Annotated in this window: 46 protein-coding genes and 6 tRNA genes (2 of these 52 only partly in view); 27 read left to right on the top strand and 25 right to left on the bottom strand. The window is 63.9% G+C overall.

Annotation, left to right across the window (positions count from 1 at the left end; genetic code table 11):
* Window positions 1-86, bottom strand: the 5' end (the start) of a protein-coding gene (locus BLT98_RS18450) for a winged helix-turn-helix transcriptional regulator (protein WP_034778174.1). It extends 343 nt beyond the left edge of the window; the window shows 86 of its 429 coding nt (coding positions 1-86); the start codon lies at window positions 84-86; the stop codon falls past the left edge of the window.
* Window positions 87-202: 116 nt separating this feature from the next.
* Between BLT98_RS18450 and BLT98_RS18455 the strand changes: the two genes are divergently transcribed.
* Window positions 203-1054 (top strand): SDR family oxidoreductase, encoded by an 852-nt coding sequence (locus tag BLT98_RS18455; protein WP_092610255.1) that lies wholly within the window; start codon window positions 203-205, stop codon window positions 1052-1054.
* 88 nt (window positions 1055-1142) lie between these two features.
* Here BLT98_RS18455 and BLT98_RS18460 read toward each other — a convergent pair.
* The 6 genes from BLT98_RS18460 to BLT98_RS18485 all read right to left on the bottom strand — a co-directional run bounded on the left by BLT98_RS18460 (window position 1143) and on the right by BLT98_RS18485 (window position 4380).
* Window positions 1143-1227: transfer RNA gene (locus BLT98_RS18460), tRNA-Leu, on the bottom strand.
* A 68-nt stretch (window positions 1228-1295) separates the two neighbouring features.
* Window positions 1296-1380: transfer RNA gene (locus tag BLT98_RS18465), tRNA-Leu, on the bottom strand.
* Between the two features lie 68 nt (window positions 1381-1448).
* Window positions 1449-1533: transfer RNA gene (locus tag BLT98_RS18470), tRNA-Leu, on the bottom strand.
* Window positions 1534-1601: 68 nt separating this feature from the next.
* Window positions 1602-1686, bottom strand: a tRNA-Leu gene (locus BLT98_RS18475).
* Window positions 1687-1878: 192 nt separating this feature from the next.
* Window positions 1879-4062, bottom strand: a complete 2184-nt coding sequence (locus tag BLT98_RS18480) for a heparinase II/III domain-containing protein (RefSeq protein WP_092610258.1) — start codon at window positions 4060-4062, stop codon at window positions 1879-1881.
* Window positions 4063-4295: 233 nt separating this feature from the next.
* Window positions 4296-4380, bottom strand: a tRNA-Leu gene (locus tag BLT98_RS18485).
* Between the two features lie 387 nt (window positions 4381-4767).
* Between BLT98_RS18485 and rnr the strand changes: the two genes are divergently transcribed.
* The 4 genes from rnr to BLT98_RS18505 all read left to right on the top strand — a co-directional run bounded on the left by rnr (window position 4768) and on the right by BLT98_RS18505 (window position 9727).
* Complete coding sequence (rnr, locus tag BLT98_RS18490) at window positions 4768-7317, top strand: ribonuclease R (RefSeq protein WP_034784001.1); 2550 nt, start codon at window positions 4768-4770, stop codon at window positions 7315-7317.
* 15 nt (window positions 7318-7332) lie between these two features.
* Window positions 7333-8076, top strand: a complete 744-nt coding sequence (rlmB, locus tag BLT98_RS18495; protein ID WP_034784003.1) for a 23S rRNA (guanosine(2251)-2'-O)-methyltransferase RlmB — start codon at window positions 7333-7335, stop codon at window positions 8074-8076.
* Window positions 8077-8268: 192 nt separating this feature from the next.
* Window positions 8269-9018 (top strand): serine O-acetyltransferase, encoded by a 750-nt coding sequence (cysE, locus tag BLT98_RS18500; RefSeq protein WP_070280435.1) that lies wholly within the window; start codon window positions 8269-8271, stop codon window positions 9016-9018.
* 10 nt (window positions 9019-9028) lie between these two features.
* Entirely contained in the window at window positions 9029-9727 is a 699-nt protein-coding gene (locus tag BLT98_RS18505; RefSeq protein WP_070260269.1) for a YceH family protein, read from the top strand.
* Between the two features lie 15 nt (window positions 9728-9742).
* Here the strand turns inward: BLT98_RS18505 and BLT98_RS18510 are convergent, their stop codons facing one another.
* Window positions 9743-10111 carry a tetratricopeptide repeat protein gene (locus BLT98_RS18510; RefSeq protein WP_092610261.1) on the bottom strand — a complete coding sequence of 123 codons (369 nt, stop codon included), beginning with the start codon at window positions 10109-10111 and terminating at the stop codon, window positions 9743-9745.
* A 7-nt stretch (window positions 10112-10118) separates the two neighbouring features.
* On the bottom strand, window positions 10119-10568 hold the full coding sequence (locus BLT98_RS18515; RefSeq protein ID WP_092610264.1) for a DUF4240 domain-containing protein: 450 nt from the start codon (window positions 10566-10568) through the stop codon (window positions 10119-10121).
* Window positions 10569-10760: 192 nt separating this feature from the next.
* Here BLT98_RS18515 and BLT98_RS18520 point away from each other — a divergent pair, with 192 nt between their 5' ends.
* Together BLT98_RS18520 and udk are read left to right on the top strand one after the other, a co-directional pair.
* On the top strand, window positions 10761-11264 hold the full coding sequence (locus tag BLT98_RS18520) for a DUF2199 domain-containing protein (RefSeq protein ID WP_092610266.1): 504 nt from the start codon (window positions 10761-10763) through the stop codon (window positions 11262-11264).
* Window positions 11265-11323: 59 nt separating this feature from the next.
* Window positions 11324-11968 (top strand): uridine kinase, encoded by a 645-nt coding sequence (gene udk / locus BLT98_RS18525; protein ID WP_092610270.1) that lies wholly within the window; start codon window positions 11324-11326, stop codon window positions 11966-11968.
* A 38-nt stretch (window positions 11969-12006) separates the two neighbouring features.
* Here the strand turns inward: udk and BLT98_RS18530 are convergent, their stop codons facing one another.
* From BLT98_RS18530 to BLT98_RS18560, 7 genes are all read right to left on the bottom strand, one after another.
* A complete protein-coding gene (locus BLT98_RS18530; protein ID WP_070260260.1) occupies window positions 12007-13176 on the bottom strand; it encodes an HlyD family type I secretion periplasmic adaptor subunit in 1170 nt (389 codons plus the stop codon).
* Complete coding sequence (locus tag BLT98_RS18535; RefSeq protein ID WP_211615009.1) at window positions 13173-15317, bottom strand: ATP-binding cassette domain-containing protein; 2145 nt, start codon at window positions 15315-15317, stop codon at window positions 13173-13175. The genes BLT98_RS18530 and BLT98_RS18535 overlap by 4 nt, the downstream gene beginning before the upstream one ends.
* A 28-nt stretch (window positions 15318-15345) precedes the next feature.
* Complete coding sequence (locus tag BLT98_RS18540) at window positions 15346-16641, bottom strand: TolC family protein (RefSeq protein ID WP_092610273.1); 1296 nt, start codon at window positions 16639-16641, stop codon at window positions 15346-15348.
* A gap of 110 nt (window positions 16642-16751) precedes the next feature.
* Complete coding sequence (locus tag BLT98_RS29240; RefSeq protein WP_092610276.1) at window positions 16752-23831, bottom strand: hypothetical protein; 7080 nt, start codon at window positions 23829-23831, stop codon at window positions 16752-16754.
* Between the two features lie 759 nt (window positions 23832-24590).
* The gene (locus BLT98_RS18550; protein WP_092610279.1) at window positions 24591-25592 is read right to left on the bottom strand and encodes a hypothetical protein; all 1002 of its coding nucleotides are present in this window, start codon (window positions 25590-25592) and stop codon (window positions 24591-24593) included.
* On the bottom strand, window positions 25589-26461 hold the full coding sequence (locus tag BLT98_RS18555) for an ABC transporter ATP-binding protein (protein WP_092610282.1): 873 nt from the start codon (window positions 26459-26461) through the stop codon (window positions 25589-25591). Before BLT98_RS18555 ends, BLT98_RS18550 begins: the two co-directional genes overlap by 4 nt.
* Window positions 26458-26838, bottom strand: a complete 381-nt coding sequence (locus BLT98_RS18560) for a GntR family transcriptional regulator (protein ID WP_034784016.1) — start codon at window positions 26836-26838, stop codon at window positions 26458-26460. The genes BLT98_RS18555 and BLT98_RS18560 overlap by 4 nt, the downstream gene beginning before the upstream one ends.
* A gap of 213 nt (window positions 26839-27051) precedes the next feature.
* On the opposite strand from BLT98_RS18560, the gene BLT98_RS18565 reads away from it, so the two are divergent.
* Window positions 27052-29313 (top strand): NHL repeat-containing protein, encoded by a 2262-nt coding sequence (locus BLT98_RS18565; RefSeq protein WP_139179320.1) that lies wholly within the window; start codon window positions 27052-27054, stop codon window positions 29311-29313.
* On the opposite strand, the gene BLT98_RS18570 is transcribed toward BLT98_RS18565, so the two are convergent.
* The 4 genes from BLT98_RS18570 to BLT98_RS18585 all read right to left on the bottom strand — a co-directional run bounded on the left by BLT98_RS18570 (window position 29310) and on the right by BLT98_RS18585 (window position 32165).
* Window positions 29310-30059 (bottom strand): DUF72 domain-containing protein, encoded by a 750-nt coding sequence (locus BLT98_RS18570; protein WP_092610288.1) that lies wholly within the window; start codon window positions 30057-30059, stop codon window positions 29310-29312. The genes BLT98_RS18565 and BLT98_RS18570 overlap by 4 nt on opposite strands.
* Before the next feature lie 69 nt (window positions 30060-30128).
* Entirely contained in the window at window positions 30129-30884 is a 756-nt protein-coding gene (locus BLT98_RS18575; RefSeq protein ID WP_092610291.1) for a UDP-2,3-diacylglucosamine diphosphatase, read from the bottom strand.
* Between the two features lie 86 nt (window positions 30885-30970).
* Complete coding sequence (locus BLT98_RS18580; protein ID WP_092610294.1) at window positions 30971-31462, bottom strand: peptidylprolyl isomerase; 492 nt, start codon at window positions 31460-31462, stop codon at window positions 30971-30973.
* 73 nt (window positions 31463-31535) lie between these two features.
* The gene (locus tag BLT98_RS18585; protein ID WP_170846423.1) at window positions 31536-32165 is read right to left on the bottom strand and encodes a peptidylprolyl isomerase; all 630 of its coding nucleotides are present in this window, start codon (window positions 32163-32165) and stop codon (window positions 31536-31538) included.
* Window positions 32166-32443: 278 nt separating this feature from the next.
* On the opposite strand from BLT98_RS18585, the gene cysS reads away from it, so the two are divergent.
* The 11 genes from cysS (at window position 32444) to BLT98_RS18640 (ending at window position 46699) form a co-directional block, all read left to right on the top strand.
* Complete coding sequence (cysS, locus tag BLT98_RS18590) at window positions 32444-33841, top strand: cysteine--tRNA ligase (RefSeq protein WP_092610298.1); 1398 nt, start codon at window positions 32444-32446, stop codon at window positions 33839-33841.
* The gene (locus BLT98_RS18595; RefSeq protein ID WP_225317449.1) at window positions 33841-34560 is read left to right on the top strand and encodes a DNA-3-methyladenine glycosylase family protein; all 720 of its coding nucleotides are present in this window, start codon (window positions 33841-33843) and stop codon (window positions 34558-34560) included. Before cysS ends, BLT98_RS18595 begins: the two co-directional genes overlap by 1 nt.
* 54 nt (window positions 34561-34614) lie before the next feature.
* Window positions 34615-35589: an acetyl-CoA carboxylase carboxyltransferase subunit alpha gene (locus BLT98_RS18600; RefSeq protein ID WP_034784047.1), complete on the top strand. Its 975-nt coding sequence runs from the start codon at window positions 34615-34617 to the stop codon at window positions 35587-35589.
* A gap of 145 nt (window positions 35590-35734) precedes the next feature.
* Window positions 35735-37153: a tRNA lysidine(34) synthetase TilS gene (gene tilS, locus BLT98_RS18605; protein WP_092610301.1), complete on the top strand. Its 1419-nt coding sequence runs from the start codon at window positions 35735-35737 to the stop codon at window positions 37151-37153.
* A 196-nt stretch (window positions 37154-37349) separates the two neighbouring features.
* Complete coding sequence (locus tag BLT98_RS18610; protein ID WP_034784049.1) at window positions 37350-38597, top strand: aspartate kinase; 1248 nt, start codon at window positions 37350-37352, stop codon at window positions 38595-38597.
* A 110-nt stretch (window positions 38598-38707) separates the two neighbouring features.
* Window positions 38708-38800: transfer RNA gene (locus BLT98_RS18615), tRNA-Ser, on the top strand.
* 338 nt (window positions 38801-39138) lie between these two features.
* A complete protein-coding gene (locus tag BLT98_RS18620; RefSeq protein WP_170846424.1) occupies window positions 39139-41190 on the top strand; it encodes a multicopper oxidase family protein in 2052 nt (683 codons plus the stop codon).
* A gap of 76 nt (window positions 41191-41266) precedes the next feature.
* The gene (locus BLT98_RS18625) at window positions 41267-42961 is read left to right on the top strand and encodes a tyrosinase family protein (protein WP_170846425.1); all 1695 of its coding nucleotides are present in this window, start codon (window positions 41267-41269) and stop codon (window positions 42959-42961) included.
* Entirely contained in the window at window positions 42958-43317 is a 360-nt protein-coding gene (locus BLT98_RS18630) for a hypothetical protein (protein ID WP_034784052.1), read from the top strand. The genes BLT98_RS18625 and BLT98_RS18630 overlap by 4 nt, the downstream gene beginning before the upstream one ends.
* Before the next feature lie 47 nt (window positions 43318-43364).
* Complete coding sequence (locus BLT98_RS18635) at window positions 43365-45551, top strand: LodA/GoxA family CTQ-dependent oxidase (RefSeq protein WP_092610309.1); 2187 nt, start codon at window positions 43365-43367, stop codon at window positions 45549-45551.
* Window positions 45551-46699, top strand: a complete 1149-nt coding sequence (locus BLT98_RS18640; protein WP_139179322.1) for an FAD-dependent oxidoreductase — start codon at window positions 45551-45553, stop codon at window positions 46697-46699. Before BLT98_RS18635 ends, BLT98_RS18640 begins: the two co-directional genes overlap by 1 nt.
* Before the next feature lie 120 nt (window positions 46700-46819).
* Here BLT98_RS18640 and BLT98_RS18645 read toward each other — a convergent pair whose 3' ends face one another.
* Complete coding sequence (locus BLT98_RS18645) at window positions 46820-47650, bottom strand: PoNe immunity protein domain-containing protein (protein WP_170846426.1); 831 nt, start codon at window positions 47648-47650, stop codon at window positions 46820-46822.
* Window positions 47651-47897: 247 nt separating this feature from the next.
* Between BLT98_RS18645 and BLT98_RS18650 the strand changes: the two genes are divergently transcribed.
* From BLT98_RS18650 to BLT98_RS18680, 7 genes are all read left to right on the top strand, one after another.
* Window positions 47898-48515 (top strand): hypothetical protein, encoded by a 618-nt coding sequence (locus BLT98_RS18650; RefSeq protein WP_139179326.1) that lies wholly within the window; start codon window positions 47898-47900, stop codon window positions 48513-48515.
* A 274-nt stretch (window positions 48516-48789) separates the two neighbouring features.
* The gene (locus BLT98_RS18655; protein ID WP_170846451.1) at window positions 48790-49329 is read left to right on the top strand and encodes a DUF2325 domain-containing protein; all 540 of its coding nucleotides are present in this window, start codon (window positions 48790-48792) and stop codon (window positions 49327-49329) included.
* A 58-nt stretch (window positions 49330-49387) separates the two neighbouring features.
* Complete coding sequence (locus BLT98_RS18660) at window positions 49388-50224, top strand: TlpA disulfide reductase family protein (protein ID WP_092611085.1); 837 nt, start codon at window positions 49388-49390, stop codon at window positions 50222-50224.
* A 124-nt stretch (window positions 50225-50348) separates the two neighbouring features.
* Window positions 50349-50624: a metal/formaldehyde-sensitive transcriptional repressor gene (locus BLT98_RS18665; protein ID WP_092610321.1), complete on the top strand. Its 276-nt coding sequence runs from the start codon at window positions 50349-50351 to the stop codon at window positions 50622-50624.
* A 10-nt stretch (window positions 50625-50634) separates the two neighbouring features.
* Window positions 50635-51594 carry a CDF family Co(II)/Ni(II) efflux transporter DmeF gene (gene dmeF, locus BLT98_RS18670; protein ID WP_092610324.1) on the top strand — a complete coding sequence of 320 codons (960 nt, stop codon included), beginning with the start codon at window positions 50635-50637 and terminating at the stop codon, window positions 51592-51594.
* 91 nt (window positions 51595-51685) lie between these two features.
* Window positions 51686-52027 carry a zinc ribbon domain-containing protein YjdM gene (locus BLT98_RS18675; protein WP_034784061.1) on the top strand — a complete coding sequence of 114 codons (342 nt, stop codon included), beginning with the start codon at window positions 51686-51688 and terminating at the stop codon, window positions 52025-52027.
* A gap of 67 nt (window positions 52028-52094) precedes the next feature.
* The gene (locus tag BLT98_RS18680; RefSeq protein WP_092610327.1) at window positions 52095-53129 is read left to right on the top strand and encodes an RNA methyltransferase; all 1035 of its coding nucleotides are present in this window, start codon (window positions 52095-52097) and stop codon (window positions 53127-53129) included.
* A gap of 39 nt (window positions 53130-53168) precedes the next feature.
* On the opposite strand, the gene BLT98_RS18685 is transcribed toward BLT98_RS18680, so the two are convergent.
* On the bottom strand, window positions 53169-53573 hold the full coding sequence (locus BLT98_RS18685) for a hypothetical protein (protein ID WP_092610330.1): 405 nt from the start codon (window positions 53571-53573) through the stop codon (window positions 53169-53171).
* A gap of 283 nt (window positions 53574-53856) precedes the next feature.
* Between BLT98_RS18685 and BLT98_RS18690 the strand changes: the two genes are divergently transcribed.
* Window positions 53857-54534 (top strand): phosphoribosylanthranilate isomerase, encoded by a 678-nt coding sequence (locus tag BLT98_RS18690; protein WP_092610333.1) that lies wholly within the window; start codon window positions 53857-53859, stop codon window positions 54532-54534.
* Here BLT98_RS18690 and BLT98_RS18695 read toward each other — a convergent pair.
* From BLT98_RS18695 to BLT98_RS18705, 3 genes are all read right to left on the bottom strand, one after another.
* Complete coding sequence (locus BLT98_RS18695) at window positions 54531-55439, bottom strand: LysR family transcriptional regulator (RefSeq protein WP_034784063.1); 909 nt, start codon at window positions 55437-55439, stop codon at window positions 54531-54533. The genes BLT98_RS18690 and BLT98_RS18695 overlap by 4 nt on opposite strands.
* Window positions 55440-55637: 198 nt before the next feature.
* Window positions 55638-56153 carry a 4'-phosphopantetheinyl transferase family protein gene (locus BLT98_RS18700; protein WP_170846427.1) on the bottom strand — a complete coding sequence of 172 codons (516 nt, stop codon included), beginning with the start codon at window positions 56151-56153 and terminating at the stop codon, window positions 55638-55640.
* Window positions 56154-56164: 11 nt separating this feature from the next.
* On the bottom strand, window positions 56165-57671 hold the end of the coding sequence (locus tag BLT98_RS18705; protein WP_092610339.1) for a Pls/PosA family non-ribosomal peptide synthetase. Its footprint extends 2549 nt past the window's final position; the window shows 1507 of its 4056 coding nt (coding positions 2550-4056); its start codon lies off the right edge, out of view; its stop codon occupies window positions 56165-56167.

Here is a 57671-nt window from a genome sequence, read left to right on the forward strand (position 1 = left end):
GGGCAGGCGGCCGCCAGCAGGTGCGCCCCCTGGTTTTGGCGGGCGAGGGCGGTGCGCAGGCTGGCGCCGGGAGTGTCTGTGGACATGATAGTTGGACCTGTAAATGTAGATTTCATTCATACTTACCAAAAGGTACGTACTTACAATAAGTAAGCAATAGTCCTATTATAGGGTTTTACCACCCACGTACCAAGGAGAAATCATGATCGTCATCACCGGCGCCACAGGCAATCTGGGACAGCTCGTCATCGCCAGCCTGCTCACATCCATCCCCGCAGCCAATATCATCGCCGCCGTGCGCAACCCGGCCAAGGCCGCCGGCCTGGCCGCCCAGGGCGTGCAAGTGCGCCAGGCCGATTACAACGATGGCGCCAGCCTCGATGCGGCATTCAAGGGCGCAACGAAGATCCTGCTGATTTCGTCGAGCGAAGTGGGCCAGCGCGCGCAGCAGCACCAGAACGTCATCGATGCGGCCAAGCGGGCCGGCGTGGCCTTGCTGGCCTACACCAGCGTCTTGCGCGCCGACACGTCGCCGCTGGGCCTGGCCGCCGAGCACGTCATTACGGAAGCGGCCATCCGCGCGTCCGGCCTGCCGTACACTTTCCTGCGCAACGGCTGGTACCTGGAAAACCATACGGAGCACCTGGCGCCCGTGCTCGAGCATGGCGTCGTGCTCGGTGCGGCGCAAAACGGCCGCTTCTCGTCCGCCGCGCGCCTTGACTACGCGGCGGCGGCCGCCGCCGTGCTGACGGCGCCCCAGCCGCAAGCCATCTATGAACTGGCTGGCGACGACGGCTTTACCCTGGCCGAGTACGCGGCCGAAGTGGCGCGCCAGTCGGGCAAGGCGATTGCGTACAAGGATATGCCGCAAGCGGACTTCAAGGCGGCGCTGGTGAGCGTGGGTGTACCGGAAGGTTTTGCCGACCTGCTGGCCGACTCCGATGCGGGCGCGGCCAAGGGCGGCCTGGAAGACAATGGCAAGCAATTGAGCGCGCTGATTGGCCGTCCGACGACGAGCCTGTTTGACGCCGTGAAGGCGGCACTGGCCAAATAAGGGAAAGGGCCGCGCGGCAGCGCGGCATCTTGAAATGAAAAAAGCCGCAAACTCGTGAAAGTTTGCGGCTTTTTTGCGAATTAGGTAATGGTGCCCACGAAGGGACTCGAACCCCTACACCCGAAGGCACATGGACCTGAACCATGCGCGTCTACCAATTCCGCCACGTGGGCACTGATGCTGCTTGTTGCTATATCTTACTACTGTACTGCGGACTACAACGACAACAACTCGTTGCTGGTGGTGCCCACGAAGGGACTCGAACCCCTACACCCGAAGGCACATGGACCTGAACCATGCGCGTCTACCAATTCCGCCACGTGGGCATTGTGCTGCTTGTTACTACTATCTGCTACTTTACTGCGGATCACAACAATCGACAACTTGTTGCTGGTGGTGCCCACGAAGGGACTCGAACCCCTACACCCGAAGGCACATGGACCTGAACCATGCGCGTCTACCAATTCCGCCACGTGGGCATTGTGCTGCTTGTTACTACTATCTGCTACTTTACTGCGGATCACAACAATCGACAACTTGTTGCTGGTGGTGCCCACGAAGGGACTCGAACCCCTACACCCGAAGGCACATGGACCTGAACCATGCGCGTCTACCAATTCCGCCACGTGGGCATTGTTACTGCTTGCTGCTTGTCGCTGCATGTTCTGCAGCGAGGACAAAATCATAAGGGCTGGCGTGCATTCGGTCAATCAACATTTTGCACTTTTCTTCAAGAAACACCCTTTTCACCTGAAAAAAGCCATTTCCCTATGAAAGGCAAGATGAATCTGCCTGTTTTTTTAGCAAAAACAGGCATTTGGCGCTTATTGCGGCAGGGTGATGGTTTGCGTGCCGATCTGCAGCAAGCGTCCGCCAGGCACTGTCTGCAGGGAGGTTGGCACCGATTTGCAGCCGATGTCGAGCACGATCAGGAACTCCGCCGCCATGGCCGGGGTGGTCTTGACGTAGGCGGCGTGCTGCTGGCTTGCCTCCTTGGGCGGATTGGGGGCGCTAAAGCTGGACAATTGTTCCTCGTCTGGCCGTAATGATTGCAGGCAAAGCGAAGCCGTGCCATTTTCTATGCTGGCCCGGCCATTCGGATACAGGTATAGAGTGTTGAGCGCATGCATGTTCCATTCGAAAGTGCGGGGCGTTGCGGAGTTCAGCTTGTCGAGCACCACCACCACGTCGTTCGAGCGCGAATACCATATTTGGCGCTTGGCCAGGCTCAAGTCGTTGCTGTAGGCGGCACTGGCATCGCCTTCCACGTAGTCGAGGTCCGTGTCGTGCATGAATGCCGTGATCTTGCCGTTTTTGTAGCGCATCTCGTAGTGGCCGGCGATGAATTGGCCTTTCCCTCCATCAAAGGTGATGGCGTTGTGGGCGCGCGACTGGCGGTACCAGCTTTGCGACAGCGGCGATGCGTAGTAGTCCTGGTAGCCGGCTTCGATCAGCAGTGGCTTGCCGCCGCTGTTGATGACCAGGCTGTTTTGATCCCCGTGGCTGTGGTTGAAGGCGCCGAACGGACTCGATTTGAAGTAGACGGAAGTGCGGGCGGCGTTGCTCATGTCGCTGTGCATGGCTGCCCAGCCAATGCTGGGAAAGAGCATGGCGTTGGGCGGTGCTTCGGGCGCGACCGTGTCGGCAGGCAGTGGGTAGGGCGCCTGCAGCAGGGTGATGGGATTTTCCTGCGCGCCCGGCTGGCTGCTGTACCAGGCGGCCGCTGGCGTGGCTTGCCGTGCCACATACGCCTTCAGGGGTGCCGGGTCCGGCTTGCTTTCGTGGACATCGCCGAAGACGTGGCGTGGGGCGTTCGGTGGGATGAACTGCATGAAATAGCTGGAAAATCCCGCTGCCCACGGTTTGTTGAACAGGTTGACGCCGGTGGCTTCGGCCAGCGGCTGCCATAGTTGCAACTGTATATCGGTGGTGTACTGGCCATACGCCGAGCCGTTGGCAAAGCCGCCTTCCGGGCCGCTCCAGACGTGGACGATATGCATATACGAGCGTACGGCAAAGTCGAACCAGGCTTGCGCTTCCGGCCTGGCGTCGAGCAGCAGGGTCGAGGCGGCGGCAAGATAGCCCAGTGCCTCGACGCCGTGCGAGTCCATGGGGGACTGGTCCAGGCGTCCGCCGGCGATGGACAGGTCCGCGTAAATGGGCGTCAGCCGCTGCGCGGCGACCGACAGCCAGTGCGCGCGGCGGGGCGCATCCAGATCCAGCCACAGGAAGTCGGCACCCTTGGCAAGTACCAGGGCAATCATGCGCGCCACCTGGTCCTGCGCTTTATAACTGGTGGGGCCATCCGGGCTCAGGGCGGCCAGCTGGTCGCCGCGCAGTATGGCTTCATCCAGATACCTGCGTTCCTGTGTCAGGCGAAATAGCAAGGCGGCCGCTTCCATTTGCCGGATCACGGCGCCGGCGGCATTGGCGATGCGGTTGTACTGGCCGCCATCGTTGGGCGTGGTCCACATGCCATCGTTGACGCTGGCCACGGCCGTGGTATTCAGATTGACTTCGCTGACGAGGCGGTTCAGGAAGGGGCGCCGCTTGCTCTCCATGGCGGCATCCCAGGCGCTCGCTTGCGCGAAGGAGGCTGGCAACTGGCGCGGGCGCGGGTGGGCCCGCACGGTCGCCGCCATATCGGACGATTCGGGAACGACAAAATTGCGTGAATTGCTGTCGATGGTAAACGGACGCTTGTCGGACCAGTCGCGGGACGTGGAAAGCGGGCTGACGCGCCATTCATACTCGCCGGGCGGCAGTGCGCTCGATGGCAGCAGGAAATTGCGCGAGACGGTGTGGCTGCTCGCGGTGCCGCCAACCGGCAAAATCTCCACGACATATTGCGCCGGATAGCTGGCATGGCGCGGCCAGGCAAAGGAAGGCGGATTTTGCACCTGCAATTTCACTTGTTCCGGTGCCGGTTTGACGATTTCAGGGCTGCTGGAGCGGGTGCTTACCCAGTCCGCCGCCTGGCTGGCGCCAGCGCCGAGGCTTAATGCCATGAAGCTGTTGAAAAGAATCCGTTGGTGTTTGCCTGGCCTGCATGTCATGACTTCTCTCCGTAATGCTGTTGCCAGTCACGCGCGATGCGTGACATGGGGAGATGTCAATATACTATTGAATGGAGTAAAAATGTTCTTTTTTGACAATTGCCCGGGCGGGTTGGTGCCGTGCTGCGGAAATGAAAAAAGCCGCAAACTCGTGAAAGTTTGCGGCTTTTTTGCGAATTAGGTAATGGTGCCCACGAAGGGACTCGAACCCCTACACCCGAAGGCACATGGACCTGAACCATGCGCGTCTACCAATTCCGCCACGTGGGCACTGATGCTGCTCTATTACTTGTCGCAAAATAACTTCGCAACAATTCTGCTATTATAACGGCTTGAAGAGTTTTGCGCCAGATGAGCTTTCGCTCCATACTGCACATCAACCCTGTACCGCTTTCCTGCAACTGCATTCCCGTGAAGGTTTGTCGCTGCAAGAGACCGAGATTATAGAGCAATATTTGCCGAAGTCAAATGCATTGCGCAGCTTTTCTCCTTTTTTTCATCGGCGGGGCACTTGTTCGGTTTCCGCTACGCTGTCCGTTAGGCAAACCAAGGCGTCCTCCGGTACACTACCGGACATCACCGTGTCAATATTGACGGTGATGTCATCGGTCTTTGTCTTCCGTTTGATCACTGTCAATAACAACTATAGAAATACTTTTGAGCCAAAATACCCACACCATCCCCAGCCGGGAGGACATTCTCGGCATATTCCGCAGCGTCAACGCGCCTCTCGACCCGCAGTCTCTCGGGAAAACGCTGCAAGTGCATGCCGATTCCATGGATGTCCTGGTCCGTCGCCTGAAGGCGATGGAGCGCGACGGCCAGCTCAAGTCTGACGCCAGCGGTGTTTTCAGCCTGGCCGACCAGAGCGCGCTTGTCGCCGGTCGCGTTACCAGCCACCGCGATGGCTTCGGCTTTGTCATTCCCGACGACGCCAGCGCCGACCTGTTCCTGCCTGAGAAAGAAATGCAGAAAGTACTGCATGGCGACAAGGTCATGGCCCGCATCGTCGGCACGGACCGCCGCGGCCGCCCGGAAGGCACGATCGTGGAAGTCACCTACCGTGCCAATACCCACGTCATCGGCCGCCTGATCCAGGAAAACGGTACCTGGGTCGTGGCGCCGGAAGACCAGCGCATCGGCCAGGACATCCTGGTGACCGGTTCGGTGGGCAAGGCGAAGGCCGGCCAGATCGTCAGCGTCGAGCTGACCGAGCAACCGATGCGCTTCAAGCAGCCGGTCGGCAAGATCGTCGAAGTGCTCGGTGCCCTCGATGATCCCGGCATGGAAATCGAGATTGCCGTGCGTAAATTCAACGTGCCGCACGTCTTTTCCGCCGCCGCCCTCAAGCAGGCTGAAAAACTGCCCTTCGAAGTGCGCGCCGCCGACCTGAAAGACCGTGTCGACCTGCGCGACGTGCCTTTGGTCACCATCGATGGCGAGGACGCACGCGATTTCGACGATGCCGTGTATTGCGAACCCGTCAAGATTGGCCGCGCCAACTGCTTCCGCCTGATCGTGGCGATTGCCGACGTCAGCCATTACGTGAAGCCGAACGACGCGCTCGATGCCGATGCGCTCGAACGCAGCACGTCCGTCTACTTCCCGCGCCGCGTGATCCCGATGCTGCCGGAAAAACTGTCGAATGGCCTTTGTTCGCTGAACCCGGCCGTCGACCGTTTGACCCTCGTCTGCGACGCCGTCGTCAGCGACAAGGGCGAGCTGAAGGCTTACCAGTTCTACCCGGCCGTCATCCATTCGGCCGCGCGCCTCACGTATGACGAAGTCGCCGCCGTGCTGGGCAACACCAAGGGACCCGAAGCGGCACGCCGCGCGGACATCCTGCCGCACCTGCAAAACCTGGAAGCCGTCTACCGCGCCTTGCTGAAGGCACGCACGGAGCGGGGCGCCATCGACTTCGAGACGACGGAAACGTATATCGTCTGCAATAGCGCCGGCAAGATCGAAAAGATCATCCCGCGCACGCGCAACGAAGCGCACAAGATCATCGAAGAGTGCATGCTGGCGGCCAACGTCTGCGCGGCGGATCTGTTGCTGCGCAACAAGCATCCCGGCACCTACCGCATCCACGCCAGCCCGACCAAGGAAAAGCTCACGCAAGTGCGCACCTTCCTCAAGCAGGTGGGCCTGAACCTGACGGGCGGCGACACGCCATCGGCATCCGATTACCAGACCCTGATGCAGCAGATCAAGGCGCGTCCCGACGCGGCCCTGCTGCAAACGATGCTGCTGCGCTCGATGCAGCAAGCCGTCTACAGCCCGGACAATATCGGCCACTTCGGCCTGGCGTACGAGGCATATGCCCACTTCACCAGCCCGATCCGCCGCTATCCCGACCTGCTGACGCACCGCGCCATCAAGGCCATTTTGCAAGGCAAGAAATACGAGCCGAAGCTGTCCGAGAAGACCGTGCTGAACACGAACGTGTCGAACGCCACGCGCAAGCAGCAAGCGAAGGACAAGGCCGATGGCAAGCCGAAGAAGACGGACCTGACGATCTGGGACGCGCTGGGCGTGCATTGCTCGGCCAACGAGCGCCGCGCCGACGAAGCGTCGCGCGACGTGGAAGCCTGGCTGAAGTGCTACTTCATGCAAGACAAATTGGGTGAAGAGTTCACCGGCACCATCACCGGCGTGACCACCTTCGGCGTCTTCGTACAATTGGACACCCTGTTTGTCGAAGGCCTGGTGCACGTCACCGAGCTGGGCACCGACTACTTCCAGTACGACGATGCGCGCCATGAATTGCGCGGCGAACGCACGGGCAAGCGCTACCAGCTGACCGACCGTCTGACGGTGCAAGTGGCGCGTGTCGACCTGGAAACGCGCAAGATCGACCTGCGTTTGGTTACCGATGCGGAACTGGCGGGCGAAGATGCGCCAGCCAAGCCGAACGGCGCCGGCAAGCGCAAGGGCGAAAAGAAATCCATGGTCAAGCCCGGTCCTGCGACCGAGCAGCGCCATGAGATCAAGGCCAGCGTCAACAACGGCGGCAAGGCCGGCAAGGGTTCCGGCGGCCGTTCCAATGGCGCCAAGGCGCAAGCCAAGCCTGCAGCCAAGGCAGCGCTGAAGGAAGCCCCCAAGGCCGCCGAACCTAAGCGCAGCAAGAAACCAGCCGCGGCACCCGCTGCGGCGGCACCACGTGCAGCAAAAACTGTATCAAAATCAAGCAAGAACAAGCGATAAAAGAAACGATAACAAATGAAGAATAAAATGATTTTCGGCTTCCACGCCGTCACCTCGCGTCTGCGTCATGAAGCGTCGTCCGTGGAAGAAATTTTCGTCGATGCCAGCCGCGTCGACGGCCGCATGAAGGACATGATCGCCGCCGCCAAGGCTGCCAACGTGCGCGTCATGCCTGTCGACTCTTCGCGTCTGGACAAGATCGTCGGCACGCGCCGCCACCAGGGCGTGATCGCGTTTGCCTCGCAGCTGTCGCTGGCGCGCAATCTCGATGAGCTGCTGGACGCCATCGACGGCCCGCCGCTGCTGTTGATTCTCGACGGCATCACCGACCCACACAACCTGGGCGCCTGCCTGCGCGTGGCCGACGGCGTCGGCGCGCATGCCGTGATCGTGCCGAAGGACCGCGCCGTGGGCCTCAACGCCACGGCCGCCAAGGTCGCCAGTGGCGCCGCCGAAACCGTCCCGTACATCACCGTGACGAACCTGGCGCGCACCATGCGCGAACTGAAAGAGCGCGGCATCTGGCTGATCGGCACGTCCGACGACGGCGAAAAAGGCTTGTACGAAGCCGATTTCACGGGCCCGACGGCCCTCGTCATGGGGTCCGAAGGCGAAGGCATGCGCCGTTTGACGCGCGACACCTGCGATATCCTCGTCAGCATTCCGATGTTCGGCTCCGTCGAGAGCCTGAACGTGTCGGTCGCTTCCGGCGTCTGTCTCTACGAAGCCCGCCGCCAGCGCATCGCGAAAGAAGGCTAAAAAACGTCCAGGGCGGCGTTGCATTGCCTCGCCGTCCTTTTGTACTGTCTCCGGCAATGCGCCTTGCCCTGAACGTTTTGTAGCGCTTCTTTGATATGCCGCCGCCCTTGAGGCGGCGGTTGTTTATCTGCCTCCCCGGCAGCACGCCGCCGAATACGCTACCATTTGCGTTCCACCTTATTCATTTTCATTATGTTCCACCACCTGCGCGAAGATATCAACAGCATCATTGAACGTGACCCTGCCGCCCGCAATGGCTGGGAGGTGCTGACCTGTTATCCTGGCCTGCACGCCATCGTCATGCATGGCTGGGCGCACTGGTGCTGGACGCGGCACCTGAAGTGGGTAGGGCGCTTCATTTCATATATCGCCCGCATCATCACGGGCATCGAGATACACCCGGGCGCCGTCATCGGCCGGCGCGTCTTCATCGACCATGGCTTCGGCGTGGTGATCGGCGAGACGGCCGTCGTCGGCGACGACTGCACCATCTACCAGGGCGTGACCTTGGGCGGCACCTCGCTGCACAGTGGCGCCAAGCGCCATCCGACGCTGGAGCGGGGCGTCATCGTCGGCGCAGGCGCGCAGGTGCTGGGCAGTTTCACGGTGGGCGAGTACGCCAAGGTGGGTTCGAACGCCGTGCTGCTGAAACCCGTGCCGTCCGGCGCCACGGCTGTCGGCAACCCCGCGCACATCGTGCAAAAGGATGTCAGCGCCCTGCGCGAGGGCAGCACGGCCCATTTGTTCGCCGCATATGGCGTCACGCCCAACGGCGACGATCCGCTGTCGAAAGCCCTGCAAGGCTTGATCACGCATGCCGTGGCACAGGAACAGCGCATCGAAACCATCCTCGCCACCCTGAAGGCGGCGGGCATCTGCTGCCAGGGCGTGCCCGAGTGTGATAAATTCGATTCCGAGCAAATGAACAAGCTGGTTGATTAAGGATACAGGCATGACTACAGACGCAAACGCAGCAGAAAAAAGCAGCGACAATCCCAATCTGCTCGACCCCTTCGAGATCCGCGTGCTGGCCGTGCTGGCCGAAAAGGAAGCGCTGACGCCGGACAGCTATCCGCTGTCGCTGAATGCCTTGACGAACGGCTGCAACCAGCTGTCCAGCCGCGACCCCGTCATGGCCCTGTCCGAAGAAACCGTCTATGACGTGCTGCAGCGTTTGATGCAGCGCAAGTTCGTCAACGGCATCACACAGGCGGGCGCGCGGGTCGCGAAGTACGAACACCGCATGCGCATCAAGTGGTCGCTGGAACAGGACAAGCTGGCCATCCTGACGATATTGATGTTGCGCGGCTTGCAGACGGCGGGCGAGATCCGCAGCCGCAGCGGCCGCGTGCATGAATTCAAGTCCGTGGCGGAAGTGGAAGCCGGCCTGCAATTCTTGATCGACAAATACCCGCCGCTGGTGGCCAAGCTGGCCGTCGCGCCCGGCGCCAAGGAACCGCGCTACGGCCATCTGCTGGGCGGCGAAGAGGCGCTGGCGCAGATCGAGACGGCGGCAGGTTTTGCGGGCGCCGTCAGCGCGCCGCAGCAGGGCAGCAGGGTGGCCCAGCTGGAACAGGAAGTGCTGCAATTGCGCAGCGACTTCGATGGCCTGGCGGCGCAGTTCGAGGCGTTCCGCAAGCAGTTCGAATAATTTCCAGGCACGCGCCTATTGGGCTTGCGGGTCGAAATAGGCGGTCCAGGTCAGGCTGGAAGCGGCAAGGCCCTGCGCCTTGCCAAATTGCGCCATGGCCTTGCGCGGTTTTGCCAGTCCCGCCAGAGCCACCCCCAGGTTGTAATGGGTATGGCTGTCCGTCGAACCGAGCTTGAGCGCCGTTTCCAGTACGTTGACGGCGTCCCTGTACTTGCCCTGGTCGCACAGCACGGCGCCCAGGCAGGTGATCAGGGCCGTGTCTTGCCGGGCCGCTTGCAAGGCGCTGCGCAACACGGCTTCAGCTGCCGCCATGTGCGCCTCCCATTGCCCGGCATCGCCTTCGGCCAGCTGGATATGCGCCCTGCTTGCGGCGATGGCGTCCATTGCCGCCTTAGCCAGGCCAGGCGGCGGAATTGCTTCCGGTTTCATAGTCGACGCTGGCGGTAAAATCCCAGTCATCGGTATCACGCCCTGTCTTCCCGGACCAGGCCTCGGGAGCGACGCTCAACAGTTCCTCCAGCCACGCGTCCGTTTGATCGGGCATCAGCGTGGGGTCGGCCAGCACGCTGTCATACGTGGCCTTGCCCGAGCCGACGACGAAACAGCGCGCATACAGGAAACCGTCATCCGACTTTCCTGAGTTACCGGCATGGTCCGCAAACACCTTGCCATCGAGCTGGTACAGTGCCTGAGCCAGGCACTCTTCGAAGCCCTTGATGTCCTTGACCGGCAACTCGGCGAGCGCTTCGGTCAATGGTTCCACCGCGGCATCGGCGTCGCCGTCTTCCAGGGCTTCACGGTCGATTTGCTCTATCAGCTGCCAAAATTTTTCTTCGTTCATTGTTTATTCCAGGTAAATCATCTATCGATACTGAAAGAGATCAGGCATGCAATGCCGGTGGCGCGATGCGTCCCGTCTGTACATCGTGGGATTGTTTAGAATATCATCTTGCCCGAATGCCAAGCGCACGGTTTCCCCAAGTAACTCTTTGTAATCAACACCGCAAATAATTCGACCAAGCGTCCTTCCCACATGACTTTTTCCTTCCTGTGCCGCTCCTGCGGCGAGACCCACACGGGCATGCCCAGCTTCGGCGCCGATGCGCCGTGGCTGTACCAGCAGATGGCGCCTGCCGAACGCGAAGCACGCTGCCAGCTCGACAGCGACGCTTGCATCGTTGACGAAGCGCACTGTTTCGTGCGCGCCACCCTCGACATCCCCGTGCACGGCGCGGATGAGCCATTCAGCTGGGGCGTGTGGGTATCGCTGAGCGGCGACAGCTTCGACGCATGGGACGCCTGCTTCAACGATGCCAAACGGGCGCACATCGGCCCCTTCTTCGGCTGGCTCAGCACGCAACTGCCCGTGTATCCCGCTACCCTGAACCTGAAGACCCGCGTGCACCTGCGCGACGACGGCATGCGTCCGGCCATCGAGCTGGAACCGACCGATCACCCGCTGGCGGTGGCACAGCGCGACGGCATCACGGCAGAGCGGGTGGCCGAGCTGTATGCACGACTGATGCATGGCGATTGACAGGCCCGGCTTTTCAGCCGCTCCCTGTCGGTCCGCGCACGTTTCCGGTATCATTCGGCATGAATACTATTTCCTTCCAACCGTTTGTTATTGGTGTCGCTGGCGGAAGCGGCAGTGGCAAGTCCACCGTATCCCAACAAGTGCTGGCGTCCTTTGGCGCCGACATGGTCTCGGTCGTGATGCAGGACGACTACTACTGCGACCAAACCCATCTCTCCCCTGAAGTGCGCAGGCAGCAGAATTACGACCATCCGCAGGCGTTCGAGTGGCCATTGCTGGTGCAGCACATCCAGGCCTTGCGTAATGGCGAGGCGATCGAGATGCCCGAGTACGACTTCACGCTGCACAACCGCTCCGACAGGACCATCTTGGTCAAGCCGGCGCCGGTGATCGTGATCGAAGGCTTGTTTGCCCTGTATGACGAAGACTTGCGCAACATGATGTCGCTGAAGATCTTTGTCGACACGGCCTCCGACGTGCGCTTCATCCGCCGCATGCAACGCGATATCACGGAACGCGGCCGCTCGGTGGAAAGCGTCATCGAGCAGTACCTGGAAACCGTGCGCCCGATGCACAAGCAATTCATCGAACCGACCAAGCGCAATGCCGACGTCATTTTGCCGCACGGCGCCAACGGCCCCGCGGTCGACATGATCACGGCCAAGGTGGCCAGCGTCATTGGCCGATTGAAACCGGCCGTTTGAAGCCTGCCGGCTGAAGCAGGCTGACGCAGCCCGCTGCGTCAGCGCTCCCCCATCGACTCCGAGAATGTCTTGGTGATCGGTTTCGTCAGGTAGCGCAAGACCGTCTTGCGGCCCGTGTTGATTTCCACGGTGGCCGTCATGCCGGGCTGGATCAGGATCGGCTCGCCATTCTTGCCCATCAGGTTGCGCCCGCTGGTCTTGATCTGCACGCGGTAGTACGGCTGTTCGTTGCCCTTGTTGTCTTCACTTAAGGTGTCCGCGCTGATGTAGCTGACGGTGCCGCGCAGGCGGCCGTAGATGCCGTAGTCGTAGGCGTCCAGTTTCACGGCCGTGGGCAGGCCGGGCTTGATGAAGGCGATGTCGGCCGGCTTGACTTTCGCCTCGATGATCAGGTCATCGTCCGTGGGCACGATCTGCAGGATTTCCTCGCCCGGCTTGGCCACGCCGCCCAGGGTAGTGAGGCGCACGTTGCGCACGATGCCGTCGGTGGGCGCGTAGATATCCGTCGAGCCCAGCTGCTCCTTGCGCTGCGTCACCGTCTGCAGCACGCCGGCCAGGTCTTCCTGGGCTTTCACCAGGTCCGTCTGGCTGTCCTGCAGGTATTTGTTGCGCCGGTTGGTGATCTGCGCCTGGATATCGACCACCTGCCGCCGCAGTTTCAGCACTTCGGCGCGGCTGACATCGCCCGTTTCCAGCAGCGGCAGATTCATTTCCAGCTCTTCCTTGATCAGCTTCATGGCGCTTTCCAGTGAGCTCACTTCCGCTTGCACGGCACCCTGGCGCTTGCTGAACAGGGCCAGCTGGTTGGCGCGAAATTCCGGGAACGCCTGCAGTTCGGGCGGGAACTTCGGCGCACCGCCAAACACTTCCGCCTGCAGGCGCGCCACGGCCGCCTTCAGTCCGGCCGCCTTGGCCGTGCTTTCCAGGTAGCTCGTCTCGGCCCGCGTGCGGTCGAAGCGGGCCAGCAATTCGCCCTTTTTCACGATGCTGCCTTCATGCACGCGCAGTTCGGCCAGCACGCCGCCATCGGCCACCTGGATGATCTGGTTGCGCGAACTGGCGATCACCTGGCCGTTGGCGCGCGTGACCTGGTCCAGCTCCGCCCACGAAGCCCAGGCGATGACGCCGGCCAGCGCCGCCGTGCAGCTCCAGATCAGCACCCGGCCCCGTTTCGCTTCTTCCCGCGCTTCGACCTTGGCCAGTTTCATGCCACCGCTCCTTGCGCCACCGGCGCTGCTTGCGGTGCCGGGGCAGGGGCGGGTACGGCTTGCGGCTTGCCCGACAGCTTGGCCAGCACGGTGTCGCGCGGGCCGTCGAGCAGCACCCGTCCCGCCTGCAGCACCACCAGGCGGTCGAGCAGGGGCAGGAGGGCGTTCTTGTGCGTGGTGGCGACCATGGTCACGCCTTCGGCCGCCAGTTCGCCCAACAGCCCCACGATGCGCGCTTCCGTCTTCGCATCCATGGCCCCAGTCGGTTCATCGAGCAGCCAGATGCGCGGCTTGGCCAGCAGCAAACGCGTGACGGCGATCAACTGGCGCTGGCCGCCCGACACGCCGCGCCCGCCTTCGGTGATGCCCAGCGCCAGTCCCCGTGGCTGGCCCAGTATCAGTTCGATCAGGCCCGTGCGTTTGGCGGCCGCCAGGATCGCTTCCTCGCCCGGGTCGGCCAGCCCCAGTAGCAGGTTGTCGCGCAGGGTGCCGCTGAACAGCCGCGTTTCCTGCGGCAGGTAGCCGACCATTTCGCGCACCACGGCCGGCGCCAGCAGGGCCATGTCGACGTCGCCCAGGTACACCTTGCCTTCGGCCGGCTGGTACAGGCCCGAGGCCAGTTTCAGCAGGGTGCTCTTGCCCGAACCGATGGCGCCCACCAGGCCGACGCGCTCGCCGGGGCGGATGGCCAGGTTTTCCACTTCCAGCGCCACCTTTTGCGCGCCGCCATACGTAAAGCGGATGCGTTCGAAGCGCAAGCCCGTATCGAGGCTGCGCGGCGTCAGCGCGAACTGCGCATTGTCCGCTTCGTTGGGCAGGCTGATGACTTGCTCCAGGCCGTCGATCGAGGCGCGCGCATGCGCCCACTGCACCATCACGGCGGGCAGCTGCACGATGGGCATCAGGGCGCGGTTGCTGATGATGGTGCACGCCATCAGGGCGCCCATGGTCATCTGGTTTTCCGCCACGAACCACGCGCCCATGGAGATCAGCGCCACGTTGGTCAGCTGCTGGAAGGCGGCCGTGATGTTTTGCGACAGGGCCGCATAGTCGCGGATATTCTGCTCCGCGTGGCTGCTCTCGGCCACCAGTTCGGCCCAGCGCGCCTGCATCATCCATTCGGCGCTGCTGCCCTTGAGCGTTTCGACGCCATCGACGGCTTCCACCAGCAAGCCCGCCTTGCGGTTGCTGGCGTTGAGGTTCTTGCGCGTATGGCTTTCGATGGCGCGCTGGAACATCAAACCGCACACGAGGGCCAGCGGCAGGGCCACCAGCGGCACCACCACCAGCCAGCCGCCGATGATGGTGATCATGGCGAGAAAAATCACGGCGAAGGGCACGTCCGTCAGCACGAACAGCGATGTCGACGTCAGCACGCCGCGCACCATTTCAAAGCCTTTTACCTGCGCCGCCAGGGTGCCGACGGAAGCGGGGCGCGCCTCCATGCGGATGCCCAGCATGCGCTGGAAAAACCACTCGGACAATTCATGGTCGACGTCATTGCACGAGTGGTCGACGATGCGGCTGCGCACCTGCTTGAGGATGAATTCCAGGCCGATCGACAGGGCCACGCCCACCACCAGCACCCACAGGGTGCTGAAGCTCTGGTTCGGGATCACGCGGTCGTACACCTGCATGGAAAACAGCGAAGTGGCCATGGTCAGCAGGGTCACCAGCGCGGTGGCCAGCACGGCGTCGACAAACACGCTTTTCTTCAGCCACAGGGCGTTGCGCACGAGGCCCAGGGCGCCGGGGCGGGCGCCGCTTTTTTCGCTGCGGCGCGGCAGGCCCACGCAAGCCAGGCCGGCCAGTGTCGCCAGCTGCAAGGCGCGCCCATCGATGCCTTCGCCGCGCCAGGCGCCGTCGGCGCCGCGCGACTGCAGCAAGCCCCAGCCCGTGCTGGCGCTGTAGACGGCGAATGGCAGCTCGCCCGGCGTCGGCTCGTGCAGCGGACGCGCCGCGCCTTCCAGCCCGGCCGCCTGCCAGAGGGTGGTCAGCACCATGGCGGGCGGGCCGCTGTCGTCGGCGTCATCGAGCTGGCGCTGCAGGTCGGCCAGGCGCGCGGCGGGCACGTGCTGGCCCGTCAGGCGGGCGGCGCGCTCGATGAGTGTCAGCAAGCCATGTTTGATGGAGGTATCCACGCTGTCTCCTGTGTGCATCATGTCGGTGTCAATTCGCGCGCGCCATGCCTGCCGGCGCCGTGCGCCCGGCCAGGGTGCCTGTTTGCGCGGCCAGGCGCAGGCTGGCGGCGATGGCTTGGGCGCGTGTGTCTTCCAGTGAAAACTGCGCCTGGGTCGCTTCGCGCACGGCGTTGAGCACGTCGTTCCAGCTCTTGCGGCCGATCACGTACTGGCGCGCATACGATTCGAATACCTGCGTCGAGGTGGTGCTGGCCTCGCCCGCGTTGCCCAGGCGCTGGCGGCTCGCTTCGGCCTCGTTCCAGTCCAGGATGAAACGCTCGCGCACCTCGCGTTCTGCCACGTCGTGCGCGGCGCGCGCGCCTTCGCGCCGGGCCACGGCGGCATCCACGCCAGCCTTGGCCGACAGGCCGGCGCCCGGCTGCGCCTGCAGCACCAGCATGGCGCGCGTGCGGTTGTCGGCATTGATGCCGCCGCCCGTCGGCTTTTCCATGCGCAGCACGACTTTCGGCATGTAGGCCGAGCGCTGCATGGTGATCTCGGAATCGGCTGCCTGCGCCTCGAAATCGAGGCGGTGCAGGGTGGGGGAATAGTCGATGGCCTGGCGCATGACCCGCTCCAGGCTGGCGTCCGGCAGCGGTTCTCCCACGCCGATGCCCGTGCCGCTGACGAGGCGCACGGGCTTGCCGGCCAGTTGCGACAGCTGCGCCAGCGCGTTTTCCAGCGCCTGGCGCGCATTCGATACGTCGTTGGCCGCCTGGTAGGCGCGCGATTCGGCCAGACGCTGGTCCGTCTGCGAGCTGACCGACTGCACCACGCGGCGCTTGATCATGTCCAGCAGGCGCTGGTGCTCGGCCAGGCCCGCCTCCGCCGAGCGCACGCGCGCCGTCTGGCGCAGCGCTTCCGTGTAGGCGGCGATCACGCGCAAAGAGAGGGTCAGGCGTTCTTCCTCGATGGCGGCGGCGGCCGCATCGACCCGGCTGCCGGCGGCATCGATGCCGGCGTCGATGCGTCCGCCGCTCCACAGCGGCTGCTCGATGCGCACCACGCCGCCCGTTTCCTGCGAACCGGTGGGCACTTCTGCCGACAGGCTGGGAAAGCGCTGCCACTGCGCGCCATCGAGTTCGGCGCGCGCGGCCGCCTGCGCCGAACGCTTGCCCTGCACGGCGGGATGGCTTTGCAGCGCCTGCTGCAAGACCTGGTCGAAGCTCCAGGCGGTGGCGCCCTGGGCGCCGGCAAAGGACGATACCGATGCCATGGCCACGGCCGCCAGCAAGGCCGCGATGCGTGGCAGTGAGGATAGTGCTGGGAAACCGCGTAATCTCATCCCGTATTTTTCCGGCCCGAGGCCTGACGCATTTCAAGGTGTGGCGGGAGCGCGCTGTCTTGCGCTCCCGCCGCCGTGCCAGGCGCGGCGCCTGGCGTGGGGGCCCTGCTTCAGACGACGAAGTTGGCCGCCGTCAGTTGCGTGATGTTCACCCCGCTCAGCAGCACCAGCGCCGTGTCGATGGCGTTGGCGTTGCTCAGATCACTCGAGTGATACACCGTCACGGCGCCGCTGTTTTGCGCATCGGCGATGACGATGTAGCCCTGGCCCGACAAGACGCTGTCGTCGGCTGCGATGGCGCTGGCCGCCGCGCCGATCGACACGGACGTGCCGTCGAAGATGAACAGGTTATTGTTGCTGAAGTCCGTGCCCACGTTGACGCCCACGGCCACCGACGCCGTCAGGTCGGCGATGGCCGACATGTCGATCACGTCGCCGCCGGCAGCCGGCAGGCCGGTGCTGAAGTCGGCCACCGTCAGCGGGTTGTGCAGGGCATTCTGGCTCAGCACGAACAGCTGGCTCGCGTCCGTCAGGTCGGCCTGGGCCTGGGCTGCCGCCGCTGCGGCGGCATCGGCATTCGCCGCCACCGTCAGCGAGCTGGCGTCCGTCAGGTCCGCCTGCGCCTGCGCCTGCAGGGCGGCGGCGGCTGCCGCATCGGCTGCCAGGTGCAGGGCATTGGCGTCCGTCAGGGCGGCTGTCTGCGCCGCTGCCAGCGCCGCTGCCGCTGCCGCATCGGCAGCCTGGGTGAGGGCCACGGCATCGGTCTGGTCGGCCAGCGCTTGTGCGGCGGCGGCGTTGGCGGCGTCCGCATTCGCCACGATGGCCAGGGCACTGGCGTCGGTCTGCGCGGCGATGGCGTTCGCCTGTGCCAGGGCCACGTCGGCAGCCTGCGCGTCGGCATTGGCCTGGGCCGCTGCCGCATCGTCCGCATACGCGGCACTCGCATTGGCGTGCGCTTGCGCCGCTGCTGCTGCCGCGCTGGCGGCGGCCGCATCGTCGGCTTGCGCCGCTTGCAGGGCAAGCAGGGAAGCGGTGGCCTGCGCCTGCGCCAGCGGCGCTGCCGCATCGGCCGCATGGGCGGCAAGTGCCGCTGCCGCCGCGTTGTTGGCGTTGACCGTGGCCGCTGCTGCCGCCGCATCGTCGGCCTGTGCCGCCTGGGTGAGCGCCAGCGAGATGGCGGCTTGGGCGGCGGCTGCGGCGGCCGCGTCGTCGGCGTTCTGCGCCGCCGTAGCTGCAGCCAGTGCGCTGGCCGCCGTTGCTGCCGTGCTGACGGCCAGCGCATCGGCGGCGATGGCGGCCGTGTGCGCGGCGGTGGCGGCGGCGGCATTGGCCGCTGCCTGATTGGCTGCCGTGTCGTTGGCCTGCGCCGCCTGGGCGGCGAGCAGTGATGCTGCCGCTGCGGCGGCGCTGGCGCTGGCGGCAGCATCCGCGGCTGCCGCTGCCGTGGCAGCCGTTTGCGCCAGCGCTGCGGTGGCGGCGGCATCCGCAGCTGCCTGGTCGTCGGCGACTGCGGCGTCGTGCGCTGCCTGGGCGTTGGCGGCATTGGCCGCTGCCAGCGCGGCTGCCGCGTCGTCTGCCTGCGCCGCTTGCGTGGCTGCCAGGGTGATGGCAGCGGCAACGGCCGCTGCCGCTGCCGCAACATCGGCATCATGCGCGTTTTGCGCCGCCAGCTGGGCGGCCGCTGCCGCGGCGGCGGTGGCGGCGACGTTGGCGTCCGCTGCCAGGGCTGCGTCCAGGGCCAGTTGCGCATTGGCGGCGGCCGTGGCGGCCGCTGCCGCGGTGGCGTCATCCGCCTGGGCATTGAGGGTGGCGGCCAGGGAAATGGCCGCTTGCGCCGCTGCCGCTGCCGCAGCGGCATCGGCGTTTTGCGCCGCGACGGCCGCCGCATGCGCGGCAGTCGCATTGGCGGCAGCGGTGGCAGCCGCCGCATCGTCGGCCTGCGCCGCCGCCAGGGCCGCATGGGCGGCAGCCGCATTGGCATTGGCCTGGGCCGCGTCATCGGCCGCACCCTGGGCGGTGAGGAGGAGGTTCAGTTTCAGCGTCCTGTCATTGTCGGCATCCAGGGCGTTGGTATCGGCCGTTACCGCCGCGTTCAGGTTGGCGATGGCCGCATTGAGCGCGGCATGGGCATTCAGGGCTGCCGTATCGGCCAGCTGCGCCGCCAGGGTGGCGGCCGCCGAAAGGGCGGCCGTGTGCGCGGCATTGGCGGCGGCATCGTCGGCGGCCAGCGCGGCGCTGGCTGCTGCCAGTGCATTGTTGGCTGCCGTTGCGAGCGCGGCCAGCCCTGCATCGGCCAGCAGCGCGGCATCGGCAATGAGCTGGGCCGCTGCCGCTGCTGCCGCCGTGCTTGCCGCCGTGGCGTCGTCGGCCAGGGCGGCATTCGTGGCGGCGAGCGAGGCGCTGGCCGTCAATATCGCCGCGTTGAGTGTAGTCGTGGCGGTATTCAGGGCCGCTTGCGCGTTGGCCGCCGCCGTGGCTGCTGCCGCGGCGAGGCTGTCGTCGTTCAGGGCCTGGTTCAGCGCGGCCAGTGCGCTCGCAGCGGCTGCCGCGGTCGTGCCGACAGCCGCATCGGCGGCCTGCGCGGCCAGCGTGGCTGCCAGCGAGACGGACGCCGTGAGGGCGGCGGCGGCAGCGGCGATATCGTCCGCTTGCGCATGTTGCGTGGCGGCGGCCGAGATGGCTGCCACGGCGGCGGCCGCAGCGGCAGCCGTATCGGCGGCGGCAGCGGCCACGGCGGCGGCCGTTGCATTGGTGGAGTTCAGCACAGCCGCAGCGGCCGCGGCATCGTCGGCCAGGGCCGCATTCAGCGACGCCAGCGCGTTGGCGGCGATGGTGGCGGCGCTGGCGGCGGCATTGTCGGCCAGCTGCGCCGCTTGCGCGGCCGCTTGCGAGACGTTGGCGACAGTGGCGGCCGTCGCAGCGGCCAGATCGTCGGCGACGGCGGCGGCGGTGGCCGCACTCGCCGTGATGGCGGCGGCGGCCGTGGCGGCCGCATTTGCATCCGCCTGCAGGGCCGCATTCAAGGCGGCCAGGGCATTGGCCGCCGTCGCTGCCGTCGCGGCGGCGGCGGCATCGGCTGCCTGCGCCGCCTGTGCCGCTGCCAGCGAGGTGGCGGCCACGCCGGCGGCGGTGGCCGCCAGCGTGTCGTCCAGCGCCGCCGCGGTGGCTGCCGCCTGGGACGTCAGGGCGAGGGTAGCGGCGGCGGTGGCGGCACTGTCGGCCGCGAGCGCATTGTTCAGGGCTGTCAGGGACGCTGCGGCCGTAGCTGCGGTCGAGGCGGCGGCCGCATCATCGGCTTGCGCCGCCAGCGCGGCGGTGTTCGACAAGCCGGCCGTGGTGGCGGCGACGGTGGCCGCCAGCGCTGCCACCAGGTCGAACGGATGGGCGGCCGAATAGGCAGCCAGGGCGGCGGCATTCGCGGCATCGTTGTTGGCGACGGTGGTCAGGGCGGCGGCATCCGTCAAGGCGGCCTTGGTGGCCGCCACGGTGGCGGCCGTGACGTCGAGCGTGTGGGCAGTACCCAGCAGGACGGCATCGGTGAGGCCAGCGACGGCGGCAGCTGCCGTGGAGGCGGTGGCATTGACGGTCGCTACCAGGCCCAGGGCGACGGCATCCGTCAGGTTGGCTGTTGTTTGTGCGGCGGTGGCGGCCGCCGCGTCGACGGTGGCCGTCAAGCCCAGTGCGACGGCGTCGGTCAGGGCGGCCGTGGCAGCTGCCGTATTGGCGGCGGCCGTGGCGGCCGTCGAGACGGTGCCCAGTGCCACGGCATCGGTCAGATTGGCAACGGCGGCAGCGGTGCTGGCGGCCGTGTTGGCGACCGTCGACACGAGGCCCAGTGCCACGGCGTCGGTGAGGTTGGCCGTCGTTTGCAGGGCGGAAGCGGCCGCCGCGTCGGCCGTGGCGACGAGGCCCAAGGCCGTGGCGTCGGTCAGCGCGGCGGTGGCGGCTGCCGTATTGGCGGCGGTGGTGGCCGCTGTCGAGAGCGTACCCAGGGCCACCGCATCGGTCAGGTTGGCAACATTCGTCGCCGTATTGGCGGCGGCGGCAGCGGCCGTGGCGAGCAGGCCCAGGCCGGCGGCATCCGTCAGATTGGCCGTCGCCTGCAGGGTGGCGGCCAGGGTGGCGTCGGCGGTCGAGATCACGCCCAGCGCCGTGGCATCCGTCAGCGCGGCCAGGTTGGCGGCGGAGGTAGCGACCAGCGCATCGGCGTTCGAGATGAGGCTCAGCGCGATGGCGTCGGTCTGGCCGGCAGTCGTGACGGCCAGGGCTGCGGCCGCATCGGCTGCGGAAGAGGCCAGGCCCAGGGCCACGGCGTCGGTCTGATTGGCAACAAATTGTGCCGTGGTCAGCGCGTTTTGCGCCAGCGTATTGGCGGCCGTCAAGGTGGTGACGGCAGTCTGGGCGGCAAGTTCAGCGGCAGCGTCGGCAGTGGAGGCAATGCCCAGCGTGCCGGCATCGGTCAGCAAGGCTGTGGTGGCGGCAGCCGCGGCGGCGGCCTGTGCCGCGGCAGCTGCGCTGACGGCCGAGATATCGATCCCGCCCAGCAGGGCGGCCGTTTCCGCCGCCGAGACGGCAGCGGCCGCCGTGGCGATGAGCGCATCGGCATTGGTCAGGTCGGCGATGGTTTGCAGGCCGGCTGCCGCCAGCGCATCGGCGGTGGAGATGCCGGCAAGGATGGTGGCATCGAACAGGGCGGCAGAGATATCGGCATTATCGGCACCGATCTGCAAGGTATTGACCGTGGCCGTCAGATCGAGCACGCTGGTCTGGCCAGCCGTGACATTGGCGGCCAGGGCGGCGAGGTTGGCCAGATTGAACGCATTCAGGGCGACGTTGACGTCCAGCAGGCTGGCTTGCGAATTGGCGGCAGCCGCATCGGCGTCCGCCTGGTCGGCTGCTTGCTGCAAGGCGACGACATCGGTCTGGTCGGCCACTGTTTGCGCATTGGCGGCATCGCTGGCGGCGGCCGCGTCGGCAGCGGCCAGGGCGGCCGCATCCGTCTGGTTGGCCGTCGTTTGCGCGGCCAGCGCGGCGGCGGCATCGGCGTCGGAAATCACTTGCAGGGCGGCCGCGTCCGTCAATGCCGCTTGCGTGGCGGCGCCGGCGGCCGTGCTGGCTGCCGCATCGGCCGTGATTTGCAGGGCGGCCGCGTCGCTCAGGCTGGCCGTGACGACGGCATTCGCCGCCACGGTGGCGGCAAGGGCTGCTGCGGCGTCAAGCGCGGCGGCATCGGTACTGGCGGCAAGGGCCGCTGCAGCGGCTGCGGCAGCGTCGGCATCGGAAATCAGGGCCAGTGCGGCCGCATCCGTCAAGCCGGCCTGGAGCTGTGCTGCGTCCGACGCCGCGGTGGCGGCGTCGGCGATCAGGCCCAGGGTGGGCGCGTCCGTCATGTTCGCTTGCGTCTGTGCATTGGCGGCGTTCGTGGCGGCCGCATTGGCGGCAGCCTGCAGGGCGACGGCGTCCGTGGCGTTGGCGATGGCAGCGTCCTGGGCGGCAACGCCGGCGGCGGCGTCCGCTGCCATGCTCAAGGCGACGGCATCGGTCAGGCCCGCTTGCGTACTGGCCGCGGTGGCCGCATTCGCGGCGGCGGTGGCAGCGATACCGAGTGCCGCGGCATCGCTGGCATTGGCAGCTGTCGCCGCATTCGCTGCCGCGGTGGCGGCCGCGTTCGAGGCGGCAGCCAGGGCGGCGGCATCGGTGGCGGCCGCCGCGGTGGCGGCAGCGGCGGCGGTGGCGGCATCCGCATCGGAGATCAATGCAAGGGCGGCGGCATCCGTCAGGCTGGCCTGGATGCCTGCGGCGACGGCGGCATTGGCGGCGGCCGTGGCCGCCAGGTCCAGCGCGGCGGCGTCCGTGGCATTGGCCAGCGCCGTGGCGGCGGCAGCGGCGGCGGCATCATTGGCGGAGATGACGCCCAGCGCTGCCGCGTCGGTCAGCGCTGCCTGGGTGTTGGCTGCGGCGGCGACCACGTCGGCCGCATCGGCGATGGCTTGCAATGCCGGGGCGTTGGTCTGGTCCGCCTGCGTTTGCGCCGCATCGGCCGCGGCGTGCGCGGCGGCGGCGTTGGCGGCGGCCGTGGCGGCAGCCGCATCAGCATTTTGCGCCGACGTGGCGGCGGCCTGGGAGGTGGCAGCGGCAGCGGCAGCGGTGGCTGCCGCGCTGTCGTCATTCGTGGCGGCGGTAGCGGCCGCTTGCGCGCCGGGGACGGCGGCTGCCGTGCTGGCCGCCAGCGTATCGTCGCTGGTGGCGGTATTGGCAGCGAGCAAGGCTGCTGCCGCTGCGGCGGCGGCCTGTGCCGCCAGTTGGTCGGCCAGGATGGCGGCATTCGCCGCTGCCAGCGAAGCTGCTGCCGTGGCTGCTGCCGCGGCGGCGCTGGCATCATCGGCCAGGGCGTTGCTGGCGGCAGCCGCCGCGGCGGCGGCGGCCAGCACGGCCGCGTCGGTCACGACGGTGGTGGTGGATTGATTTCCCGTGCCGCCCTGGCCGCCGGTCGAGCCGCCCGTTCCTCCGGTGCCGCCCGTGCCGCCAGTTCCCGTGCCACCCGTGCCCGTACCACCGGTGCCCGTGCCGCCCGTACCCGTACCGCCCGTGCCGGTACCGCCCGTGCCGGTACCTCCTGTCCCCGTGCCACCCGTACCCGAGCCGCCAGCTGCGGCGCCGCCTCCGCCGCCACCGCCTGCCGCGGCGGCAACCAGGCCAAGGCCGCCGAGCGCGCCCAGCACGCCAAGTCCGCCCAATCCGCCTGCCGCGCCGGCACCCGCGCCCGCGCCAGCCGATGCCCCGGCGACATCCACGACACTGCCGCTGGGGATCCCGGCGGCGCCAGCACCCGCGCCTGCCGCGCCGCCATTGTTGTCGCTTTGCGGCGTGCCGAGATCGGCGCTGCCGTTGCCGGCCTGGCCTGCTGCGGCGCCGCTGCCACCGCCACCGGCTGCCGCGGCGGCTGCCGCTACTGCGGCGGCCGCGCCCAGGGCGCCGGCATTGCCCGTATCGGCGCTTCCCGTGACTTCGACGACATTTTCAGGCGGCATGCTTTGGCTGGCATCGGCCCCTTGCACCAGTTCATCTTCGTCATACTGCTTGCGGTCGCCGTTTTTCGGGTTGGCGACTTTTTTTGCGGGCGTCGCGACCTTGGCGCCAAGGCCTTCGGCATTGACGGGAACTTGTGCTGGATTTTGGGTGGTGGCCATTTTAAAGTCTCCGGAAGAGGTTGGATATTCGTTCAATTTTTTAAGATATTAAAAAATCAATAATGTATTTCGTTTCCTTGATTACTCCGGCGTGGCTTGGGCCGTGGTCGAACTCTGATGTTGCCGATGTTGATAGTGGCAAGTAAAACATAATTGGAAAAAAATCGCTGGCGTAAAAGAGCGCTTGATCCTTGATATTAAAAATACTAATTTTGCATTTGTTTTGCATGGCGCTTATTTCTCGTATTTTGCTTCGCCCGTAACTGGCTTGCTTTACGATACACACTGGCAGGATGGCATATTTACAGGACGTCCGTACCTGCCCTCACTCTGATGGTAATTTCAATTTTGAAACTTTCAATTTCATTTTGATCATTTTCCATGACTCTATTCTGTCAAGCTTTGCGCAAGTGAATAATCACGTATTGTCACGAAACAGGGCTTTCCGGATGAATCTGCTGCCATGCGCCAGCATTTCTGCGCCTTTCATCTCAAAAATCGTCTCGCTATCGATTTGCTAGTTGTTGCTTTTTTGTCCGGTGATTATCAAATTTGATTGGTAATAAAATACGATAGGAATAATTATTTGTAATTTTTATATCTAATTAATACTATCAAATGAATAGTCTTTATTTGGCGAGGGAATTTGTTAATAATTACTATCAGCACGATAGTGATTATTTTCGGCGGCGTAACAGGGGAAAAATGAAAACGCCCCGGCGGGCGGGGCGTTTTTTACGGGGATGCGATGGTGCGCTGTCAGCCTTCCTCACGCCAGCTTCGCAGGCGGATGGCGGCGTAAATCAGGGCCGCGCCTGCCGCTGCGCCCAGCCAGACGGCTGGCAAGGCCAGGCTGGACCAGGAATTGCTGAACACATCGATGCGCGTCATGTGCGATCCTCCCTCTGCCAGGGCGTGCATGCGTGGCAGCAGTTCCGGTTCGAACAGATACCAGCTGCCGGGAAGAGTGCCCAGCAGGGCGCGTCCGATGACATTCATCTGTATCCAGCTGACATCGCTTTCCGTCTGCGTCAGCTTTCCGGCCCAGACTGTCAGGATGAGCAGCAGCAGCGGCACGCCGACGGCCCACAGGAAGACTTTCGACTTGGCCCAACTCGATACCATCAGCAGCCAGCCCACCGTCGGCAAGGCCCACAGGCAATACACGGGCAGCAAGCCGAACACGCGCAGCGGTCCCAGATACAGGCCGGAAGAGCCGAGCAGTTCGGCAAACACGTGGATGCCGTTGGCCGCCAGTACGCCGCTGAGGATCAGGATCAGGGACAGCGACGTCAGGCTGGCGGCAGCGGCCACGATCAGCGGCGCGACCAGCAGGGCGATGGCCGCTTTCGACAGCACCGTCTGCGCATCCGAGATGGGCAGCGATTTCCAGAACAGCACGCTGCGGTCGCGGCGGTCGTCATGCAGGGCGCTCAGGCAATAGAAGAACACGAGGAAGCCCAGTGCCAGGAACAGCGGCGCGGCCGCATACGTATAGTTATTGGCGACGGCGTCGATGATTTCCGTGCGGCGCGGGCCGAAGGTGCGCGTATTGAAAACGGTGCTCCAGGAAATTTCCTCGCCATTGACGATGAGCGCCGTGTGCATTTTGGTCTTTGCGACGGTCGCGGCCGCCATCAGGGCGCCCAGCACCGTCATGACGACACCGATCAGGGCAGGCGTCCACAGCAGCATGCCCTTGTGTTCCCACAACTCGCGCCGGATCAGCCATTGCATCTTGTTTACAGGGGAAATACTCATTGGTACGATCCTTTCATGGTCGCGACAAACAGGTCAGCCAGGCTGGGCGTGCGTATTTCGCCGAGGGCGGCCAGCTGGGTGCGGGCGACGCCGTCGAACAGCATCACCGACTTGCCGAACACGCTGCGTTCGCTGATCGGCTGCAGGGCGCGCGCCGGATTGACGTGCTGCGGGCCCACCATCACCTCGATGTAGCGCTCGCCCACTTCTTCCATGCTGGACGCCAGTACGATCTTGCCGTCACGAATGAACATCAGGTCGCTGAGGATGTGTTCCACTTCCTCGATCTGGTGCGTGGTGATGACGATGGTCTTGTTTTCATCGAAATAGTCTTCCAGCAAGTTCTGGTAAAACTGCTTGCGGTACAGGATGTCCAGGCCCAGGGTCGGCTCGTCGAGCACCAGCAGTTTGGCATCGATGGCCATCACGAGCGCCAGGTGCAACTGCACCACCATGCCCTTCGACATGGCCTTGACCTTCATCTTCGGCGACAGCTTGGTGTGGGCCAGGTAGCGTTCGGCCTTGCTGCGGTCGAAACGTGGATGCACGCCAGCAACGAAATCGATGGCGTCGGCCACGCGCAGCCAGCCCGGCAGGATGGCCACGTCGGCGATGAAGCACACGTCTTCCATCAGCGCATCGCGCTGCACGCGGGGATCGCGCCCCAGCACCGACAAGTCGCCATCGAAGCCCGTCAGGCCCAGGATGGCTTTCAGGGTGGTGGTCTTGCCGGAACCGTTAGGGCCGATCAAGCCGACGATGCGCCCCGGCGCGATATCGAAGTTGATGCCGTCGATGGCCACCTGCTTGCCATACTGCTTGCGCAGGCCGCGCGCGCTGATGACGCTGTCCTTGTTCAATGCATTCATGCGTTCTCTCCGTGTGCGCCGGCGTCGCGGCTCGCTTGCAGCAGTTGATCGAGGTCCAGGCCCAGGCGGGTGATGTGTTCCAGCAAGGCTGGCCATTCCTCGCGCAGGAAGCGCTCGCGTTCACTGGCCAGCAATTTGTCGCGGGCGCCTTCCAAGACATACATACCGAGTCCTCTGCGTTTTTCCACCAGGGCATCGTCGACCAGTTCCTGGTAGGCGCGCGAAACCGTGATGGGATTCAATTGATAATCGGCCGCCACCTGGCGCACCGAGGGCAAGGCGTCGCCGGACTGCAGCACGCCATCGAGCATCATGCCCACCACCCTGGCCTTGAGCTGGCGGTAGATGGGGCTATTGTCGTTCCATTCCGCGCTCATGGGATGCGCTCCCACAAGGGCGGGACGGCGCGGCGCATAAGAAGTGCTGTAGGCATCGAAGCTCCGTGATGTATTGAGTTGGTGTTGTAGTTAACTATAACAGTGAAAATTCAAATGTCAAGATACTCATGTTTTTCTATCCATAAGGAAACTATAATGTTGCGTGTTTAAAAATCTTACTTGATAACGTTTGGCGCGCATGTCGCCACAACCATGAAAGCAGAAATGATAAATTGCTTTGGAGAAGTACAGAACTTGTTCAGGCGTGCCGGCTGCGGCGCCGCCCTGTTGGCGCTGTTGAGCGCCTGTGGCGGCGGTTCCGGCGGCGGCACGTCCACGCCTCCGACACCCGTGGCGCCGGTCGAAACGCCGCGCTATCTGCTGGGCGGCACGGTCAGCGGCTTGCTGCCTGGCGCCAGCGTCGTGCTGGCGAACGGCACGGAAAAGCTGACCGTCACGGCCAACGGTCCCTTCAGCTTTGCCGGCAAGCTGGCGGCGGGCGCGGCGTATCAAGGCAAGGTCGACAGCGCCTCCGCTGGCCTGGGCTGCAGCATCGCGCAAGGCGCGGCGACCATGGGCAGCGCGGATGTCAGCACCCTGGCCGTGCGTTGCCTGCCCATCGTGCTGGCGGGCGTGCAGGAGCGGATCCAGCGTGTCGATGGCATGGTGCAGGATGGCGCGGGCAATTATTACATCGCCGATGCGTCCGCACACGTGATCCACAAGCTCGCCCCTGACGGTCGTCTCAGTATCCATGCTGGCATACCCGGCAAGTCTGGTGCCGCTGACGGGCCTGCCGCCAGCGCGACTTTTTACTTGGGGGGCAGTCTCGCGCTGCTGGCGATCGATGGCAAGGGGAACTTGTATGTGGCCGATAACTGCAATGGACTGGTGCGAAAAATTACGCCCGACGGGGTGGTCAGTACCTTGGCTGGGCAGCGACGCGCCAATTGCAGCGCGACACAGGCCGGGCCGGACGGCGTACCCGGGTATGTTGATGGGACGGGGGGGCAAGCCCAGTTTGGATTGATCACCAGCATGGCAATGGACCGAAATGGAGATTTGCTGCTCGTCGATGACGGGCCGGCTCAGATTCGCAGAGTGACGCCAGACGGCGTGGTCAGTTCCATCAATAAAATGATTGGCGAGTCGGTGGGCCATATGGCAGTTGATGCCAACGGTGTCATTTACTTGAGTAATGGTAGAGGCAACAAGGTATATCGCCTTGCCAATGGCGTGGCGACCTCGGTCGCGGGAAGTCCAATAACGTCAGGCTATGACGGCAAGGGTACTGATGCCAGTTTCACGCGCGTGCGGGGCATGGTGTTCGAGCGCAGCGGCAATTTGTTGCTGGCCGACCGCGAATCTATCCGCCGCATGACGCCCGATGGTGAAGTGACGACAGTGGTAGGGCGGCACGTGCCTGACGCGACGGGAAAATATGTCGAGTGGAAAAACTTAACGCACATATTGCTCGAAGATTCAGGCAGTATGCTGGTCTATGATTTCACCCTGCAGCGCTTGAGCCGGGTAGATGCCGCGAACAGGATTTCGACTGTGCCTGCCATGCCGGGTGATGCCGGGCAGGTGGACGGCGTGGGCGCTGTGGCCCGCGTGGGTACTCTTAAGGCATCGGCCATGTGCAGCGACCCCAGCGGGAATACTTATCTGCTCGATGCAGCCAACAAGGTGCTGCGCCGGCTGGCGCCAACTGGCAAGCTCGAGGTCTATGCGGGGATTGCCGGTCGCGCCGGCAGCGATGACGGCCCGCGGCTCAGCGCGACCATGCAGAACCCTGCGGCGATCGCTTGCGGCGCGGATGGGGCCGTGTATTTTGCGGACAGGGCGCCGAATTCCTATGCGCTTAATTTGCGCAAGATCACTGGTGATGGGATCATGTCCACCATCGAGCAATTGCCGCATACCAGCGTCAGCGTTCAGCAGTATGCCTTGGCGGTTGACAAGGATGGCTATGTCACGTGGACGGTATCTGGCGGCAATGGGATTCATCGTCGTCCGCCCGGTGGCGTATTTTCCTTGTTTGTGTCCTTTGAGGCGCTCTTGAGTGACATTGCTGATAGTAATCCCGGCTTGCCAAGCATTTTTCCTTACAGCATGGTATTTGATAGCAAGGGGGATATGTATTTTGATGACTACTATCATCAAGTAATATTCAAGGTAAATCGTTCCGGCGCCGTGAGCGTGTTTGCCGGCACCTTGTACTCGACTAAGAATGCCGATGGTGCGCCTGGCGTGGGCAGCCTGTCATTTTCCGGCTTTCCCAGTTTGATCATTGATCAGGCCGACAACCTGTACGTGAGCGGCCAGGATGGCGTACGCAAGATCGATACGGCCGGGGTCATTTCCTCACCGCAAATGGCATGGGGAAATCCCATCGTGGAGGTCCTGGCTTTTGGCAACGGAACCTTGTATGGTTATACCGCCCGCGCCATCATCCAGATGCCGTTGCCTTAAATGGAGCGATGCGCAGACGTGGCTGGCGCATCCCTCAGCCGCGCCTGCAAATCCAGCGCATTGAACAGGGCGGCCCCGGCCGCCGTATTGTCGAAGATGCACCAGCTGTCCACATGCGCTGGTGTATGCAATTCAGCGGCCAGCGCCGTGAGGTAGTCGGCCCGGTAGTCGGAATAATATATTTTCGGGCTGCCGTGCAGGCGCAGGTAGGCCACGCTGGTCGTCGGTATGTGCGGCCCCGGCTGTCCCGCAGGCGGATCGGCGCGCACGCGCGTGATGCGCTGCATCGTTAACAGCTCGGTTGCGCCTGCCTCGAACCAGCTGGGATGGCGCGCTTCACACGCGAGCATGCCGTCGAAGCGCTGGCGCAGGGCAAGGAAAAATGCGGCGGCCACGTCCGCCTCGAAACGCAGGCTGGGCGGCAGCTGCACCAGCACGCAGCCCAGTTTATTCCCCAGTTGCATGACTTCTCCCGCAAAGCGTTCCAGTTCGGCTGCACAGTCGCGCAAGCGCCGCTCGTGCGTGATGCTGCGTGGCAATTTCACGCTGAAGCGGAAATGGGCGGGCACACTGTCGGCCCAGCGCGCGTAAGTGGCGCTCTGGTGCGGGCGGTAGAACGAGCTGTTGATTTCCACGCAGGGCAAGACCTGGGCATAGCGCTGCAGATGGCTGCCATCGAGGGGGAAGTGGCTGGCGGCGGCGCTGGACAGGCTCCAGCCGGCCGTGCCGATGTAAACAGTGTGCATGGCGCCATTACAGCAGGGCCAGGCGGGCGCGGCTATCGGACAAACGCCCGTGCGGCAGTCGGCGCAAGCCTAGTCGATGATGTCGCCGTTCAGGTCGTGGCGCGTGATGTTGCCGCGCGCATCGATGGCGATCCAGCCGCCGCGCGGCTGTTGTGGCGGCGTCACGTCGCATTCCCAGTCGGGCAAGACATAGCGCAAGGTAGCGTCGACTTTATGCAGGGCAGGGCGGTGCGTGTGGCCGTGGATCATGACGGTGCTCGCGTGTTCGGCAAATATTTGCGCGACAGCATCGGGCGTGACATCCATGATGTCCATGGATTTTTCGCCATTGTGCTGGCGGCTGCTCTGACGCAATCCGTCGATGATGGCCTTGCGCTGCGCCAGCGGCATGGACAGGAACTGTTTTTGCCAGGCGGGCTGGCGTACCATGGCGCGAAACTCCATGTAGCTGACGTCTTTCGTGCATTCGGCGTCGCCGTGCAGCAAGACGATGCGCTGGCCGGCAATCGTGGCCACGTGCGGTTCGCTGAGCAGGGTGGCGCCGGCGGCGGCGGCAAAGCCGGAGCCGACGAGAAAGTCGCGGTTGCCGGCGATCCAGTAGACGTGCACGCCCGCATCGCTGACGGCGCGGATGGCGGCCGTCATGCGCGCATTGAACGGGTCTTCCAGGTCATCGTCGCCGGCCCAGTATTCGAACAGGTCGCCTAATAGATACAGCGCCTGCGCATATTGCGCATGATGTTCCAGGAAAGAAAGAAACGCCGCGCTGGTGCGCGGGTGCGAGCTCTGCAGATGCAGGTCGGAAATAAAGAGTGCGGCAGGCATTGTCATCGTTCAACGCTCCCAAAAAGTGAAGTGCATGGAGAGGCGCAAACGCTGCAATGCCTGTTATTCATGGTGCAGTGGCCGAATTAAACTGCTTCGACTTTTTCGATGATGACATCGGTGACTGGCACGTCGGCGAACATGCCGGCGCGCGAGGTTTTCACGGCGCGGATGGCGTCGACGACTTCCTTGCCGTCGGTGACTTTACCGAACACGGCGTAGCCCCAGCCGTCCTGGCCTGGATAGTCGAGGAAGCTGTTGTTCTTGATGTTGATGAAGAACTGGGCCGATGCCGAATGCGGATCCGACGTGCGGGCCATGGCCAGCGTGTAGGTATCGTTTTTCAGGCCGTTCTTGGCTTCGTTTTCCACGGTGGTGTCGGCAGGCTTTTGTTTCATGCCTGGCTCGAAACCGCCGCCCTGGATCATGAAACCGTCGATGACGCGGTGGAAAATCGTGTTGTCGTAGTGACCGGCTTTCATGTAGGCCAGAAAGTTGGCAACCGTTTTCGGCGCTTTCTCGGCGTCCAGTTCAGCGGTGATCTTGCCCAGATTGGTGGTGATGATGACGGAGGTCATGATAATCCTTAATAAATTGGATGAATAATTGATTCAGTGGCGCCAGCCAGGCCGGCGCCGCAAAAACGCTATTTTACAGTTTTGCGGGCACGGACTTGAGTAAAGTCGCCGATTCGATCACCACGGGGGTGACCGGCACGTTCTGGTGCGGGCCCTTGTCGGCTACCGGCACGGCCTTGATCTTGTCGACCACGTCCATGCCGCTGACGACTTTGCCGAACACCGTGTAGCCGAAGCCGTCGCGGCCCGGGTAGTCGAGCGCGCCATTGTCGTTGACGTTGATGAAGAATTGCGCGGTGGCCGAATGCGGGTCGCCCGTGCGCGCCATGGCGATGCTGTAGGTGACGTTTTGCAAGCCGTTTTGCGCTTCATTCTTGATCGGCGCCTTGGTGGCTTTCTGTTTCATGTTCTTGTCGAAGCCGCCGCCCTGTATCATGAAGCCGTCGATGACGCGGTGAAACACGGTGCCCTTGTAATAACCGCTGTGAACGTACTGCAGGAAGTTGGCCACGCTTTTCGGTGCTTTTTCCTGGTCCAGTTCCAGCACGATCTCGCCCATGCTGGTTTTCAGGGCCACGTGCGGCGTTGGGTCGAGAGCGGTCGCCGGAGCGGCTGCCACGACGGCGCTGCCCAGGGTCAGGCCGGCAAACAGGGTGCAAAAGCGGGCCAGGAAAGACAGGCGTTTCGATTTGATTTCTTGCATGAAGGCGTCCTTGATCGTTATTTTTCTTTAAACTTGCGTTGTTGCCAAAAGAAGTGAGTTTCGGTTGAACATCGTAAAAACCTGATTCATATCGGGCCAGTATGGTTTTTATCAATGTTATACTTGACCGCTAACGCCCTAATTCTAACAAACAAGAACAACAATATAGCGGGTCGTACAGTCTCGGCGCACACGGCAGTTCAGTGGCGCGGCACCCCTGGTGTCCGCGCCTGTCTGTCGTTTTGCCAGGCTGGCGGCCGCTCCACTTGCAAAGCACGATGAGCAATCTAAAGATTTACAACACCCTGGCTCGCGAAAAGCAGGTATTCGTCCCGATGGAAGCAGGCAAGGTACGCATGTACGTTTGCGGCATGACCATCTACGATTATTGCCATATCGGCCATGCGCGCATGATGATGGCGTTCGATGTCATCTACCGGTGGCTGAAGGCGTCCGGTTTCGATGTCACCTATGTGCGCAACATTACGGACATCGACGACAAGATCATCCGCCGCGCCGTGGAAAACGGCGAGACGATTTCCCAGCTGACGACGCGTTTCACCCAGTACATGGATGAAGACACGGCCGCGCTGGGCATCCTGACGCCCGACCACACGCCGCGCGCCACCGAATACGTGCCGCAGATGCTGCGCCTGATCGAACAGCTGGAAGCCAAAGATCTGGCTTACCAGGGCGCGGATGGCGACGTCAATTACGCCGTGCGCAACTTCCCCCACTACGGCAAGCTGTCGGGCAAGTCGCTCGACGATCTGCGCGCGGGCGAGCGCGTCGACGTGAACACGGGCAAGCGCGATCCGCTCGACTTCGTGCTGTGGAAGTCGTCGAAAGAGTCCGAGCCGGAAGAAGTGAAATGGGATTCGAAGTGGGGCAAGGGCCGTCCGGGCTGGCATATCGAGTGCTCGGCCATGTCCTGCGCCTTGCTCGGTGAACAGTTCGATATCCATGGCGGCGGCGCGGATTTGCAATTCCCGCACCACGAAAACGAGATCGCCCAATCCGAAGGCGCGTTCGGCCATACCAGCGTGAATTACTGGATACATAACGGTTTCGTGCGCCTGGATAATGAAAAAATGTCCAAGTCGCTCGGCAACTTCTTCACCATCCGCGAAGTGCTGCAAAAGTTCGATGCCGAGGTGATCCGCTTCTTCATCCTGCGCGCGCACTACCGCAGCCCCCTGAATTACTCGGACGTGCATCTCGATGACGCGCGCCTGTCCCTGACCCGCTTGTACACGGCGCTGGCCGACGTGGCGGTGGAAGAGGGCGCCGTCGACTGGAGCGAAGCGCATGCCGTGCGCGTGCGCGAAGCCATGGACGACGATTTCAACACGCCGCTGGCCGTGGCGGCCCTGTTCGACCTGGCAACGGAAGTCAACAAGCACAAAACCCCAGCCCTGGCGCGTCAACTGAAGGGCTTGGCGGGTGTATTCGGCTTGCTCGAACGCACGCCGCAGCAATTCCTGCAGGCAACCGTCGGCGCTGCCGCCGGTGGACAGGACGAGGCGGCCGGCATCGAAGCGGCCATCGCGGCGCGCAGCGCGGCGAAAAAGGCGCGCGACTTTGCCCAGTCCGACAAGATCCGTGCCGAGCTGCTGGCGGCGGGCATCATTCTTGAAGACAAGCCTGACGGCTCGACCAACTGGCGCCGCGCATGATGCCAACGTCCAGGGAAAACGGGGAAGCGCCCAAGGTGACGGAATTGGCGCAAGTGATCCAGGTGCCGCACTACTGGGAAGAGGCGAAGATCGAGCTGATGAAGCGCGACCGCATCATGAAAAAGCTTATCCCGCAATTTGGCGACCTGCACCTGGTCGGCCATAGCGACCCGTTTACCACCCTGGCCCGTTCGCTGGTGGGGCAGCAGATCACGCCCAAGGCAGCGGATGCTGCCTGGAAAAAGCTGTTGCTGGCTTGCCCGAAATGCACGCCTTCGCAAGTGTTGAAGGCGGGCGCCGAGCAACTGTCCGCCTGCGGCTTGTCCAAACGCAAGACCGAATACATCCTCGACCTGGCCGACCATTTCAAGGCCAAACGCGTGCACGCGAGCCAGTGGGACCAGATGGATGACGAAGCCGTCATCGCCGAACTGGTGCAGATCCGCGGCATCGGCCGCTGGACAGCCGAGATGTTTCTGATATTTAATCTGCTCCGGCCGAATGTCTTGCCGCTCGACGACCCCGGTTTGATCCAGGGCATCAGCGTCAATTATTTCTCCGGCGAACCAGTTTCCCGCAGCGATGCGCGCGAGGTTTCCGCCAATTGGGAACCGTGGCGCACCGTGGCGACGTGGTATTTGTGGCGCAGTCTCGACCCTGCAGCCGCCCCTGCCGCATCCGATGCAGCCCCCGGCGCACCAGCCGGTACGGTAAAATAAACATAGATGACGCCGCGCGCCCTGGCGCCGTGGCCTGTAAAACCTGGAGGTACAATGACTAAAACGACTTTCCTCAATTTTGAACAGCCGATCGCGGAACTCGATTCCAAGATCGAAGAGTTGCGCTTCGTGCAAGACGATTCGGCCGTCGACATCTCGGAAGAGATCGACCGCCTGGCCAAGAAGAGCCAGCAGCTGACCAAAGATATCTACGCCAAGCTGACGCCTTGGCAAGTGGCGCAGATCGCGCGCCACCCGCAGCGCCCCTACACCATGGATTACGTGAATGAAATCTTTACTGATTTCCACGAATTGCATGGCGACCGCAGCTACGCGGACGATCTGTCCGTCGTCGGCGGCCTGGCTCGCTTCAACGGCCAGCCGTGCATGGTCATCGGCCACCAGAAGGGCCGCGACACGAAAGAGCGCGCCATGCGCAATTTCGGCATGCCGAAACCGGAAGGCTACCGCAAGGCCATGCGCCTGATGAAAGTGGCTGAAAAGTTCAACTTGCCCATCTTCACCTTCGTCGACACGCCGGGCGCCTTCCCCGGCATCGACGCGGAAGAGCGCGGCCAGTCGGAAGCCATCGGCCACAACCTGTACGTGATGGCCGAACTCAAAGTGCCGCTGATCGCCACCATCATCGGTGAAGGCGGTTCCGGCGGTGCGCTGGCCATCGCCGTGGGCGATGCCGTGCTGATGCTGCAATACTCGACCTATGCCGTGATCTCGCCGGAAGGCTGTGCCTCGATCCTGTGGAAGAGCGCCGAGCGCGCCTCCGACGCGGCCGAAGCGCTGGGCCTGACGGCGCACCGCCTGAAAGCCATGGGCCTGATCGACAAGATCATCAACGAACCGCTGGGCGGCGCCCACCGCGATCCGAAACAGATGGCCACCTTGCTGAAACGCGCACTGGCCGACACCCTGCGCCAGTTCCAGGGCATGAAAACCAAGGACCTGCTGGCCGCGCGCCATGAAAAACTGCTGAGCTACGGCAAGTTCAAGGAAACCACGCCGAGCGAGTAATCCATCGCCGGTCGGCGTAGGTCGGCTTAGCGCAGCGTAAGCCGACAAGACGTAAGCCGACAAGATAGTAAAACACCAGGGACAGTCCGCTAAACGACACCATCCGTTTAGCCGCCTGTCCCTCTTTGCATTCCCGGAGTCCACATTGAAAAAGCAACAAACCGCCACCGTCGCCGATATCTTTGCCAGCGCGCTGGAAACCTGCGGACCGCAAGCCGGCGAGACGGTCGGCATCGCCCTGAGCGGCGGTCTCGATTCCTCGGCCCTGCTGCATCTGGCGCATGCCTGGGCGCAAGAGCATGGCGTGGCATTGCACGCGTTTCACGTGCACCATGGCCTGAGCCCGAATGCGGATGCCTGGCTGGCCCATTGCGGGCAATTGTGCGCCGGCATGGGCATCGCTTTCGAAGCGCGCAAGGTCACCTTGGAAAAGAATGCGAAAACGGGCACGGAAGAGGCGGCCCGCAAGCGCCGGTATGCGGCCCTGGGCCAGTTGTGCGCCACGCACGGCGTGCGCCTGCTGCTGACGGCCCACCATCAGGATGACCAGGCGGAAACGGTGCTGCTGCAATTGCTGCGCGGCTCCGGCACGGCGGGCCTGTCCGGCATGGATGGCGCCAACAGCGCGCCCGAGCTGCTGGGCAACCCGGACCTGGTGATGGCGCGCCCGCTGTTGCCCGTGTCGCGCAGGCAGCTCGAGGCCTATGTGGCGAAACATGCGATCGCGCACATCCACGACGAGTCGAACGACGACCCCCGTTTTGCCCGCAATGCCTTGCGGCACCAGGTGATGCCCGTGCTGGCGCAGGCATTTCCCGGCTTCCAGGAGCGTTTTGCGCGCAGCGCCCAGCACGCGCAATCGGCGCAGCGCCTGTTGACGGAACTGGCGACCCAGGATTTGGCAGCTTGCCTCGATGGTGATTGCATCGAACTGGCGAAATTGCGCGCGCTGAGTGCGGACCGCTGCTACAACCTGCTGCGCCACTGGTTCGGCACGCGCGGCTTGCGCATGCCGTCGACGGCGTGGCTGGCGGAAATGCTGGCGCAACTGCTGGAAGCGCGGCCCGATGCGCAATTGCTGGTCACGCATCCCGAATGCCATGTGCGGCGCCACCGCGACCGTTTATACCTGACGCCGAAGCTCGATGACCTGGCCGGCATGCGCGAGCGTGACGATGCGGGCATTCCCGGCCTGGAAAAAGCCAGCCAGGAGTTCGCATGGAAAGGCGAGGCCAGCCTGGCCTTTCCCGCGTATGGCGGCGTGCTGCATTTCGATGCGGTGGAAGAGGGCGGCCAGGGCATCGATATTGCCTGGCTGCAAGCACAGACCTTGACCATCGATTTCCGCCAGGGCGGCGAGCGCCTGAAACTGGCCTTGAACCGTCCCACGAAGAGCTTGAAATACCATTACCAGGCGTTTGACGTGCCGGCCTGGGAGCGCGAACGCCTGCCCCTTGTCTGTGCGGCGCAACAATTGCTGTACGCGGCAGGCATTGGCCTCGACTGCCATTGCCTGAGCCTGCTGGATCGTCCCCGCGTCGCCTTGCGCTGGCTCTCCTGCTGAGCGTAAGGACAGCAGCCACGGCCACTCCCGGGGTAGCCGCCAAGCGGCTGTTCAAGCCAGCTGGACTGCATGGATTGGTTATTTCCATATGCGCAATCGGTATGAGCTAATGCGCTTTTTAGCTTGTTATTTTGCATTGCGGCATGTAGAGTAAAGCCCTCCTTTTTTATTCTTCTTGAGCGGAAACTTCACTCTTATGGCTTTAATCGTCCACAAATATGGCGGTACGTCGATGGGCTCGACTGACCGTATCAAGAATGTCGCCAAGCGCGTTGCCAAGTGGCACGACGCTGGGCATCAAATCGTGGTGGTGCCATCCGCCATGTCGGGCGAAACCAACCGCCTGATTGGACTGGCCAAGGAAATCATGGATCAACCCGATCCCCGTGAACTTGACATGATCGCCTCGACAGGCGAACAAGTGTCCGTCGGCCTATTGTCGATGGCACTGCTGGCGATCGGCAAACAAGCCGTATCCTATGCTGGCTGGCAAGTCGCGATCAAGACCGATTCCGCCTTTACCAAGGCACGCATCCAGTCGATCGATGACGAAAAAGTCAAACGCGACCTCGATGCGGGCAAGATTGTCATCATTACCGGTTTCCAGGGCGTCGACGAACACGACAACATCGCGACCCTGGGTCGCGGCGGTTCCGACACCTCGGCCGTGGCGATCGCCGCCGCCATGAAGGCGGCCGAATGCCTGATCTTCACGGACGTCGACGGCGTTTACACGACCGACCCGCGCGTGGTCTCCGAGGCGCGCCGCCTGAAGACCATCACCTTTGAAGAAATGCTGGAACTGGCTTCGCTGGGTTCCAAAGTGCTGCAAACGCGTTCGGTGGAATTTGCCGGCAACTACCGCGTGCCCACGCGCGTGCTGTCGTCGCTGACCGACCCGATGTTGCCGCTGGAAATAGAAGCCAATTCAGGCACCCTGATTTCGTTTGAGGAAGATACAAACATGGAACAAGCAGTCATCTCCGGCATCGCCTTCAACCGCGATGAAGCCAAAATCACCGTGCTCGGCGTGCCCGACCGCCCAGGCGTGGCGTACCACATCCTGGGACCGGTGGCGGACGCGAACATCGAAGTCGACATGATCATACAGAATCAGTCGGTCGACGGTAAAACGGACTTTACCTTCACCGTCTCGCGCGGCGAATACGCGCGCGCGCTGGCCGTGCTGGAAGCGAACCGCGAATCGCTGGGCGCGGCCAGCATCACGGGCGACGCGAAAGTGTCGAAACTGTCCGTCGTCGGCGTGGGCATGCGCAGCCATGTTGGCGTCGCATCGCAAATGTTCCGCACCCTGTCGGAAGAGGGCATCAACATCATGATGATCTCCACCTCCGAGATCAAGATCTCCGTGCTGATCGATGAAAAGTACATGGAACTGGCCGTGCGCGCGCTGCATAAAGCGTTCGAGCTGGAAAAAGCTTAAATATCCAAAAATATTGCCCCACGCCCTTGACCAAAGGGGGGGCAATCGATATTATGACGTTCGTCGCTGCAGCGCAGTTAGCTACAGAGACATAGTTGAGTAATCAGCTAGGAGACGTGGCCGAGTGGCCGAAGGCACATCCCTGCTAAGGATGCATACGGCTTATACCTGTATCGTGGGTTCGAATCCCACCGTCTCCGCCAGAATCAAATAAAAAAGCCTCCCCTGCGGGAGGCTTTTTTATTTGTCTGGACGGAACGGTGGGATTCGAAGGGCTGGGCCGTGCCGGCCCAGCCCTCTCCGAATCGCCCAACCACCGCGCTCCGCGCGGCACGTTGGCCGCTGCGCGGCCAACGCCGTCCCCCATCTCAGGCTTCAGCAGCCAGCTCCCCCGTCGGCCCCAGTTACCTCAGCAATAAAAACAACAAGTGACTTAGTGTGAGTATTGACTCTTTGTCATTATGCATAATAGCAATGTTACTAATAAAAAATACGCATGCCCAGCCATGCTTCCATTGCCGAGTCCAATCAAGGAGTTGTCATGTCCAATCGCCTTCCCCGCAGCTGCCTGTCGCTGTGCCTGGCCGCCATGCCGTTCGCCTGCGGTGCCGCCCTCGCCGCAGAAACCACGGTGAATATGAATCTCGACCTGAACCTGAAGTCCGTGCCCAAACTCGAACTGCGCCTGCTGCAGGAGCCGCCGAAACTGAAGGCCCGCGCCAGGCCCGCCAACCGCGCGGCGAGCAAGCGCGACGAGTACGAGAAAGCGTACGACCTGTACATCCGCTACGCCAACGGCAGCATCTATAACCCGACCACGGCCAAGCATGACAAGGTGCGCCTGCGCTCCTACCAGCAGACGAGCGGCTTGGCGCTCGATGGACGCGACGAGAATGCGGCCACCTTCATGGCGCCCACCGTCGTGATGGCGCCGGGGCAGACCGTGCGCTTCAGGCTGTACAACCAGTTGCCGGCGCTGCCGGCCGAGCAGTGCGCGACGGACGATATCAATGCGCCGCGTCCGCCTGGCTGCTTCAACGACACCAATCTGCACTCGCATGGCCTGTGGGTCTCGCCTTCGGGCAATAGCGACAATGTGCTGATATCGATCAAGCCTGAGGTGGATTTCGAGTACGAATACAATATTCCCATCGACCATCCGGCCGGCACGTTCTGGTATCACCCGCACCAGCATGGCGCGACGGCGATGCAGGTCGCCAGCGGCATGGCCGGCGCGCTGGTGGTCGAAGGCGACCGCTATCCGACCGACAAGGCAAATGGCGACCTCGACGTCGTGCTGAAGCAATTCCAGCCTGACGATGGCAGCGGCAGCGCCGGCGAAGTGATGCTGCTGCAGCAAATTCCCTATGACTGCCCCAGCAACAGCCTGACGCCGCTGAAGCCGTGCGACAAGGACGCGGTGGGCATGCTCGAGGATTTCAAGCAGGTCAAGGATCCCGATGCCTGGCTGATGTCGGGCCGCTATACCTCCGTCAACGGCAAGGTGCAGCCGGTGATGAAGATGGACACGCAGCGCCTGTACCGCTGGCGCCTGATCGATACGGGCTTCCAGGCTTCCGTGGTGCTGCGCATCCGCCGTGCCAATGATCCGCAAAAGCTGTTGCAGGCGCTCGGCGTGGCCAACCAGGACAAGGACGTGATGGAATTGTGCGATGGCGAGGACGTCACGCAATTCGAAGTGGCCAGCGACGGCCTGACGCACGACAGGATCATACCCAAGACCCTCAATTACCTGCAGCCGGGCTACCGCAGCGACATCCTGTTTTCGCTGCCGAAGGCCGGCGCATATTGCGTGTATGCGGAAACCAACCTCAATAACATGACGACGATGCATGACGTCAACAACACGCGCCTGATCAGCGTGATCACGGCCAAGACCAGCGCCAAGGCTGCCGCGCGTGCCAGGGCGGGCGAGTCGCCGCGCGATTTCCTGCTGGCCGAGTTGCGCAATGCCGTCAAGCGCCTGCCCGTTGCGCAGTTGCCCGACAGCGTCAAGGGCACCATCCTTGGCGATCTGGAGAATGGTCTCAAGCTTGCCAAGTTCGTCCCGCATGCGGGCTTCAGCGCAGAAGCAAAGGACGCGATGCGCGGCAAGAAGAAGGAGTATGCGACCTTCAATATTGCCAAGTTGGACGGCAAGACCCGCTTCATGGTGGAAGGCAAGCCGGAAGACTCGCCGATACCCGAGCTGAAGAATGTCTATGATCCGCACCGCATCGACCACACGCTGGTGCTGGGCACCGAGCAGATCTGGGAGCTGGCGTCAAAGAATGGCAGCCACCCCTTCCATATCCACGTCAACCCCTTCCAGATCATCGGCATCACCCGTACCGACGGCGGCGCGATCGATGCGCAATACAAGGATCTGCTCGGCACGTGGAAAGACACCTTGCTGGTGATCCCCAATCACAAGATCGAGATCGCCACGCGTTACCAGCGCTACATCGGCGAATACGTGCTGCATTGCCACATCCTCGAGCATGAAGACCAGGGCATGATGCAGAACGTCAAGGTGGTACTGCCGGATGGCAAGGGTGGCGGCGACATGGGCGGACATGGACACGGACACTGACCGTTCCTGGCGGGAGCGTGCCCGGCGCGCTTCCGCCCCTCCCAACCTGCTTCTGGAGCAACTGCCCATGTTACGCATGAAAACTTCACTCCTTCCCATCCTGGCCGGCCTGCTGTGCGCAGGCGTCTGCACCGGGGCGCAAGCGCAGGCGGCTGTATCTTGCCGCCCGGAACTGCTGGCCCAGGCGGAGCCGGGTGGCGCGCGCGTCGTGCGCTACCGCAAGAATATCGATGAACTGACCCCGGCCGAGCTTGACGCCTTCAAGCATGCGGTGAGCGAAATGAAACGCAAGAGCCAGGAAAACGTGTACGACCGGCGCGGCTTCCTGTGGCAAGCGTGGGTGCATAACTGCACTTCCGTCGACGTCTTCAATGACCGCCAGGCGGCCTTGCCAGGCGACAGGCTGAAGCAGTTGCTGGGCGATCCCACGCGCAACAGCTGCGACATTGCCTATTTTCTCGACAAGGTGGCGACCGAGGACAATGCCCACGAGGAATTCCCCGGCGAGTGCGAACACCAGAAAAACACCTTCCTGCAATGGCACCGGGCGCAGCTGTATTTCTATGAGCAAGCCTTGCAGGCGGCCGACCCGAACGGCGACCGGGGACCCAGCACGCGCAATGTCGCGCTGCCGTACTGGAACTTCACCCGCAAGCCTTCCGGCGTGCGCTACCCGAAAGCCTTCGAGGACGTCGATTCGCCGCTGTACGACGCCACGCGCAAGAAGGAGGGGCTCGACAGCTCGCTGGCCACGGCTTCGCCCAACTTGCTGGCCTACCAGATCTACTACATGGATTGGGCCGATTTCGGCGGCGACGAATACGGCAGCTTGGGCGGCGGCAACCTGGAAACAAAAATCCATAATCACATGCACGCGACCTATATGGGCGGCAACATGGGCGACAACGTCACGGCCGGCCTCGATCCGCTGTTTTATGCCTTCCATAACTTCCTCGACTACAGTTTCGAGAAGTGGCTCGACGAGCATGGCGATGCCGGCATACGCGGCAGCGGGCGCACGGCGTTCATGCGCAGCGAGCAGGACGCCAGCCTGTCCCGGCCCGTCGGCTGGAGCGCAGGCAGCGGCGATGCCCAGCGCGGTGATTCGGGCGACTACACGGCCAACATGGGCCAGGCGAACCTGTACTTCGACACGATCCGGCAGGGCTATGGCTTCCAGCCGCGCTATGGCGGCGAGTTTGCCCGCAAGAAGGATATCCAGGTCCTGATCGACCGCCACCAGCAGGCGGGTTTCGTGTTTGGAGACAACCAGAAAAGCCTGTTCGCCGCCTTGCTCAGCGACGATGCGGCCGATGGCGCGGTTGCCAGGCCAGACCTGACCGTCACGGGGGCCTACAAGATCCCGGCGCGGCGGGTCGCCAGCGACAAGCGGGCCAACATGGTGCTGGACCGCGCCCATGCGGACGAAGACTACAGTTTTCAGGCCGATATCTACCTGTATCCGGCCAACGTGGCCGCGCGCATCGGCGACAAGTCGTTCCGCGACCGCTACCTGGTGACCAGCACCAGCCACTGGGCCTTGTCCGGCCATCACCAGCATGACAAGTATGTCATCGAAACGGATATCACCGGCATCGTCGACAGCCTGGTTCCCAAAAAGCGCAGGCAGGCCTGGCGCATCACGGCGGCCATCACCACCAATGACAAGGGCCGCGGCCTGATACGGCAAGGCGATTTTTCCACGCCCGTGATCCAGCTTGTCGACCGGCGCAAACCTGCCGAACCCACGTATGAGGAGAGCAAGCCATGAGCGAACAAACCAGCTTCAAGCGCGATGTGCAGGGCCTGTTTTCCCGCTATGTGGCCGACATGAACAAGGTCAAGCTGTCGAACCCGGATTCGACGGGCGTGCAGCGGCTGTATCTGAACGACTATGCGAGCGTGAAGGCGTTTGCGTGGCAGATCCAGGTGGCCATCCACGGTTACGACTATGACAGCCGCAAGGAAAAATGGCTGGTGGAGGCCGGGCACCGCTTGCGCGCGCCGGGAGGGCGGGAAGGCGAGTATGTCAAGTCCGCGCCGCACCCGATGCCGCCCGACGGCCCGATGCCGCAGGAAGGCATCGATATCTTCGACCAGTGGGTCAGGGACGGCATGCAGCCGTGATGCGTTGGCCAACCGGCACAGACACCCTTGATGATCAGGAGTTCAGCATGGCATACACAGGTTTGAGAATTCACCCGGCCATCGGCATCGCCCGCGTCGGCAACAGCGAAGAATACTATCTGGGCCCGGAAAGCCAGGCCGGCATGCCGCTCGATGGCCAGGATGGCACGGGCGGCTTGCCGATCCGGCCCGGCACGGAAGACACGGTAATCGCCAGCACCGAATTGCGCGACGCCAGCGGAAAACTCAAGCGGCAGGCGGCCCGCTTCCGCATTTACCAGTATGCGTTCGACGCGGCGGACGGCGTGGAAAGCTACCCGCTGGGCCGGCGGGGCGCGGCGGCCGAAGTGGCCATCGGCAGCATGGTCGACGGCAAGATCGTCAAGGACATCGTCTGGACCGTGCACCTGGCCAACAAGAAAGCCAATAGCTGGGAGGGCGGGGACGGCGTGGCGCCCTTCCAAAACAATGGTGCGCCAGCCCTGCGCAATCCGGCCTTCGGCGAGCCGGGCTCGCCGCACTTCGGCACGCCGGCCGACCCGCTGCGCCTGAAGCTGCTGGTCATCGACCCCGGACCGCGCAGCGTGCAGGCTTCGCGCCAGGGCGTGCAGCAGTTCGACACATCGACGACGCCGTCGTGCGCGGAGGCGGCCAGCGGCGCCGTGCGCAGCCTGCCCGACTACCCCGTGTCGTTCCCGCGCGGCGGGCAGCCTGGCGCGCCGGCGCAGGGTCCTGGCGCCATCATCGCGTCGCTGGGCGCCATCACGACGGAAAAGAATGGCCGATTGCTGGTGCTGGGCGGCTATGGCAAGGCATGCGGCTTCGACGCGCAAGGCAATTACTCGGCCGCCGCCATCCTGCACGACAATGTCAACAACGACAACTGGTTCGATGACGTGGCCGATGGTCCCGTCACGGCCATGCTGCTCTTCGCCGACGGCACGGCGCGCAGCGTCGAGGGCAGCGCCTGGGTGATATCGAGCGACCCGTCGTATGCGCCGCAAACGGCGAACGTCGTGTCGCTGTGGGACGACCTGTATTGCACCTGGCTGGAAAAAATGGCGCTGCGGCCCGCCGTGTATGCGGATGGCAGCTACCAGACGGGCTACCGGAGCAACTTCAGCACCGATGTCCAGCCCATCCTGCGCGCGGCCTCGCTGCAGCGCTGGACGACCAGCTTGCCGCCCAGGGCGATCAAGGAGCACGGCTTGCTGGGCAAGATGAAGGCGGCAGGCCTGACCTATCCGATCATGAATTTCATCCGCCATCCCGACCAGACGGGCGCGCCGTCGCTGAAGCCGCAAATGCCGCTGTCGCTAGGCGATGCGGGCAGCAGCCTGCTGACCCTGACCCGTGCCCAGTATTTTTTCATGGATCAATGGGCGCATGGCCAGTATGTTGCCGACAGCGGCGATTTCCTGCTGGGCGCGGGCGAAGCGCTAGACCGTACCGTCCTGTTCAACTGCCTGGGCGGCCGCTACAGCCCCGGCATCGAGATGGGTTTTATCGTGCGCGACCCCGGCCTGTACCGGCAGGCGTGGCGGCGCCATGATGGCGGCGGCCCGTTCCGCATCAATGCACAGCATCTCGATTACCCGGCCGCCGTCAGGGACCGGCCTTTCCTCGGCGCCGGCTATATGCCGCTGCGCGGCGGCGAGGTGCAGCCCGGCGACGTGTCGAAGTTCATGGCCTTGCCGTGGCATACCGATTACAACTCGTGCGCCACGCATCTGCCGGACCCGAATCCCGGCGGCACGGTGCGCAATAACCAGCAGGCGATCGATGCAGCCACGGCGATCAAGGGCAATGGCTACAATACCTTGCTGTACTCCTCCTGGCCGGCGCAGCGGCCCGTGGCCGTGTACACGTATGACGACGTCGTCGCCAACGGCGGCGAATTGGCGACGCCGCGCTACTCCGTGCGCGGCAAGGGCACGCGGGCCGATGAAGTGCCATCGACCACCCCGGAGAATGCGGAAATCGACCGGCCCGCCATGCATGTGGGCCGCTACCAGGACCGCGCGCAGTTCCTGCTGAACTGGCACCGCATCGGCGTGGTCGTGCAAAGCACGGCGATTGCGCGCAAGGCGGGCGAGAAGGCCATCTGCAAGGATTACTACCTGGAAGTCGAGAGCCTGTTCGACAGCGATGAAAGCAACCTGGTCGAGTATTGGCGCAACACGGCCATCGACAAGGTGTACCGGCCGAAGCCGCAGCCGAAACCGAAGCCCTGATGGCGGCGGTAACAGACAGTCCCGGCGCGGTAGCGCCATCGCGGCAGCACTACCGGGTCGCCATCATCGGCGGCGGCCCGGCCGGCTGCGCCTGCGCGCTGGCGCTGGCGCAGCATGGCGTGCACGACGTGCTCGTGATCGAGGCGGGCGACTACGCGCAATTTCGCATCGGCGAGAGCATTCCGCCCGAAGCCAACCGCCTGTTCCAGGCGCTGGACATTGCGCAGGAATTTTTCGCCGAAGCGCATGCGCCTTGCCATGGCAGCTGTTCCTGGTGGGGCAGCGACAAGCGCGGCTACAACGACGCGCTGCTACATCCGCTGGGCCACGGCTGGCACCTGGAGCGGTCCCGCTTCAATGGCTTCCTGGCGCGCCAGGCGCGCCTGCGCGGGGCGGAAGTGCTGCTGCGCGCCAGCCTGGCCGCGTCGGCCCCGGCGCAAGGCGGCGGCTTTGCCCTGGAATTGATGCTGGGCGATCCGGCGCACCCGCGCCCGGCTACCATCCATGCCGATCTGGTGGTCGACGCCAGCGGCACGCGCGCCGTCTTCGCGCGTCAGCGCGGCAGCCGCAAGGTGGAAACGCTGCCGCTGGTCTGCCTGGCCATGCGCTTCGCCGCGCCCGATGGTCCCCGTTCCGGCCTGACGCACCTGGAAGCCGTCGAACATGGCTGGTGGTATGGCGCCCACCTGCCCGACGCCACCTTGCTGCTGGCGTTCTACAGCGATGCGGCCACCGTCAAGGCGCGGCGCCTGCAGCTTGCCGGACACTGGCTGGCATGGCTGGCGGCCGCGCCCAATACGGCCGCGCTGGCCCGCGGCGCGGTGCCGCTGGCAGGCAGCGTGCAGAGTTTTCCCGCGCCGTCCTACTGCCTCGACCAACTGCATGGCGACGGCTGGCTGGCCATCGGCGACGCCGCTTCGGCCTACGATCCTGTCACCTCGCAAGGCATCGTCAAGGCGCTGGCCAACGGCATGGCGGCCGCTGGCGCCATCGCCGGCCACGCCAGCCTGGGCGCGGTGGCGCACACGGTAGCGCAGCGCCATGCGCAGTACCTGGCGCAGCGCCAGCAGTATTACGGCTGGGAGCAGCGCTGGCCCGCTGCGCCGTTCTGGCGCTGCTTGCATGCCGGCGCGCAGGTGCCGGCCTGAACAACCGTCATGGCGCGCGGGCCGCTGCAGTGGAAAACGTTTCCAGACAGGTTTCGCCAGTGACAGGATCGACGATGGCATACATGCCTGGAAAGGGATGGGTGACGGCGGCGATGGCTGTCATGCTTTGGCGCCGATTCCCTGTATCCGGCAGAATGCCGCCAGGTCGGCCGGATAGAAGGGCGCGTCGCGATAGCTGTCGTCGTCGATACCGAGCACGCAGGTGATGGCGGCCGCTTCCCACGACCAGTAGCCCCAGAACGACGTATCGCGCTGGTGGCTGTCGTAATAGGGTTCGCGGCGGCTGGCGTCATACCATTGCCGCAGGTAATCCTGCATCAGCGCGGGACGCGCATCTTTTTCTGCCGCGAATATCTTGAGTGTGTTGATGTAGGGCAGGTGGCGCGTGCATGCGGGCCAGGCGCTATCCCTGCCGGCGACGAAGCAGGCCAGCAGCCGTTCCAGCAAGCCATCCTTTTCATGGTTGTTGAAATCGATGACCGGCGCCAGCTTGGGCAGCAAACTGCCCCAGCCGAGCAGAATGCCGAGGCAGACCATGCAGTTGACTTGTTCATACGCATCGCCGGGCAGGGCGAAGTGGGGAAATCCCTGTTCGGCCTCGCAGGCCTGAGCGTCAAATATCATGTCATACCGGGCAAAGGCCAGCCAGTAGCCGAGTATCGTGGGATACGACGCGCGCAACTCGTCGAGCGGGTGGCCGGCGCTGTAGGCGAGGGCGAGCTGGTCGATCCCATCCCAGGCCCGCTGGCGCGTAGCCGTCATGAGGTTTTCTGGTGGAATATTTCGCAGCACTTCTTCCGGCTGTTGCAAGCCGGCTTCCACCATGTCGTAGCCCTCGTCCTGGCTTTCCTTGCTTTCAAGATAGATGGCATATGACAGCCGCGGTTCCCTGCGCCTGGCCAGAAAATCCTGTTCGTCCAGCGTTTGCATTCTTGTTCCTTGTTCCAGGCCGGGCATCCGCATCTGGAGCGCATCCGGATACAAATGGTATGGTGAAGGTACGGTAGCTCAATGATTTGTTTGCAAGATTACACCTTAGAAAGAGTGATCGAAGAAGCGTGATTCAATTGAATCGTGTGCCAGAAAGAAATATACAAAATAGCTACTATGAGCGACAAGATGGCGCGCCCTGGGTATTTGTCGGCTGCCATCGTCTTCCACATGAACCGGAGCAAGCATGAGTATGATGAAATGCGCGATGCAATGCGCGGCCGCCGCAGCCCTGTGTGGCGCCCTGTCGCCCGCCATGGCGGCATCCACGCCGGCCGCCCCCCCGTTTCTTGACGTGCTCGTCTATCAGTACGCCAATTGCGTCAAACCTTCCTACCATCAGGCTGACCTGCTGGTGCAGAACGGGACGGGGCGTTACCAGATCGACGTCAAGGGCGAGTCGTACACGGTCGAACTGCAGCAACGCATGGGTTTTTCGCTGCAGGCGGGCATTGACGGTCCCGTGGCGGCTGTCGTCAAGCTGGACCGGCCTCCAGAGGGGCAGTTCGAGGAGCAGGCGCGCTGGCGCGAACGCTGGCTGCGCGATGTGGCCGAGCGCAGCGGCGTGGCGCTGGACGAGCGGACGCTTGCGGGCGGCGCGCGCATTCTGACCGTCAACAAGGGCGAGATCAAGGGCAACTACGTGGGGCAGTCCCTGCTGATCGATCCGGTACGGTTGTTGTTCATCGATATGGCGTGGCCGAACACGCTGGGAATCTATCGCGGCCCTGACGGCCTGCGGCAGGTGCGGCAGGTGCAGGACGACGTATGGCAGCGCCTGCTGTCTTGTTCACCGGCTGCGTGACGCTGGCGGCCACCCGATACCCCTACTGCGCGCACGCGCATAGACAAATAATAATGATTCTCATTTATAATGCGGCTCAATGGGGTGGCGATGGGCCGGCGCCATGGCGCCATGCATGGTGAGGGAGGGCATGATGGGCAGTATGTACGGCAATGAGGATTTGATCGCGCATGAGCATCGCGTGCTGATGGGCGAGTATGGGAGGGCGCAGGCCCGCTGCAGTGCGCAGCTGGCCGCGCAGGCAGCGCGCATCGCGCAGCTGGAATCGGAATTGATGCGCGCGCGGGCGCAGGTCGTGATCCGCGATACCAAGCTGGCGCTGGCGCGCGACGAATTGGCCGAACTGGCGGCCGCGGCACCGGGCCTGCCCACGCGGGCACGGCTGGCGCGCAAGGTCGAGTGGCTCGGTGAGCGCGTGCAGGACCTGATGCGTGAATTGCTGCGCCTGCAGTGGGTGCCGTCGCCCGCCTTGCAGGCCGACGTGCGCGAAAAGGCCGTGCTATATGTGGGCCACTATTCAAGTCTGGAGCCGGGCCAGGATGCGGGTGGCGCCAACGCGGCGCAACTAGCCATCGAGCAGGCCGGCGGGCGCTTCCTGCATCACGCGGGCGGCGATGATGGCGCCGACGATGCGGCGGCGCTGGAAGCGGGCCTGGTGGCGGCCGACCTGGTGATTTGCCAGACGGGCTGCGTCAGCCACGACGCCTACTGGCGCGTGCATGACCACTGCAAGCGCACGGGCAAGCAGTGCGTGCTGGTCGACCAGCCGCAAGCCATGCATTTCGTGCGCAAGGAAGCGCTGGCTGCTTCTTAACGCCCGCTTAATCCGCATGGGCCACAATGGCCGTCCCCCGACGTTCCTGAAAGCGCCCATGCTGTCCCTGCAAATCGGTCCCCTGGCCCTGCCCACGGGCCTCGTCCTGCTGTTCGTTTTCCTGTGCGTCGCCTACGGCGTGGCGGGCTGGCTGCGGCGCTATCGCCAGTTGCCGGATGCCGGCCCCCTCGTTTCCGACATGCTGATTGCAGGCCTGCTGGCGGCGCGGCTGGCATTCGTCTTGCGCTGGCATGAGCAGTATTTCAGCTCCCCCTCGGCGGCGCCCTGGTCCATCATCAATATCCGCGATGGCGGTTTCATGGCGCCGGCCGGCATCGCGGCTGCCCTGGCCATCGTCGCGTGGCGCTGCCGGCGTCCCGCCATGGCGGCCATGCGCCGTCCCCTGGCCATCAGCGTCGCGTCCGGCGCGCTGGCCTGGGGCGTGCTGAGTGCAGGGCTCTCGCTGGCCTACGACAAGCCGGCGGCCTTGCCGGCCGTGGCGCTGCGGGCTATCGGTGGCGCGCCGGTGACCCTGGCGGCGCTGGCCGGCGGCAAACCCATGGTGGTTAACCTGTGGGCCAGCTGGTGTCCGCCATGCCGGCGCGAGATGCCCGTGCTGGCTGCCGCGCAGCAGGCGCGCGCCGATATCGTCTTTGTGTATGCGAACCAGCGCGAGGATGCGGCGGCGGCCAGCGCTTTCCTGGACAGGAGCGGTGTAACCCTGCGCAATGTGGTGCTCGACAGCGAGGCGGCGCTGGGCAAGGCGGCCGGCTCCTCGGCCCTGCCCACCACCCTGTTTTATGATGCGCAGGGGCGACTGGTCGATACGCATCTGGGCGAATTATCCGATGCCTCGCTGGCCAGCAAGCTGCAGAAGATCGCCCCCGCGCCCTGACGCGGACACGCCTTCTTGACGGAGCCGCCATCGTTCGCGCGATGCGCGGCTTTTTTTGCGCCTGGCCATTGCCGTAGCGGTTTCTGATAGTATACCCCCCTATAGTATTTATCGAGGTGAAATCATGGGACACACGGCGCACAACAAGACTAAGTTGCTTAATCGCGTCAAGCGCATCCGCGGCCAGGTGGAGGGCCTGGAGCGGGGCCTGGAAGAGGGGCGCGACTGCGGCGAAGTGCTGCAGCTGATCGCCGCCGTGCGCGGCGCCGTGAACGGCCTGATGGCCGAAGTGATCGAAGAGCACTTGCGCGAGCATGTGGCCAGTCCCGATATCTCCGGCGACGAACGGACCAGGGGCGCCGACGACATCGCGGGCATCCTGCGCACCTACCTCAAATAAGGAGAATGCCATGAAAGCGCAATCCCTCGGCGAAGACCTCTCCGCCTGGCAGCACGAACACGTTTTTGACAGCAGCAATGGCAGGGCCGAACGCCGCGCGCGCATCGTCATGTGGATCACCCTGGCCACCATGGCGCTGGAAATCGTCGCCGGCTGGTGGTACAACTCCATGGCCTTGCTGGCCGATGGCTGGCATATGAGTTCGCACGCGCTGGCCATCGGCCTGGCCGCGTTTGCGTATGCGGCCGCGCGCCGCTATGCGCGCGACCCGCGCTTTGCCTTCGGCACGTGGAAGATCGAAGTGCTGGCCGGCTACACCAGCGCCATCCTGCTGCTGGGCGTGGCCGTGCTGATGGTGGCCGCTTCCGTCGAACGCCTGTTCTCGCCGCAGCCCATCCACTATCCGCAGGCGATGGCCGTGGCGGCCTTCGGCCTGGTGGTCAACCTCGTGTGCGCGCTGATCCTCGGCGGGCACCATGACCATCACCATGGTCACGGCCACGACGAGCATGACCATCACGGTCACCACCATGGCGAAGACCTGAACATGAAGGCCGCCTACATCCACGTGCTGGCCGATGCCGCCACGTCCGTGCTGGCCATCCTTGCGCTGGGCGGCGCGTGGGCTTACGGCTGGAGCTGGCTCGATCCCGTGATGGGCATCGCGGGCGCCGTGCTGGTGGCGCTGTGGGCGAAAAAACTGATGCAGGAGACGGGCAAGGTCTTGCTGGACCGCGAAATGGACCATCCGGTGGTGGATGAAATCCGCGAGGCGGTGGAAGTGGAAAGCGCCGGCGACACGCCGCGCATCGTTGACCTGCACGTGTGGCGGGTCGGCAAGCAGCTGTATTCGTGCGCCTTGTCCGTCGTCAGCCGCGATCCCGCGCTGACAGGCGCCGAGCTGCGCGCGCGCATCGGCATCCACGAGGAAATTGTCCACAGCACCATCGAGATTATTCGCCGTCCTTGACAATGATGGCGAAAAAAGCGCGCTGATGCGGGGCGTAGGCACTATACTGTCGGCTTTTACAGCACGCGCTGTTCACCAGACAGAGAATAAAATGAGCACATTACCACCATGCCCGCAATGCAAGTCCGAATTCACGTACGAAGATGGCAGCCAGTTGATCTGCCCTGAATGCGCGCATGAATGGTCGGCCACGGCTGGCGAAGCGGCGGAAGAGGGCGCTCGCGTGTACCGCGATGCGGCCGGCAATATCCTGCAGGACGGCGACACGGTCAGCGTCATCAAGGACTTGAAACTGAAGGGCGGCGGCGGTGTCGTCAAGATGGGCACCAAGGTCAAGAACATCCGCCTGGTCGACAGCGACCACGATATCGACTGCAAGATCGACGGCTTCGGTTCCATGAGCCTGAAAACCGAGTTCGTGAAAAAAGTCTAAGCTCCTCCTTGCCATCCGCGGCGCGCCTCGCATTCCTGCCGGCGCGCCGTTTTTTATTTCAGACGCCATGCAAATCGACCATCTCCGCCAGCGCCTGCGCGCCCTGGGCGCCAAGCCCCTGCATGAACAGCGCGTGCTGCGCGACTGGATACAGGGCCAGCCGCACGACCAGGGCCGGCGCCGCGCCGAGGATTTTTTGCCGCTGCCCGTGCGCGAGGCCTTGCCTGCGCTCGATCTCGAGCTGCAGGGCATGCTGAAATTGCTCAGCACCCATCCGGGCGCTGACGGTTCGGCGCGCCTGCTGGTGGGACTGCACGATGGCCAGACGGTGGAAAGCGTGCTGCTGCCGCGCGATGGCTTGTGCGTGTCCAGCCAGGTCGGTTGCGCCATCGGCTGCCAGTTCTGCATGACGGGCCGCGATGGCTTGATACGGCAAGTGAGCAGCGGAGAAATTGTCGCGCAGGTGGTGCTGGCGCGCACCCTGCGCCCCGTGAAAAAAGTCGTCTTCATGGGCATGGGCGAGCCGGCGCATAACCTGAACAATGTGATGGAAGCGATCGAGCTGCTGGGCACCGAGGGCAATATCGGCCACAAGAACCTCGTGTTTTCCACCGTGGGCGACCCGCGCGCCTTCGAGCGCCTGCCGCAAGGTCGCGTCAAGCCGGCGCTGGCCCTGTCGCTGCACACCACCAAGCCGGAGCTGCGCGAACAGTTGCTGCCGCGCGCGCCCAGGCTGTCACCGCGCGAACTGGTGGACTTCGGCGAGTCGTATGCGCGCCTGACCGGCTACCCGGTGCAGTATCAGTGGACACTGATGGAAGGGATCAACGATGGCCAGGACGAGATGGATGGCATCGTCGCACTCCTGCAGGGGAAATATGCGGTGCTGAACATGATCCCGTATAACACCATCGACGACTTGCCGTTCAAGCGCCCCAGCTGGGAAAAGGCGCGCGCCATTGCCGCCGGCCTGCACGCGCGCGGCGTGCTGACCAAATTGCGCGATTCGGCCGGGCAGGACGTGGAAGGCGGCTGCGGACAGTTAAGGGCGCGTGAAGCGAAGGGCAAGGTCATTCCCATCCGCGCCAGCGTGACGGCGTAGGTCGGATTAGCGGAGCGTAATCCGACATTCGCACTCGGCTCACACCCCACCCAGCAAATCGTTTTCATTCAAGATCGCAAACGCGATCTCGGGATGCGCGGCCAGGCAGCGGCGCACGGCGGCCGGAATGGCGGCGCGCGTCTTGCGGCACAGGCCGGGCCGCTCCAGCAGGCGGATCTGGAAGCCGCGCACGGTGCGCACTTCGCCGCTGCCCGGTGCAATCTGCAAGTCCACGCCCAGGTTGCTTTTCAGCAGTAGTTGCAGCTTCTGCAACTGTGCATGGGTGGCGATGCCCTCGATGTGCGCCAGCAGGCGCTTTTCTTCCGTCAGGTTCAGGCGCAGGATGGCAAGGTCCGCCTGCGCATCGTCGAGCAGGCGCTCGCGTTCGCAATCGCACAACTGCGGCGGGCACTCCTTGCGGATTTCAAAATCGACGATGCGCATGCTGGTGTTCCAGTGACGTTCCAATGGCGATTCCGGATAAAGCAAGTATCGTCCGCCGCCTGGCGCATGTCAATCAGCGCGGGCTGACGATCAGGCGCCAGAGGATCTGCCCCTGCCCGTTGCTGTGCTGGTGGTGTTGCGGCGGCATGGCGTGGCCTTCCGTCGAGATGAGGTGGGCGCGCCCCATTCCGGCACACAATCGTGCGTGGCCTTGACCGCGTGTCTTGGCGTGTGCGCCGCCATGTGTTGTAATGTTGATCATCCCGACTGAACACGCAAGGCCATGAGAACCCGCATCAAGATCTGCTGCATCGCTTCCATCGACGAAGCGCAACTGGCCATTGCCGCCGGCGCCGACGCGCTGGGCCTGGTGGCGGCCATGCCATCCGGCCCCGGCCCGATTCCCGACGCGCGCATCGCGCAGATCGCCGCCTGGACGCCGCCGCCCGTGGCCACGTTCCTGCTGACGTCCGAGACGACGGCGCCAGCCATCGCCGAACACGTGCGCGCCACGCAGCCGTCCACCGTGCAGATCGTCAGCCATATCGACCCCGGCGAAGTGGCGCAGCTGGCGCGCTTGCTGCCGCACGTGCGGCGCGTGCAGGTGATCCACGTGGAGGGGCCCGAGGCTTTGGCGCTGATCCCCGCCTATGCGCCCCACGTCCATGCGTTTTTGCTCGATTCCGGCCGTCCCGGCGCTGCCGTGCCTGAACTGGGCGGTACGGGCCGCACGCATGACTGGTCCGTCAGCGCGCGCTTCGTGCGCGCCAGTCCCCGTCCCGTCTTCCTGGCAGGCGGGCTGGACGACACCAACGTAGCCGATGCGCTGCGCCAGGTGCGCCCCTACGGCATCGACCTGTGCTCGCGCGTGCGCACGGATGGCAAGCTCGATGTCATGAAACTGGCCTTGCTGATGGCGGCCGTGCGCGACGTGGATGCGGCGCTGTATGCGGAGGGTTAATCCGCCGCTGCCAGCGCATTCATCTCGCGCACGAACGCCTCCGTAAACGCGGCCACCATGCCGCTGGCGGCGCGCGGCGAGATCAGGCCGACGACGGAATGCGATTCCTCGTCCGGCAGCGCAATAAAACGCACGCCGGGCGGCGCCACCAGGCGCATGCTGTCCGGGACGATGGCGATGCCCATATTGGCTTCGATCAGGTTCAGCTGCGATGTCTTGCGCGACAGGGCGCGCGCCGCCTTGGGGAAAAAGCCCTGCGCCAGGCACAGGCCCGCCACCAGGTAGCTCAGGCCTCCGCGGTCCTTGTGCGGGATCGAGACGAAGGCTTCGTCGCGCAATGCCGCGATGGTCGTGCGCTCCAGCGCGGCCAGCGGCGACGTCGCTGACACGGCCACCACCAGCTTTTCTGTAAACAGCTCGCGCACGACGATGTTGGCATGCTTGCGCAGAGTGGGCAGGCGCACCAGGCCCAGGTCGGCGCGGCCTTCCTCGATGTCGGCGGCCTGGTTTTCCGACGATCCTTTCGATACATCGAGCGAAACGCCGGGAAATTGCGCCAGCAGGCGGTTCAGCACCGCGCCGATGGCGGGCGTGAGGGTGACGGAGCTCGAATGCAGCAGGCGGACGATGCCTTGCGCCCCTTGTCCCACGTGGCGCGTCTGGCGCACGGTTTCGTCGATGTCTTCGAGGATGCGTTTGGCCCGCTCATAAAAGACCTGTCCCGCGGGCGTCAGTTCGATATGGCGCGCGTCGCGCGTGAGCAGCAGGGCCTGTACTTCACCTTCCAGCTCCTTGATTTGCCGGCTCAGGGCCGACTGCGCGATGTACAGCTTTTCCGCCGCGCGCGAGTAGCTGCCCGCATCGACGACTTCGACAAAATAGCGGAACTGTCTGATGGAAATCAATCGTATGCCTTTTCGAGATCGGAGACTGCCTGATTTGATATTAGCCTGGCCCCGGTGTTCGCGTTACAGTGGGCTGGTCTGCTGTCACTGCAAAGGAAAGACCATGCTGGAATTGATCGGGGTGCTGGGATTGCTCGTCAGTATTATCGTAAAACTGATTTTCGTCCAGATCGGCGGAGCTGGCAAAGGGAAGGAAGATTAATATGCCAGGGTCGCCACATGCGGCGCCGGCAACGCAAAGGCGTGCAAGCGGCAAGCCGGTGCCACCCCGTTCCACTCCTCCAGTGGCAAGCCCGCACGCTTGAGCGCCGCCTCGCGCGCCGTCCACGCCTGCGCCAGGGTCAATGGGCGCTGATCGGCGGGGCAGGCGCTCAGTTCACCAGCCACCTGCGGCCCCAGATAGTCGCGCGCCAGCTCAAACCAGTCGGGAATCTCCTGCACCCGCATCACGTCGATGCCGACAGGGCCATGCAGGCCGATGGCGGCCAGCGAGATTCCCTCGTCATGGCTGAACGACAGGCTGGCCGTGCTTCCGGCCAGCAGCAAGCGGGGAGGGGTGCCCGGCGTTGATGCCACCGAAATCGCCCCGATACTGACATCCAGCCAGCGGGCCGCCGCCTCGCGCACGGCGGCGCGGATGCGCCACCGGGCTTCGGCGCGCGGCAGCACGGCGGCGATGCGGATCACCAGCACGCCGTCTCTTGAGAAGAGCACCTTATCATCCATCAGCTGCGCAGCGGCGCCGCCGGGCAGCCGGCCCAGTTGCTGCCGGCGGGGATGTGTTCCCCCTTCATCACCAGGGTCAAGGGGCCCAGGCGCGCGTTGTCGCCCACCTTGGCGCTGTACAGCACGGAGCTGCGCGGGCCCATGTAGACGCGCTGGCCGATCTCCACATGGTCGATCTTCATCACGCGGTCTTCGAACAAATGCGTTTGCGGGCAGGTCAGCGCGTTCAATTCGCTGTAATCGCCGATGTGCACGCAGTCGAATTCCGTGATGTCGGTCGTATCCATGTAGACGCCGCGGCCGATCTTGCAGCCGAACAGGCGGAAGGCCAGCGGCAGCCACGGCGTGCCGCGCAGGTAGCGCATGAAGTTGGGTACGGCGATGCCTTCGTACAGGTTGGTCACGCCTTCCGAAATCCACACGAACGGCGTCCACATGGGCGCCGCGTGCTTGCGGTAGCGTCCCAGCAGCAGCCACTTGAACAGCACGACCACCAGGAAATTGCCGATGCCGTAGGCCAGGCCGGCAATCGCCAGGTCGCCCACCACTTCGCCCCAGCGTCCCGCCCCCGCGATCGGCATCACGTCCAGCACCAGGGTGTAGCCGACGGCGATCACCACCGCGTGCGGCGCGACGATGCGGAACGCTTCGATCAGGCTGCGGCCCAGGCGGCGCAACAAGGATGGTTTGAAGGTCAGGTGCTCGGCAAAGCCGCTGACCTGCTCGCGCGCGGGCAAATGCATGGGCGGGGAGCCCAACCAGGTGTCGCCGCTGTGCATCTGCTCATTGCGCGGCGCATGCGTGTGCACGCCGATCAGCACGTGTTCGGGCAGCGTGGTGCCGTCCGGGATGTAGCTGCCGTTGCCGACAAAGCTGCGGTGCGAGATGACGGTGGGGCGCATGGTCATCCAGCCGCCGTCGATCTGCTCGTCGCCCAACATGACGGCGTCGGCGATGAAGGTGTCGTCGCCCAGGGTCAGCATGTCGGGCACCACGCCCAGCGCCGTGGAAATCTCGGCGCCCTTGCCCACCTTGGCGCCCAGCAGGCGGTACCAGTACGGCGCGTACACGGTGGCGTAAATGCCGTGCAGGACGTTCAGGCTCGATTCCTGGATATGGCTGACCAGCCACTTGGCGCAATAGATATTGCTGTGCACGGGCGAGCTGCCCGGCTTCAAGCGGGGCAGCGCTCCCCAGCGGATGGCGGCCGACAGCAGGGCCGTGAGCACGATCAGCACGGCGCTGGCGGGGAAGGCCAGCAGGAAGTAGCGGGCCAGCTGGGTCGTCACGTCGCGGCCCTGCAGCCACGGCATCATTTCGCGCTCGTCGAACCAGTCGATCAGCACGAAGCTGGGGAAGACGGGCATGAAGAACAGCACGGCGATGAGGACCATGCCGAAGCAGAAGAACACGGTTTCGCCCGTCAGGCGCAGGCGCGAGACGGCGGGGCGCGGCGGCTGGCTGGCCACGTCAAACGCGCCTATGTCGCGCGCGGGCGAGCCAGTC

Origin of the sequence: Janthinobacterium sp. YR213 (assembly GCF_900099875.1) — a bacterium.
GTDB lineage: Bacteria > Pseudomonadota > Gammaproteobacteria > Burkholderiales > Burkholderiaceae_D > Janthinobacterium > Janthinobacterium lividum.

Bases quoted from the DNA above. Each gene is read 5' to 3' on its own strand.
- BLT98_RS18455 (WP_092610255.1), top strand. From the start codon at position 203: ATGATCGTCATCACCGGCGCCACAGGCAATCTGGGACAGCTCGTCATC.
- BLT98_RS18480 (WP_092610258.1), bottom strand. From the start codon at position 4,062: ATGGCATTAAGCCTCGGCGCTGGCGCCAGCCAGGCGGCGGACTGGGTA.
- rlmB (WP_034784003.1), top strand. From the start codon at position 7,333: ATGAAGAATAAAATGATTTTCGGCTTCCACGCCGTCACCTCGCGTCTG.
- cysE (WP_070280435.1), top strand. From the start codon at position 8,269: ATGTTCCACCACCTGCGCGAAGATATCAACAGCATCATTGAACGTGAC.
- BLT98_RS18505 (WP_070260269.1), top strand. From the start codon at position 9,029: ATGACTACAGACGCAAACGCAGCAGAAAAAAGCAGCGACAATCCCAAT.
- BLT98_RS18510 (WP_092610261.1), bottom strand. From the start codon at position 10,111: ATGGACGCCATCGCCGCAAGCAGGGCGCATATCCAGCTGGCCGAAGGC.
- BLT98_RS18515 (WP_092610264.1), bottom strand. From the start codon at position 10,568: ATGAACGAAGAAAAATTTTGGCAGCTGATAGAGCAAATCGACCGTGAA.
- BLT98_RS18520 (WP_092610266.1), top strand. From the start codon at position 10,761: ATGACTTTTTCCTTCCTGTGCCGCTCCTGCGGCGAGACCCACACGGGC.
- udk (WP_092610270.1), top strand. From the start codon at position 11,324: ATGAATACTATTTCCTTCCAACCGTTTGTTATTGGTGTCGCTGGCGGA.
- BLT98_RS18530 (WP_070260260.1), bottom strand. From the start codon at position 13,176: ATGAAACTGGCCAAGGTCGAAGCGCGGGAAGAAGCGAAACGGGGCCGG.
- BLT98_RS18540 (WP_092610273.1), bottom strand. From the start codon at position 16,641: ATGAGATTACGCGGTTTCCCAGCACTATCCTCACTGCCACGCATCGCG.
- BLT98_RS29240 (WP_092610276.1), bottom strand. From the start codon at position 23,831: ATGGCCACCACCCAAAATCCAGCACAAGTTCCCGTCAATGCCGAAGGC.
- BLT98_RS18550 (WP_092610279.1), bottom strand. From the start codon at position 25,592: ATGAGTATTTCCCCTGTAAACAAGATGCAATGGCTGATCCGGCGCGAG.
- BLT98_RS18555 (WP_092610282.1), bottom strand. From the start codon at position 26,461: ATGAATGCATTGAACAAGGACAGCGTCATCAGCGCGCGCGGCCTGCGC.
- BLT98_RS18560 (WP_034784016.1), bottom strand. From the start codon at position 26,838: ATGAGCGCGGAATGGAACGACAATAGCCCCATCTACCGCCAGCTCAAG.
- BLT98_RS18565 (WP_139179320.1), top strand. From the start codon at position 27,052: ATGAAAGCAGAAATGATAAATTGCTTTGGAGAAGTACAGAACTTGTTC.
- BLT98_RS18570 (WP_092610288.1), bottom strand. From the start codon at position 30,059: ATGCACACTGTTTACATCGGCACGGCCGGCTGGAGCCTGTCCAGCGCC.
- BLT98_RS18575 (WP_092610291.1), bottom strand. From the start codon at position 30,884: ATGCCTGCCGCACTCTTTATTTCCGACCTGCATCTGCAGAGCTCGCAC.
- BLT98_RS18580 (WP_092610294.1), bottom strand. From the start codon at position 31,462: ATGACCTCCGTCATCATCACCACCAATCTGGGCAAGATCACCGCTGAA.
- BLT98_RS18585 (WP_170846423.1), bottom strand. From the start codon at position 32,165: ATGCAAGAAATCAAATCGAAACGCCTGTCTTTCCTGGCCCGCTTTTGC.
- cysS (WP_092610298.1), top strand. From the start codon at position 32,444: ATGAGCAATCTAAAGATTTACAACACCCTGGCTCGCGAAAAGCAGGTA.
- BLT98_RS18595 (WP_225317449.1), top strand. From the start codon at position 33,841: ATGCCAACGTCCAGGGAAAACGGGGAAGCGCCCAAGGTGACGGAATTG.
- BLT98_RS18600 (WP_034784047.1), top strand. From the start codon at position 34,615: ATGACTAAAACGACTTTCCTCAATTTTGAACAGCCGATCGCGGAACTC.
- BLT98_RS18610 (WP_034784049.1), top strand. From the start codon at position 37,350: ATGGCTTTAATCGTCCACAAATATGGCGGTACGTCGATGGGCTCGACT.
- BLT98_RS18620 (WP_170846424.1), top strand. From the start codon at position 39,139: ATGTCCAATCGCCTTCCCCGCAGCTGCCTGTCGCTGTGCCTGGCCGCC.
- BLT98_RS18625 (WP_170846425.1), top strand. From the start codon at position 41,267: ATGAAAACTTCACTCCTTCCCATCCTGGCCGGCCTGCTGTGCGCAGGC.
- BLT98_RS18630 (WP_034784052.1), top strand. From the start codon at position 42,958: ATGAGCGAACAAACCAGCTTCAAGCGCGATGTGCAGGGCCTGTTTTCC.
- BLT98_RS18635 (WP_092610309.1), top strand. From the start codon at position 43,365: ATGGCATACACAGGTTTGAGAATTCACCCGGCCATCGGCATCGCCCGC.
- BLT98_RS18640 (WP_139179322.1), top strand. From the start codon at position 45,551: ATGGCGGCGGTAACAGACAGTCCCGGCGCGGTAGCGCCATCGCGGCAG.
- BLT98_RS18645 (WP_170846426.1), bottom strand. From the start codon at position 47,650: ATGCAAACGCTGGACGAACAGGATTTTCTGGCCAGGCGCAGGGAACCG.
- BLT98_RS18650 (WP_139179326.1), top strand. From the start codon at position 47,898: ATGAGTATGATGAAATGCGCGATGCAATGCGCGGCCGCCGCAGCCCTG.
- BLT98_RS18655 (WP_170846451.1), top strand. From the start codon at position 48,790: ATGCGCGCGCGGGCGCAGGTCGTGATCCGCGATACCAAGCTGGCGCTG.
- BLT98_RS18660 (WP_092611085.1), top strand. From the start codon at position 49,388: ATGCTGTCCCTGCAAATCGGTCCCCTGGCCCTGCCCACGGGCCTCGTC.
- BLT98_RS18665 (WP_092610321.1), top strand. From the start codon at position 50,349: ATGGGACACACGGCGCACAACAAGACTAAGTTGCTTAATCGCGTCAAG.
- dmeF (WP_092610324.1), top strand. From the start codon at position 50,635: ATGAAAGCGCAATCCCTCGGCGAAGACCTCTCCGCCTGGCAGCACGAA.
- BLT98_RS18675 (WP_034784061.1), top strand. From the start codon at position 51,686: ATGAGCACATTACCACCATGCCCGCAATGCAAGTCCGAATTCACGTAC.
- BLT98_RS18680 (WP_092610327.1), top strand. From the start codon at position 52,095: ATGCAAATCGACCATCTCCGCCAGCGCCTGCGCGCCCTGGGCGCCAAG.
- BLT98_RS18685 (WP_092610330.1), bottom strand. From the start codon at position 53,573: ATGCGCATCGTCGATTTTGAAATCCGCAAGGAGTGCCCGCCGCAGTTG.
- BLT98_RS18690 (WP_092610333.1), top strand. From the start codon at position 53,857: ATGAGAACCCGCATCAAGATCTGCTGCATCGCTTCCATCGACGAAGCG.